We start from the raw sequence: 57671 nt of genomic DNA on the forward strand, positions 1-57671 counted from the left end.
ACAAAGAGCTCTCCATCGACCGAAACCTCTGGTTCCACGCCCGCCTCTTCGGCGTGCCACGAGCGGAGGCGCGCGCCCGCATCGACACCCTCCTCGAACGGTTCGACCTCACCGGCCGGCGCCGCCAGCCCGTCGAGGAACTCTCCGGCGGCCTCGCCCGGCGCGTCGAGATCGCGCGTGCGCTGCTGCACCGCCCGGGCCTGCTGATCCTCGACGAACCCACCAACGGCCTCGACCCGGCCGTGCGCGCCGGGGTGTGGTCCGACCTCCGGCAGCTGCGCGACGAGCTCGGCGTCACCGTCCTGTTCGCCACGCACTACATGGACGAGGCGGAGTACGCCGACGACATCGTCATCCTCCAACGCGGGCGCATCGTCCGGCACGACAGCGTCGGCCGTCTCAAGAGCAGCCTCGAGTCCTCCCGCATCGTGGTGTCCTGCGCGGACGACGAAGCCGCCGCACGACAGCTGCGCGCCGCCGGGTTCGAGCCCCTGACCGAGGACGGCGGAGTCGCGGTGCACTGCCCCGACCCGGAGGCCCGGATCGCCGACGTCGTCCGCGCGCTCGACGTACCCGGCCTGACCGTCTCCGTGCACCGCCCCTCCATGAACGACGTGTACCTCGCGGCCGCCGCCCACCCCGACAGCACCCGCCCGCCGCAGACGCAGGAGAGTGTGAGCCCCCGATGACCGTCGCCCCTGCCCCCGCTCAACCGGACGGACGGCTTCCGCGGTACGCCCCGGACGGCACCTCGCCCCTCACCCCGGCCGACGCGCCCCTGCGAACCGCTCTGCGCGCCATCGCGGTGATCGCCCACCGCGATCTGCTCCGTCAGGTGAAACGGCCCGGCGTGCTCCTCAGCCAGGCCGTGCAGATCCTGTTCTTCGTCCTCGTGTACGCGGTCGGCTTCGACGGGATGATCGGCACCGTCGGGGCCGACGGAGCGGGCGGCCCGGTGGAGTTCAGCGCGTACGTCTTCCCCGGCATCATCGCCATCCAGGTCGTCTCCATCGGCATCGCCTCGGGCCAGACCTACGCCTGGGACCGCGAGTACGGCGTACTGCGCGAACTCATCGTCGCCCCCGTGCCACGGATCTGCCTCCCTCTGGGAAAGGTCGCCGCCGGAGCCGGGATGGTGACCGTTCAGAGCGTGCTGATGCTGGCCCTGTCCCCCCTCATGGGCGTCCATCTGACTCCGCTGCGCTTCATCGCCGCGGTCGGCTGCTACGGGCTCGCGGCCACCGTCTTCAGCGTCATCGGCCTCTGCCTGGCCACGGTCATCACTCGCGTGCAGACCCTTCAGGCAACCGTCCAGCTCGCGATGTTCCCCATGCTGTTCCTGTCCGGCTCGGTGTTCAGCCCGCAGGACGCTCCCGTATGGCTCGGCTGGATCATGCACCTCAACCCCATGACCTATGCCGTCGACCTGGCCCGTCAGACCCTGCTCGGCAGCGGCGGCCTCCTCCCCCTCTGGGCGGACCTCGCCGTGCTCGGTGGAATCCTCCTCGCCGTCCTGGCCCTGCTGCGGCTGCGGAGCGGCCGATGACCGCCGCCGCCCGGGTGCTGGCGGGTGCGCTCGGCTGGCTGGAGGCCAACCTCGAATGGTTCGCCCCCGAGCGCTGGGAGGAGCACCTGCCCCGCCGGCCCTTCCCGCCCGGCACGCTCCTCGAACTACTGGGCCTGGTGAGGCTCCTGAACCGGCCCGGCGTCCCCCCGGAGGCCGACGCCGCCTTCACCCGCCGTGCCATCGACCTGGCCGCGCGCACGGCCGCCGCGCCCTCCTTCGGCGAAGGTCTGCGCAAGGCCGGCGAGCTCTTCCCCTACCACCTCAACCTCGTGGCTCTCCTCGACCTCCTCGGCCGCCCCCAGCCCACGTCGCGCAGCCGTTGCCAAGCTCTGCTGGACGCCGATGCCGGCGGCCACACCCAGCTGCACAAACCCGTCCTCAACCGTCTTGAACTGCGCTACTTCCTCGACCGGGGCGGTTTCGCCGCCCCGGCGCGTCTGCCTGACGCCGAGTCGCTGTACGCGCAGAGCATCGCCGCCCTGAGCCCCGACGTACACCAGCTGACGAGCAGCGAGACGTACGCGCTGACGCACTGCGTCTTCTACGCCACCGACTTCGGGCAGCGCCCCTGCCCGGACACGCCGGGAAGCGAAGCCCTGCGAGAGGCCGTACGCGTTCTGCTCGGTGTGCATCTGGCACGCAGGAACCTGGACCTGCTGTCCGAGCTCCTGCTGTGTGCCAGGGCACTGGGCGGAGCCACCCTGGCCTTCGAACGGCAGGGATGGGAAGCCGTTGAAGCCGCTCAGCGCTCCGACGGTGCCGTTCCCAGCCCGGTGCACAGGCCCGCGGTCCTCGATGGTCTGACCGGGGACAAAGCGGCTGCCTATCTCTTCGGCACCTGCTACCACACGACTCTCGCGGCCGCGCTGGCCGCGGTGGTGACCCTGCGTTCCGTCCCCCCCGGACCGGACCTCGGAGTCCCGATGCCCCGCGCAGACCGTACGGAGATGCTCGCCTGGGCCAACGAGGTCCGCACGCGCCCCTCCGCTCATGACGCGTGGCGCGAACAGCTCGACCCCCTCCTGGTGATCGCCGTGCAGGATGCCGACCCGATGCTCCTGGACGAGATCCTGCACGCCGCCGAACACCTCGGCTTGCAGACCGCACCCCTGCCCCGTTCAGCAACTGCGCTGCGCCTCGCCGTCGATGGGGACCACCCCGAACCGTGACCAGGCTACGAGCACTGGGGATGCGTCAAATGAGCGTCACGAGCGTCGTTTCAGCGTCAAGCAACCGCCCGCGACACACATCACGCACACCGACAGAAACGCAGCTCAGGAGCCTTCGCGCACCGGTTCCAGGATCGCCACGCACTCCATGTGGTGGGTCATCGGGACGGCGTGGATGAGTAGCCACTCAAGGAAACTGCTGGTCAGCGCCCCGCGAGTAGCTCCGGTACGGTGGGCGAGCGTGAGATGAGCGTCACGGCCTGGCTGCCTGACCACCGTCCGCACTGTCATCGGGCCAGGTCGGACAGCAGTGCGTCAAGGACTGTCTCCTCCTCGATGCGGACGCCCAGTTCCTCAAGTGCGTCGGGCAGAAACGGATCCCAGGGGGCTTCGGCCGGTCGTCCGGTCAGAGGTGGGCCGCCCCGAACGGTGAGGGCCGCGGCACGGTAGTCAGCCGTCTTATAGCTCCAGGGCAGCCACGGGACGCGGCGCAGCTGCGCGGAGGCGATGCGCAAGCCTCCCCAGCCGAAGTCGCCGTGGACATCGGCCGCCGCCGCTAGCACGGTCGGGTTCTCGCAGATCCGGATCGATGGGGCGGAGATGCCGGGAGGGTTGCGGATGAGCTGCCGCAGGGTCAGGACGCATGGTTCGCCCGCGTCGGCCGCCCAGTCCAGGACGGGAGTGCCGCGCAGGTTCAGGGTGAGGACGGTCGAGGACAGCTCGTCTCGCAGCAACCCGGCCGATGCCCAGGCCTCGCGCGCCATTCGGCGCCCGCGCCATCGGGGAAACCGGTCAGTGCTCGAACTCCTGCCAGGACTCCGCCGCCCGGCGAAGCGCCCCAACGAGCTCATCGCGGTCATTGTCCCGCAGCGGACGGAGCGGACGACAGGAACGAAAGCACTCGGCTGATCCGCGACGCGGAACGCAGTCGTGCGGTCCCCGACCGGGCCGCGTGTCGGACGTCGTAGATGCCCTTGGCCCGGACGCGCGTCAATCAACAGATGTGCAAGCACGTGACGATGTCAGCCACCGCCCTCACGGGCTACGGGTCAGCGAAAGGAGCCTCTGGGAGACCGAGGACGGGACCAACTTCGCGGAACTCCGCGAACGGCCCCGGCAAGGCTCAGTCCCCCTTCGGAAGGCTCTCGTACGAGAAGGTGCACCGGACCCTCCCGTCGGCCGCCGGTACAAGGCGTACTTGCTCGGCCGGCACCTGGACTGCCTTGCCCGCCGGCTCGTCCCACAGCGAGATGGTCCCCCCGGCCTCCCCGAAAGAGACATACGGGCGCCCGGGGTTCAGGACACCGCCCTGGCTGCTGAGCTTCGCCGCGGGGACAGTCGGTTCCACGCACATCCATTCCGGCTCCACCCCGAAGTAAGAGGGCAGCTCCGCCTGCCGGACCGCCGCCGCACGGAGGCCCTTCACCGCATCACCCACCGAGTCCAGCGCCCCCAGCAGGCACAGGACCGCCGCAGCTGCCTGGGCTGCCACGTACAGAAGGACGTTAAGCCGCTCGATGGGACTGACGAACGGCGCGTGTACGTGTTTCGCGATGCCCCACAAGGCTGGCACGAACAGGGCGAAGCCGAACAGACTCAGCAGTTTCACCGCCGAGACAGCCTGCCAGATTGCGGGCACATCGAGGTCCTCGGGCGTCAGGTCGAGGGTGTCCGCGTACATCGCGTGCAGCACCGATCCGGACGACACTACGGCGGACGCGACGACGGCGAAGGCAAGGGGCGCCACGCAGGTGATCCAGTCGGTCCATGTCCATTGACGGACCAGAAGCCAGATCCCCCAGGCTGTCGTCAGGACCACGAAGACCGTCAGCATCTGTACCGGGGTCCAGCCCCGGCTGTCCCCCAGGTCCGCGCCGAGAGCCGCGGCCAGAAGGAGGGCCGCCACCGCACTCCACAGCACGAGGCTCCACGCACGGCCTCCGGACGCGAACATGCCGCGTGCCAGCCAGGCTCCCGCCAGGAAGCACACCACCGCCGCGCCCGCCCAGATCCACGTCCGTACACCACTCGCCTGCCGGGCGACCACCGCACAGAAGACCATGCTCAGCAGCCAGGCCACGAGGCGGTTCGTCCTGCGGCGAAGGTCCTCCGCGCGGCGCGGCACGATGTGGCCGCGCTCCCGGCCGGAAGGCGACCGCACGTCGGTGACGGCTTCGGGGGCGGAACCACTCAGCCGGTCCATACGGGAGAGTCGGCGGGCTACCGACGCCGTGCCCGTGACCACCATGCCGGTGTCGTGGTGGCCGCACCTCTCCGTGAATCGTGCGCCCGCGAGCACGGCAGCGCGACGCAGCCTCACCAGCGGCGTCCGCTGACCCGGTACGGGCACGCGCGGCGGTCGGTGCGCCAGTGTGTGCGCTTGCCAGGTGGTTAGCTGCTCCCGGTCCCGGTCCATCGGGTCACACCGCCGTGCGTACATCTCCAGCCCGGTGGCGCGCGCAAGACTTTCCACACGCCAGCCCGCGGCCCGCCCGGTACGACGGTTGCGGGCTCCGAAGAACCGCACCTCGACGGAGAACAGCCGGGACGACGAGTCCGCCCTCAACACCCCGGCTGACGCTCCGTCACCGCGACCGAACGAGCTGACAACGGGCCAGCCCTGCCCTTCGAACTCCCCCTCCGCCCGGTCCCAGTCACGCTGCCCGCCCCGTACCTCGATCAGCACGAGCACGCATTGGTCGTAACGATTCGCGCGCATCCGCCCTCCTCTCATCCGCGTCTGAAGCTATGGCAGCCGGAGCGCTGCCTGTTCCGGGGTGGTCCTGGCCTCGTCGACCGTGAGGCGCGGTGTCCGGGGCTGCCCGCATGGGGCTAAGGGGCCAGTGCGCGCCGGGCGCTTCCGGGCCCGGTGACGCTGACGGCATCGCAGGCCGTTCTCCCGCACAGCGCGCACCGTGAGTCAAGGACAGCAATTGGCCGGATCCCACCGACTGGTCGGCTTCCGACCGCGTTGAGTCAACCTGCCATCTGGCGTTCACTGTATGTAACAACCACCAGGTGGGTAGGGTGCGGCGCAGTAGGGGCCGGCGACCGTACCGGGCAGATCGGGGGACGGTAGGTGGGATGGCGCGAGGAGATCGCCTCGGCGCTCGGCGAGTGAATCGCCGTCGAGGGCGGCGTCGGCAGGCAGCCACGCTGGCAGCGTGTCGGCAGGGCCACCCGGAGCGGTGAGCCCGGTCGATACGTGGTGGATCTACGGGGCTCCGACATCGGACCGGAACAGCTGGACTCCTTGAGGCTGGCCGGACCGGACGATGACGGCATCGAGACCAAAGGCTTCGCCGTCTCCGAGACCGCGCAGAACGGCTCCCTGCTCACGGTGCGGGTACCGGACTTCACCGAGATCGCCGACCCACACCTGTGGATGCTCAAGCAGCCGCCCACCTTCCTGATCGAGGCCTTGCGTGACGGCATCGCGGGACTGGGCGAGCATCCCCTCGCCACTGCTCTCGCGACCGCCGCGATCGGCGGCTCCTCGGCCCACGCCGTCGACCCGCCGGGCTTCCATCCCGCCCAGGCGGACGCCTACCGGGCCTGCCTCGGCGAGGGCGTGCACCTGGTGTGGGGGCCTCCGGGCACGGGGAAGACCACCGTCCTCAAGCGTGCCATCGGGGACCTGATCGCCCAGGGCCGGCGCGTGCTGCTGGTGTCGGCGACCAATATCGCCGTGGACAACGCCCTGCTGGGGGTGGTGCGGGAGAAGCGTCACGGGTCCGGGGACATCGTCCGGGTGGGACCGCCGCACCTGCGCGAGGTGGCCGAGGACCCTTCCGTCTCCCTGCCCTTGATGGTTCCCGGCTGACAGAGGCAGCGGCCCGGCGCGCGGCACTCGAGGCCGAACTCGTCGCGATTGGGGACCGGGCAGGGCAGTTGGCAGTGTTGGAAAGCAGCCTCACGGGATTCGACGCCCCGTCGTACTTCGCGGCGCTGAAGCTCATACGGACGCCCGGACAGGACGTGGCAGCGACCCAGGCCCGGGTGACGGAGGCGGAGCAGCGGCTCGGCCAGGCGGTCCAGCGCCTGGACCACCTCGCGAACGCCATCGGGACGGCGCACGCACGTCAGAAGGCCGCCGACGCCGCGAAGGACCGGTGGCGCGAAGTCGACGACCTCTCGGAGGAGATCACCCGGGTTCGGGAAGCGGCCGGGAACAGCGAGGTCGACGCCCTGCTCGCGGACGACCACCGCCGCGCCCTGGAACTGAGGCTGAAGGACCTCGAGGCGAAGGGCGCCGTCGGCAGGTGGCGGCAGCGCGACACGATCGCCGCCCTCCAGGACGAACTGGCGGACGCCCGGCGGGCCGCCACCGAGGCTTCCCAGGAGGCCCGCGGCACCGCGACCGCGCACATCGCCCGCATCGGTGCACGCATCAACGCACTGGCCGAGACCGTCCCCCTCACCCGGGACCAGATCGCCCGGCTCGAAGCCGACGCCGCATCCCTCGTGGCCGAGAGCGAGCAGGCGCAGCAACGGGCGGTCGCCCTCGAACAGGAGGCGATCCGGGCCTCCGAGACCGCCGCCCGCACCCGGCAGGCCCATGACCTGACCGAACACGCCGCCGGACGGGGCTGGCCGGCCCAGCACGACCGGGCCGAACGGCTGCGTCCCGCCGTGGCCGCCGACCGCACCCGCCGCCCGGAGCTGGAGAAGCAGTACCAGCAGGCGCAGGAGGAGTACGAACGGCTGGCCCGCAACGCCCAGGGCGAGATCATCAAGTCCGCCAAGCTGGTCGCCACCACGCTGGCCCGGTTCCGCACCAACCGAACGGTCCTCGAGGGGCCGTACGACGTGGTCCTCGTCGACGAGGCGCGTGCCGCGACCCTCCCCGAGGTCCTGCTCGCCACCGGAAAAGCAGACCGGGCGGCCGTCCTGCTCGGGGACTTCATGCAGCTGGGGCCGGTGATCCCGCCGGCCCTCGGCAACAACGACCGACCCGACATCAAGCGGTGGCTGCACCCGGACGTCTTCCAGCACTGCGGCATCCATGAACCCGCCGACGCCCAGGCGCACCCGTCCTGCGTCACGCTCACCGAACAGCACCGTTTCGGCCCCGCCGTGATGCGACTGGCCAACGACCTCGCGTACGGCGGTGTCCTCACGGGCGGCCCCCAGGTGCTGCGGGAGCGGCCGGACAACGACCCCGAGATCGTCCTCATCGACACCGACGGCCTGCACGAGCTGGCCCGCGCCCACCTGACCGGCAGCCGCAAGGGGTGGTGGCCGGCCGGCTCCCTCATCGCCCGGGCCCTGGCGGAACTCCACCGCGAACAGGGTGAAGAAGCCGGCATCGTCACGCCGTACGGTGTCCAGGCCGAGGCCACCCTGGAGGCACTGCGCGACGTCGAAGGCGCGGGGCGCCCGCTCGCGGAGGTCGGTACGGCCCACCGGTTCCAGGGCCGGGAGTTCGACGTCGTCGTCTTCGACACGGTGGAGGGCAGTGGGGACAGCCGAGAGCTGTGGATGGCCCTCGCCCACCGACAACCGGGGGCCGACGCCTGGCACCGCAACGGCGTCCGCCTGTTCAACGTGGCGGTGACCCGGACGAAGGCCCGGCTGTACGTCGTCGCCGGCGGGGCCCGCGTCAGGAACGCCAAGCCCGGAACGGCCCTGGCCCGACTCGCCGCGCTGATCGGATCCCCGGGCGTCCGGGTCCTTAAGGCCAAGCACCTGATCGCCCCGCCGAAGGCCCCGGTCCCGTTCCGCGGCGAGTTCGGCACGGCCCTGGCGGAGGTGTTGGGCCGACACGTGGAGGTGACCGACGTCCACGACGAGACGACCTTCTACGACACCTTCACCGAGGAGATCCACCGAGCACACCACTCGCTGTGGCTCTGGGCGCCGTGGGTCGCGAAACGGCTCCGCTCCCTGCTGCCCGCCCTGGCTGCCGCCGCCGACCGGGGCGTGCAGATCACCGTCTTCATCCGTGACGACACGGACCAGTTGCAGCGCAAGCCCGCGAGCCAGGCGCTGATCGCGGACCTGCGCGCCGTGGTCCACACAGTGATCCCGATGAACGTCATGCACCAGAAGATCGCGGTCTTCGACGAACGGACCGTCCTGCTCGGCAGCCTGAACGCCCTGTCCCAGAGCTGGACCCGGGAGGTAATGGTCGCGATGCGCGGCGCGTACTTCGCCCGCAAGCTGCTCGCGCACGAGCACGCGGAGACCTTCGCCCGCCCGCCGAAGTGCGGACGGTGCCAGGGTGCGGAGATCGAGATCCGGCGGCGGAAGAACGGCAACTGGTTCTGGCGCTGCTACGCCACCGCGTGCAAGACCACCCCGTCTGGCCGCTCCAACGCCTGGACCCAGGACATCCACCTGCGGGCCGGCCGCTGACACCTCTCCCGTCCGTGCTCAGTCACCGCACACCGGGGACCTGCTCCTTTTCTCTCTGATCAGGTCCGGCCGTCACTCCCTGCCGTTAGGATTCTCGGAGTTTCCGCCCGGTCCGGCAGCCCAGGACGCAGCGGGCGGAGATCACAGACGGTGCGGTGACGGAGAAGGCAGGAACGGCGCATGCGGGAAGGCCGCTGGACCACGGTCACCGAGTCCGAATTCGACCATGAGCGCCGCGCCCTGGACGCCATCCGGGAGCAGTTGCCCGACTCCGACCCCTGGCGGGCCTGGTCCAACTTCACTTTCACCGCGAACACCGGTCATGTCCGCGAAGTGGACCTGCTCGTCGTCGCCCCGGGCGGCGCCTGCATGATCGAGCTGAAGAACTGGCGCGGCACGGTCACCAGCGAGAGCGGCACCTGGGTGCAGATCAAGCCCAACGGCCGCCGGGAGCCGCACGGCAACCCGCTGCACCTGGTCAACAAGAAGGCGAAGGAACTGGCCGGGCTGCTCGGGCAGCACGGCAAGCGGGTCTGGGTGGCCGAGGCGGTCTGTTTCACGGACGGCTCGCTGCGGGTCCGGCTGCCCGCCCACGACCAGAACGGGATCTACACCCTTCCCGAGCTGCTCGCCATGCTGAAGCAGCCGCCGCGGGACGAGCGCCACCGGATCACCGCCGTCGACTCCCGCGAGATCAAGGCCGCGCTGGAGCGGGTCGGCATCCGCCGCAGCGACGCCGAGTACAAAGTGGGCCCGTACGAGCTGGAGCGCAAGGCCTTCGACGCGGGGCCGACCTGGGCGGACTACAACGCCCAGCACAGCGAGCTGCCCGAGACCGCCCGGGTCCGCATCTACCTCCGGGAACGCGGTTCCTCCGCGGCGCTGCGGCAGTCGGTGGACAACGCCGCCCGCCGGGAGGCCGCCGTTCTCCAGCGGTTCCGACACCCCGGCGTCGTCCAGTACCGGCAGTACTACCCGTCCGAGCACTCCGCCGGGCCCGTCGTCGTGTTCGACTACGACCGGCAGACCCTGCGCCTGGACGAGTACCTCCTCCAGTACGGCGACAAGCTGGACATCCTGGCCAGGATGTCGCTGGTCCGGCAGCTCGCCGAGACGATGCGCTCCGCCCACTCCCGACGCATCTTCCACCGGGCGCTGGCCGCCCGCTCCATCCATGTGATCCCGCGCAGCCGGGGCCGTGAGGGCCGGACGGTCGGCGAGGAGGCCGCGTGGCTCGCCCCGCGCCTGCAGATCTCCGACTGGCAGATCGCGACCCAGAGCAGCGGCACCAGCGGCGCCACCCCGGGCGCCACCCGGCTCGCGCCCACCGCGCTGTCCGCCATGCACCTGTCGGAGAGCTCGGACCCGTACTTCGCACCCGAGCTGACCGCCCTCAGCGCCGACCCGGTCTACCTGGACGTCTACGGTCTCGGGGTCCTCACCTACCTGCTCGTCACGGGTAGGCCCCCGGCCGCCAGCCAGGCCGAACTGCTCGCGCGACTCGAAGCGGGCGAAGGGCTGCGGCCCAGCTCGCTGGTGGACGGCCTGTCGGAGGACATCGACGACCTGGTCCAGGCCGCCACCGCCTACCGGCCCGCCCAGCGGCTGTCCACGGTGGACGAGTTCCTGGAGATGCTGGAGCTGGTCGAGGACGCCCTCACCGCGCCGTCCGCCGATGCCGCGGCCGCCGTCCAGGACCCCGCCGACAGCGCGGACAGCTCCGACACCGCCGCCGCGGCCCCCGAGAAGGACCCGCTGGAGGCCGTGGCCGGGGACCTGCTCGCCGGCCGCTGGGAGGTCCGGCGCCGGCTGGGCACCGGCTCCACCAGCCGGGCCTTCCTCGTCCGCGACCGTGAGGCCGATCCGCGCCATCCCCGCTCCCTGGCGGTCCTCAAGGTGGCCCAGTCCGACAGCCGTGGCGCGGTCCTGGAACGCGAAGCCGAGATCATGGGCCGGCTCCGCGCCGACTCCCGGGTGATCCGGCTCGTCGAGCCAAAGCCCCTGAAGATCGGCGGCCGTACGGTTCTCGCCCTGGAGTACGTGGGCGACGAGCGTGCGGCGGACCCGGACGGCACGGACGAGTCCGGCAGCCGTACCCGCCGCCGCGAGGAGACCGTGGCCCGCCAGCTCCGCGACCGCGGGCGCCTGCCCATGGACCAGCTGGAGGCGTACGGCGACTACCTGTTCGGCGCCGTCGACTTCCTGGAGGGCGAGGGGGTCTGGCACCGGGACATCAAGCCGGACAACATCGCCATCCGGATCCGCCCGAACCGCACCCGCGAACTCGTGCTGATCGACTTCTCGCTCGCCGGCTATCCGGCGACGGAACACGAAGCGGGTACCGAGGGCTACCTCGACCCGTTCATCGGGACCCTCACGCGCACGGCGTACGACTCGCACGCCGAGCGGTACGCGGTCGCCGTCACCCTGCACGAGATGGCCTCCCGCGAGCTGCCGAAGTGGGGGGACGGCTCCCTCCCGCCCCGGATGACCGACCCGAAGGAGTTCCCGTACCCGCTGATCGCGGCCGACGCCTTCGAGCCCGCGGTCCGCGACGGCCTGGTGGCCTTCTTCCGCAAGGCCCTGGCCCGGGACACGGCCAAGCGGTTCCCGGACCTCAAGCCGATGCGGGACGCCTGGAAGAAGATCTTCCTGGACGCCTCGCAGTCCGTCCCGTCCAGCCACCGCTCCCGCCACCCCGAGCCGGCGACCGCCCCGCAGACCCCCGAGGCCGGCGCCCCGGCCATCGCGCGGGCCGATTCCCTGACCGCCGACGAGCAGCGCGACCGGCTGGCCGCCGAGGTCACCCGGGACACCCACCTCTCGGCCGCCGGCCTGACCCCGGCCGCCGAGTCCTTCCTCTACGGGCTGGACATCACCACGGTCGGCGGCCTGCTCGACTACAGCCGCGTCAAGCTCCTCAACGCGCCCGGCCTGGGCGCCAAGACCCGCACCGAAGTGCAGCGCCGCCAGCGCGAGTGGGGCAACCTGCTGCGCGAGGAGCCGCTGTCCCCGCTCAGCCCGCGCGGCCGGGCGGAGGCCAAGGAGGAGCTGGCCCGGCTCACCGCTGCGGAATCAGCCGTACTGGGCGGACTCGCGACGGGCGAAGGCGCGGGCGGCCTGTCGGGCAAGGCCCTCCGGTCGGTGACCCTGGACACCCTCGCCACACTCCTCGTACCGGAGCTGAACAACAACCGCTCGAACGCCAACAAGATCGAGATGGTGCGGCTGCTGCTGCGCCTGCCCGACGAGCGGGGTGAGCTGCCTCCCATCGGAGTGTGGCCGAAGCAGAAGGACGTGGCGGAGTCGCTCGGCCTGTCTGCCGGACGCATCCCGCAGATGCTGAAGGAGGAGCGCAAGCGCTGGAAGAAACACCCGGCGGTGCAGGCGCTCCGTGAGGAGATCATCGGCCTGCTGGAAGGGCTCGGCCGGGTCGCCTCCGCCGTCGAGGTCGCGGACGCGCTGGCGGTGCGCCGCGGCACCCAGCTCGCCGAACGGGAGCAGCGGCGCGCGCTGGCGCTCGCCGCGGTCCGCGCTGTGGTGGAGGTCGAACAACTCGACCCGGAGGAGGCCGAGTTCCAGCACCAGCCGAACCGCAAGGCGACGGAGGACTCCCTGGGCGCGGGCCTGCTGGCCCTGGACGTCCGCGAGGGCGACGGCCCGGACACCCCGACCGCCCCCGGCCTGCTGGACTACGCCTCCCGGCTGGGCCGTACCGCGGACCGGCTGGCCCGCCTGGACACCCTTCCGACGGCGGCGACCGTCCTCGGCGAGCTGGCCGCGCTCACCGTCCCGCCGGGCACCATCGACTGGGACGAGCGCCGCCTGGTCGAGCTGGCCGCCGCCGCCTCGGCGAACGCGGCGGCCACCCCGCGCCTGGAGATCTACCCCCGCGACCTGGCGTTCGTACGGGCCCTGCGCCTCACCCAGGCCGGCCTGGTCCGCCTCACCCCGGGCATGCCGGAGGGTCGCCAGCCCGGCATCCGGGCGGAGGACATCCACGAGCGTGTACGGGCCCGCTTCCCCGAACTGGTCGTCCAGGACGCGCGGGGCACTCTCACCCACGACCTGCCGACCGGCGGACCCCTCACCAAGGCACTGCGGGACGCCGGCTTCGACCTCACCCTGTCCACCCGCGAGGGCACGAAAACGCTGCGCTACCTGCCCACCCGCATGGACAGCATCACCAGCTACCTCACCTCCGGCTCCGGCCCACGCGCCACGGACATGGGCGCCGCCATCCGCTACGCGGACGACCCGCTGCTGGCGGGCGCCGCCCGCGCGGACGAACGGCTGCGCGTCTCCGCCCGCAAGGACGGCTACCGGGTCCTGACCGTGCACCACGGCAGCTCCCCGGCTGCCGTCCGGGCCCTGGAAAACCGTATGGGCGCGGCAGCGGTCTCGGTGACCGAGCTGTTCCTGGACGCCCTGCACGCCCTGGTCCCGCCCGGCACCAAACCGACGTGGGACACCCTGCTCAAGGCGGACGCGGCGGAGGCGGGGTCGCGCGGGGCGCTCAAGTTCGCCGAGTACGCGCGGACGGCGTGGGGCGCGGTCGAGCCGCGCGTCCGGGACCTCCTCGCCCCCGCCGCCGGCTCGGGCCCGGTCCTCCTCACGGACGCATCGGTCTTCGCCCGGTACGACGCGATGGGGGTCCTGGACCGGCTGGCCGAGGCCGCCCGGCAGGGCGGGCGCGGTCTGTGGCTCCTCGTTCCGCAGGGCGACCCGGCGCGGGAGCCGAGGCTGGGACAGGTGGCCGTGGCCTACCAAGTGGGCCTGGGCGAATGGATCGAACTTCCGGACTCATGGGTCCAGGACCGGCACCGGCAGGCAGCCGACGCCACTGCTTCAACCGAGGGAGACGCCAAGTGATCGACCGCAAGGCCCTGTTGGACGATCTGAAGAAGCAGGTCACAGCGGCCGAGGCCGATCTGACGAAACAGGTCAAGGCCGTCGAGGAGGTCGGCGCGAGGCTGAAGGCCGAGTACGACCGCGCCCGCAAGCTGGGCCGCACGGCGGCGACCTGGAACTCCTGGCTGGACGAGCGGGTCACCCAGGTCGCCGTGGCCTGGGTGCTCGGCACTGTCTTCGTCCGCTTCTGCGAGGACAACGGCCTGATCCCGGAGCCGTACCTGACGGCCCCGGGGACGGATCGCCGCGACCTGGCCCTGGCCAAGTACGAGGAGTACGTGGCCACGTCCGCGGACCCGACGTACCGAGGCTGGCTGGAGCACGCCTTCGAGGAACTTGGCGCCGGTCAGGCGGGCCGCCTCCTCTTCAACCGCCGCCACAACCCGCTTTACCAGATCCCGCTGTCCCACGACGGCGCCAGCGACCTGGTGGACTTCTGGCGTACCCGCGACGAGTCGGGCGTCCTGATCCACGACTTCACGGACCCGCTGGAGGAGGACGGCGACGGCACGAAGGGCTGGGACACCCGGTTCCTCGGCGACCTGTACCAGGACCTGAGCGAGGCCGCACGGAAGACGTACGCGCTGCTCCAGACGCCGGAGTTCGTGGAGGAGTTCATCCTCGACCGGACGATGAACCCGGCGGTCCGCGAGTTCGGCTACGACGGCCTGAAGATGATCGACCCCACGTGCGGGTCAGGCCACTTCGTCCTGGGCGCGTTCCGACGCCTGGTCCGCCTGTGGGCGGATGGCCAGCCGGCCAAGGACCTGCATGAGCGGGTCGCGGCGGCCCTTGATTCGGTCCACGGCGTCGACCTGAACCCGTTCGCGGTGGCCATCGCCCGCTTCCGACTGCTGGTGGCGGCAATGGCGGCGAGTGGGGTCCGGACGTTGGCGGAGGCCGCGCGGTACGAGTGGCCGATCCACCTGGCGGTGGGCGACTCCCTGATCAAGCACCGCCACAAGCAGGAGAGTCTCTTTGATGGCGACGGATCGGAGGACTCGGACGAACTGGCCGAGTTCAAGTACGAGACGGAAGACATCCACGAACACCCCGACATCCTGAAGCAGGGGCGCTACCACGTGGTGGTCGGCAATCCGCCGTACATCACAGTGAAGGACAAGAGGCTCAACGAGCTCTATCGAGGTCTGTATGACGCATGCTCGGGAAGCTACGCACTGTCAGTTCCGTTTGCCCAGCGGTTCTTCGAGCTTGCAGTCGCAGGCGATGCTCAGAGCGGTTACGGGTACGGCACAGTAGGGCAGATTACAGCAAACTCGTTCATGAAACGCGAGTTCGGCACAGGACTGATCGAAACGTTCTTCGGGCACGAAGTAGAACTGACAGAGGTTATCGACACATCAGGGGCCCATATCCCTGGACATGGAACTCCGACTGTGATCCTAATCGGACGACGACGCAGCGGCAAAACAAGATCCTCGACCATTCGCACAGTTCGGAGCGTGCGCGGCGAGCCAACAGTTCCAGCGCGCGCGCACGAAGGTCTCGTCTGGCAGTCAATTCTCACCCAGATCGATGAAACACAAACGAATCAATGGGTGGCCGTTGACGATCTTGACCGGGGTCAACATTTCGCCACGCACCCTTGGATCCTCACAGCTGGCGGCCGTGAGCTGATTCAACAGATCGAGGCCAGTAGCGATGCACCCCTCTCTCACATTGTTGCCCACATCGGAGCAAGTGCGGTAACGCGCGAAGACAGCGCGTTCCTCCTGGGGTCAGGATTTCTGCGACGCCATCGCATTCCACGCGGACAGCAACGCGCCCTCGTAGAGGGAACCACGCTGCGAGATTATGCCATCGTCGACCCAACACAGGGCCTGTGGCCGTATTCGGAAGAGAATCTCAAAGCCGTTGCACCCACTCCCGTAGAAAGAGTATTGTGGCCGGCGAAGCGCGTTCTACGCGAACGGACAGCATTCGGCAAGAAGCAGACTGACCGCGGTCTCGCATGGTTCGAGTATTCCATGTTCTTCAAGTCACGCTACAAAACTCAACCCGCACTCGTTGTCGCATTCGTCGCAACCCACAACCACTTCGCCCTCAGCCGTCCGCGCGACGTTTTTCAACACTCCACCCTGATGCTTGAACCAAAGAATTCCATTGACCCGGAATCGCTGATCAAACTACTAGCTCTCCTTAACAGCTCGACGTCCTGCTTCTGGCTAAAGCAAGTATGTCACGACAAAGGGCACGGCGGGATCGGCGGGGGAATCGCTAGCGAGGAATGGGAAAAATTCTACGAGTTCAACAGTAGCAACCTGGCCGAATTTCCACTCCCTGCTCACCTCCCTACAAAAGTGGGTGGCCGCCTTGCTGAGCTCTCCGAGAATCTTCAATTCACCTGCCCGTCCTCGCTAGGAGCAGTGGAAGTACCAACTAGTGCTGGCCTGCGTGAGTCGCATGGCTACTACACGAGAGCCCGAGCCAGGATGATCGCACTCCAGGAGGAACTGGACTGGCAGGTCTACTCTCTATACAACCTGCACCCCGAAGACCTCCGCGCCTCCGAAGACCCCGACTCCCCCGACATCCCCGAACTCGCCCTCGGCGAGCGCGCCTTCGAGATCGTGCTCGCGCGCCGCGTCGCTGCAGGTGAGGCCAGCGACGAGTGGTTCAAGCGGCACGGGTCCACGCCCATCACCGAGATCCCCTCCCACTGGCCTGCCGCCTACCGGGAGGTCGTCCAGAAGCGGATCGATGCCATCGAGTCGAGCCGCGCCATCGGCATGATCGAGCGGCCCGAGTACAAGCGCCGCTGGGCCACCGAGGGCTGGGACGCGCTCCAGGAGAAGGCTCTGCGCGCCTGGCTGCTGGACCGGATCGAGGACCGCTCGCACTGGTTCGATGAGAACGGCATGCCCGCCCTCGTCACCCTCTCCCGGCTCACGGACAACCTGTCCCGCGACGAGGACTTCGTCTCCGTCGCCAAGACCTACGCCCCGCGCAAGGAACTGCCCGCCGTCGTCGCCGAGCTGATGGCCGACGAGCACGTACCGTTCCTCGCCGCCCTGCGCTACAAGCCCTTCGGGCTCAAGAAGCGCGCGGACTGGGAGCATGTCTGGGACCTCCAGCGGCAGGAGGACGCCGCCCCGGACGAGCCTGCCAAGCGGAAGATCCGGGACAGCATCCCCGTGCCACCGAAGTACACCTCGGCCGACTTCCTGCGCCCCTCCTACTGGCGGGCCCGCGGCAAACTCGACGTGCCCAAGGAGCGCTTCATCTCCTACGGCCAGACCAACGCCCCCAGCCCGGAGCTGTACGGCTGGGCCGGCTGGGACCACGCGGAGCAGGCGTATGCCCTCGACACGTACATCGCCGCCAACGAGGCACTGACCGCGGAGGAAGCGACGCCGTTCCTGGCCGGCCTGCTGGAGCTCCAGCCATGGCTGGACCAGTGGCACGACGAGTTCGACGCGACCTTCGGCTCCTCCAAGGCCGCGTTCTTCCGTGGTGACCGCCAGATGGAACAGGGCAAGCACGGTCTGACGGACGATGACCTGCGGGCCTGGCGTCCTGCCGCCGCCACGCGTGGCCGCCGTACCACCAAGAAGTAGCAGTCCCCACGACGCAGAACGGCTTCCCGTGATCCCTCGATCACAGGAGGCCGTTCGGTCGTTCTCAGACGGTCAGCTCGTCGGCCCGGAGCGCCGCGACGAACGAAGCCCACTGCTCTGCCGGGAACACCAGCACTGGACCATGCGGGATCTTGCTGTCGCGCACCGGCACAACGGCAGCGAAGTCATCCGAGACCTCGACGCACTGGCCACCGTCCGGGTTGCTGTAACTGCTCTTGCGCCATGTAGCGGCACTCAGGTCGATGGATCGCACGGCACTTCCTCCAACATGCGCAGGATGAACTTCCGCGACGCGGGCGGGGAAAGCGCCATGTCGCGAACCGCATCGTAGGCGCGTTGCAGACGCTCGACCGATGCGTTTTCCTCGATGAGTTCACCACGATGGGCGCTCTCCGCGTATGCCACGGTACGGGCATCGGGCAGCCGCAGGAACATGACGTCGGTGCTCACCAACCCATGTGGCCCGACCTTCAACGGCAATACGTGAATCGTCAGGCAAGGCCGATCGGAGAGGTCCACCAGCCACTCAAGCTGGCTGCGCCACTCCTCTTCGTTCGCCAAGCCAGAGCGCAGTACCGCCTCCGAGAGGATCGTCCGGAACGGCGGCGCATCCTTCCCCTCCAACACCTCCCGCCGGGACATCCGCGCCTCAACCTGCTGCGTGAGCTCCGGCTCCGCCATCCCGCCCGCCGTCAGGAGCTCCCGCGCGTACCCCTGCGTCTGCAACAACCCCGGCAGCACACTCACCGCGAAATGCCACAGGCTCACCGCCTCCGCCTCCAGCGCCATGTAGCGCCGGTACTGCTCGCGGAACTGCCGCTGGTCGCCCGCCGCGACCTCCCACAGCGCGAGCAGCAGCCCCGGCGTCCCGTAGTGCTGGTCCAGTGCCTGGACCACCTCCGGGCCGCCCAGGGTCTCGCCCTTCTCCATCTTCCCGAACAGCGACCAGTCCCACCCCAGCCGCTCCCCCAGCTGCCGCAGACTCGCACCGCTCCCCGTCCGGAGTATCCGCAGTTCCTCCGCGAACCGCTGGCGTGGTTCCTGGCTGCGGCCTGTGATGACGCGTCGCTGCGGCATCGCGCTCCCCTCCGAGGACGGTGCTGGCGTGGAAGGTGTGGAACCACTGATCACCTGCGGCGAAGCACAACAGCCCCACGGCGTGGCGGGCCGGTTCCGGAGACATGCTCGTCATGCCCGCACTACGCACGGTAATCCGACGTGCCGACCCGGGTCAGGCGAACGACGGAAACCCCCTCGACCGGAACTCCCCACGACAGGAGCCCTCATGGCAACCACGCCACACCGCCGGACCACGAACACCGCACACGCCGCACGCGCAGCCCGCGCCAAGGTCACAGAAGCCCTCGCCGCGCGCGACGCACTCGCCGCCGCCCTCTCCCGGGCCGGAATCCAGCTCCCCGCCATGGACGTCCGTACCCCCTGGCCCGAGGAGCGCGCCGACGAGGTCCGGTACGCGCTCGTGCACCTGGGGGTCTGCTCCGCGCCCGTCGCCCACGCCCTCGCCACCGTCATCGCCAAGGGCGCCGCCGGGTGACAGACCCGCCACCCGTGCGCCTCCGGCCCGGCGACGCCGTACGGGACCGTCGACGCGGCCGGGTCGGTGTCGTCACCGGCCGCGACGACGCCCACGACGGCGTCCGGCTCCGCCCGCTCACCTCCGGCCCGCAGTGGACCGCCGAGGCGGCCGATCTGGAGCCGGTGAGCCACCGGGAGCGGCTGCGAGCCTGCCTCGCCGAGGTGAACGCCCGCAGCCGGAGATCGATTTGAGCCAGACGTCCAGGCCAGGCCTGCCCGGAGCGGTCGGGTGATCACGGCCTGCCCTACCATGGCCGGACCAATCTCAGCGGCCCGACGAGCTTCCTGACCGCACGCGCGCAGGCGCGGGGCGGACACCGACCAGGACATGCCCCCACCCGCACGAGTCACTTCGTGCTGCCTGGGGGCAAGTCTTGCTGTTCCGTGAATCCGTGGCATCCGTGGCCGCCCGCTTCTTCGGCGGTTCGGTCGCGGAAGGGGCGCTCGCGCTGATGCTGGCCGAGAACTTCCTGCACGCCCGGGGCCACCGCCCGCACCCCTCGGAGATCCAGTCCTGGGAGCGCAGCCTCCCCGTCCTCGCGAACACCCTGATCGAGGCCGGTCTCGGCGACGTCGAGATGCTGATCGAGTACTCACTGCCGCTCACCAGCAAGCGCGCCGACGTGATACTGGCCGGCGTGCACCCGGCCACCGGTGAGCCCTCCTACGTCATCGTGGAACTCAAGCAGTGGAGCAGGACGTACCAGGAGGACGGCGACCCGCGGCTGTGCCGGGTCGACGCGTACGCCGATCCCCAGCTGAACCCCATCGAGCAGGTCCGCGCCTACTGCGACTACCTGGTGTCCTTCAACGGCGCGGTGGAGCACACCCCCGAGTCGGTCGCCGGGGTGGCCTACCTGCACAACGCCAAGGACTCCGACGTCCGGTGGCTGCGCGAGGTGCCCGAGGACCTGCACGGGCGGCTGTTCACCCAGGACCAGCGCAGTTCCTTCCAGACCTACCTTCGCTCTCGGCTCGCCCCGAAGCCCGGCGGCGAGGCCGCCGAGATCCTGCTGCACGGCAAGGTGCGGCCGTCGAAGCAGCTGATGAAGGTGGCGGCCGACGAGGTCCGCAACCGCGAGCAGTTCGTCCTGCTCGACGAGCAGAAGGTCGCCTACGAGCTGGTGATGTCGGCGGTCCGCAAGGCCCAGCGGGCGAACCACAAGCAGGTGATCATCGTCGCCGGCGGGCCGGGCTCCGGAAAGAGCGTGATCGCCCTGTCGCTCCTCGGCGAGCTGTACCGCCGGGGAGTGGCCGCCCTCCACGCGACCGGGTCCTCCTCTTTCACCGAGACCATGCGGAAGGTCGCGGGAGCTCGGAAGACCGAGGTGCAGAGGCTGTTCAAGTACTTCAACAGCTTCATGGAGGCAGAGCCGAACGACCTCGATGTCCTGATCTGCGACGAGGCCCATCGCATCCGCCTGACCTCCGCCAATCGCTACACCCGGGCCGCGCTGCGCACCGGGCGCCCCCAGGTCGCGGAGCTGATCGACGCCGCCCGGGTGCCCGTCTTCCTGCTGGACCAGCACCAGGTGGTGCGGCCCGGGGAGATGGGTACGGTCGCGGAGATCGAGCAGGCCGCGAAGGCTCAGGGCCTGGACTGCACGGTCGTGAACCTCGACAGCCAGTTCCGGTGCGGCGGCAGCGAGGCGTACCTGCGCTGGGTGACCCACCTGCTCGGGCTGGAAGGTGACGGGCCCGTCGTCTGGGAGCCGGACGACAAGGTGCAGCTGCTGACCGTGGACAGTCCGCAGGAGCTGGAGGACTTCCTGACCGCCCGCAAGGCCGAGAAGTACGGTGCTCGCATGGCAGCCGGCTACTGCTGGCCGTGGACCAAGAAGATCACCCCGGAGATGACGGAGCTGCCCGCCGACGTCGTGATCGGCAACTGGGCCAAGCCGTGGAACGTGCCCGGTGACCGATCCCTGTTCGGGGCGCCACCACGCGCGCTGTGGGCCACCGAGGAGGCCGGGTTCGGGCAGGTCGGCTGCGTCTACACCGCGCAGGGCTTCGAGTACGACTGGTCCGGCGTGATCATCGGGCCGGACCTGGTCTGGCGTACCGACAGCTGGGTGGTGGACCGTACCGCCTCGAAGGATTCGGAGCTCAGGAAGGCGACCGACGACGAGATCGGCCCGCTGATCCGCAACACCTACAAGGTGCTGCTCACCCGGGGCATGATCGGCACCGTGATCTACTCCACCGACACCGAGACCCGGGAGAAGCTCCGCGAGCTGATCCCGGCCGCCCAGGTGTGATCGTCTCTGGCGATATCGGTCCCGCGATGTCCGACCCACCCCATACGATCGGGTGAGCAGCGCGACGACCGATTTCCCGGAGAGTGAGCCCGTACATGGCCCAGCAGCCGCCCCTCCTCCGCGATGTGATCGACATCAAGGAGTCCATCTCGACCTCGGACTTCGTCCTGCAGCTCTCGGAGGCCACCTCCCCCGAGGGCGCCGAGCGGGCGCTGAAGGACTACGTGGTCACCGAACGGCTGCTGGAGAACTTCGACGAGGCACTCGGGCTGATCAAGGCCGCCCTGGACGGGCACACCTCCAAGGCGGCCTATCTGCACGGCTCCTTCGGTTCCGGTAAGTCGCACTTCATGGCCGTCCTGCACGCCCTGCTCAGCGGCAGCCCGGCCGCCCGCGCCAAGGGCGACTTCGACCCCGTACTGACCAAGCACGAGTGGCTCGGGGCGGACGGCAAGCGCTTCCTGCTCGTGCCGTACCACATGCTCGGGGCGAAGGCCCTGGAGCAGCGCGTCCTCGGCGGGTACGTCACCCATGTGAAGCGACTGCACCCGCAGGCCGAGACCCCGCAGGTGTACCGGACGGACGCGCTGTTCGACGACATCCGCGCCATGCGCAGCCGGATGGGCGACAGCGCCGTCATCGCCGGGCTGGCAGCCGAGGGCGCCTCCGGCTCGGACGAGGACGACGAGTGGGGCGAGTCCTTCGCCTGGACGCCCGCGCTGCTGGACACGGCGCTGGCCGCCGCGGAGGTCCACGAGGCCGCCCAGGGGCTCAACCTGGTCAGCCCCGCGACCCCTGCCGAGCTGCGGGCGCGCCTCGTCCAGGACGCGAGCACCAACCTCCTGCCCGGTTTCGCGAAGAACGCCGCCGAGGACGAGCACGGGTTCATCTCGCTGGATGCCGGTCTCTCCGTCATCGCCGAGCACGCCAAGGGCCTCGGCTACGACGGTCTGATCCTGTTCCTGGACGAGCTGATCCTCTGGCTTGCGACGCTCATCCACGACCAGAAGTTCGTCGCCAAGGAAGCCAGCAAGATCACCAACTTCGTGGAGGGCGGGGACGCCCGCCGCGCGATCCCGGTGGTCTCCTTCATCGCCCGCCAGCGCGATCTGCGCGAGCTGGTCGGCGAGGAGGTGTCCGGTGCGGCCGAGTCCTCCATTCAGGACACCCTGAACCTGGCCTCCGGCCGGTTCGACAAGATCACGCTGGAGGACCGCAACCTCCCCCAGGTGGCCCACGCGCGCCTGCTGCGACCGAAGGACGACGAGGCCGCCGCGCTGATCCGCGCCGAATTCGAGAAAACTCGCAAGGTCCGCCAGGAGGTGTGGGACACCCTGCTCGGCTCGGACCGCGGCGCCGACGGCGTCGGGGCCGACGAGGAGAGCTTCCGGCTTACGTACCCCTTCTCGCCGGCGTTCATGGACACACTGGTGCACGTCTCCTCCGCGCTCCAGCGCAACCGGACCGGCATGAAGCTGATGGGCCAGCTGCTCGCCGACCACCGGGACGAGCTGCGGCTCGGCGACCTGATCCCGGTCGGTGACCTCTACCCGCTGATCACGGCGGGCGGCGACAAGCCCTTCACCGACAGCCTCAAGGTGGTCTTCGAGGCCGCGGACAAGCTCTACCGGACGAAACTGCGCCCGTACCTCTTGGGCACGCACAACGTGACCGAGGAGGAGGTCGAGCAGTACACCCACCGGCCCGACAGCCTCACCGACCAGGGCCTGCGCGCCCGGATCAAGCTGTTCGTCGGCGATAACCGGATCGTGGGCACCCTGTTGCTGTCCGCGCTCGCGCCGAGCGTTCCCGCCCTCGCGGACCTCACCATCCGGCGGCTGTCCGCCCTCAACTACGGCTCTGTGGTCGCCCCTATCCCGGGCCGTGAGTACGGCATCTTGCAGAACAAGGTCTCGGAGTGGGCGGCCCGGTTCCCGGAGATCGTGGAGACCGGCAGCGAGGCCAACCGGGGCGTGCGGCTGGAGCTTTCCGGCGTCGATGTCGACTCGGTCATCGCCAACGCCAACGTCAACGACAACCCCGGCAACCGCACCGCTCTGGCGCGGCGGATCCTCTCCCAGGAGCTCGGCATCGTCAGCCAGGGCCAGTTCGTCGACGAGATGTCCTTCGTCTGGCGCGGAACGGACCGCTCCGCCGAGGTCGTCTTCGGCAACGTGGCCGACGAGGACGAGCTGCCCGACCACGACCTGATGCCCCGCCAGGACGGCCTCTGGCGGATCGTGATCGACCTCCCCTTCGACGAGACCGAGTACGGGCCGGTCGAGGACCGGGACCGGATGCGCAGGCTGCGCGAGAAGCAGGGTGAGCCCTCGCGCACGGTGGCCTGGCTGCCCACGCACCTCTCGCACCAGCGGTACGCCGACTTCCGGCGGCTCGTCGTCATCGACAAGGCCCTCGCCGACGACCAGAGGTTCGACAGCCAGTACGCCGGGCACCTGAACGCCGACAACCGTGCCCGCGCCAAGGGCCTGCTGGAGACCCAGCGGGAATCCCTGTTGACGAAGATCAAGGCCGCCTTCAAGCAGGCGTACGGCCTGGCCGACAAGAAGGCCGGCGATGTCGAGCTCGGCTTCGACGACCACCTGGCCTCGCTCCGCGAGGTCGAAGGGCTGACCCTCTCCTTCGGCCAGTCGCTGCGCGACGGCATCCGGCACATCGCCGGCCGCCTCCTCGCCACCCAGTTCCCCGACCACCCCGACCTCGACCCCGATAACACCGGGACCGCGGTCAAGCCGGCCGACGCCCGCAAGGTGTTCACACACGTCCGTGCCGCGGCCGAGGCCCGGGACGGACGCACCGAAGTCCCGGCGGCGGACCGCGCGCTGATGCGGCGGCTCGTCGGCCCGCTCCGGCTCGGGCAGCAGAAGGAGGCGTACTTCGAGCTGTCCCAGTTCTGGGCGGACCACTTCCGCCGCCTGGCCCGCGAGCAGGGTGTGACCGGCGACCTCAGCCTGATCACCCTCACGGACTGGACGGACAAGCCCGCGCCGCGCGGCCTGCCCGACTTCCTGGCCCGGTTGGTGGTCGCCGCGTTCGCCGAGATGGACGACCGGGTCTGGGTGCGCGAAGGCACTCCCCTCGACCCCGCTCCGGAACTCGCCCAGATCAAGGAACGCGACGCCCTGCGCAGTCAGCCGCTCCCCTCGGAGGAGGACTGGGAGGCGGCCCGCCAACGCTTCGCGACGGTATTCGGGCAGAAGGCTCCGACGCTGCGGCGCGGGCGGATGGTCAACCAGTTGGCCCGCGAGATCACCTCCCAGGTGCGGGCCTTCCAGGGTCCGCAGGACGAGCTGGTGGAGCAGCTGCAGAAGCACGCCGGTTTCCTCCGGCTCGACGAGACCGTCGAGACCGGACGCCTCGCCGTCGCGCGCCGGGCCGTCGACCTGCTCAAGGCCCTCGACCGGACCTCCGGTCCCGGCGCCACCGGGGCGAAGCGGACCGTCGAGGCCCTGGCCGGCTTCGACTTCGGGCCGGTCAGCGGGGAGCGGCTCGGGAATTCGTTGAAGCAGGCGAGCGCCGTGTCGCGGGCCCTCGTCTCGGCGTCCTGGACCACCCTCGACCTCGCCTCCGGCCAGGGACCCGAGGGGGAAGAACTGCTGGACTCCCTGCGCAACGTCGCGGCCGAGCCCCAGATCCCGGACGGCTTGGTCACCGCGCTGGCACGCACCACGGACAAGGTCCTCGCCCTGATCAAGCGGAACCAGGCCGCCGCCACCCCGGCCCCCGCACCCCAGCCGGTGGCGCGGGATCCTCGGGCCGACTACGTGTCGCTGGACACGCGGAGCAGCCACCCTCCCGTCCCGGTGGACGCCCCCTCGACGGGTTCGGCAAGCAGCATCATCGGGCGGCCGGGCACTTCCGGTGCCCGCCGCACCACGGCGGCCCGTGCAGTGGCGGAACTGCAGTCTGCGCTGGCCGAGCTGGCCGCCCGCGAGCCGGGCGCCACCGTAGAGATCACATGGCGGGTCGTCGAAGGATGAGCACGGCAACCTCCGGTTCCGTCGCCGTCCGGCTGAACCTGGCGACGATCACGCAGTACCTCTCCTCCCAGAGCTCGCTCGCCGGCTCCCTCAAGGGCGACGGCAGGCGACGGGTGGTGCTGCTGCGCTCCGCACCGCACTGGGACGGGCCGGCCGAACCGGCCTGGGGGGAGGGCCGGACGGCGCGGATCGTGGCCGCGCCGTCCCCGCTCGCCGTCCACGAGCTGGTCCTCGGCCAGCTCACCGGGCAGGCGGCCGGTCCGGCCGTACTGGTCGTACTGACCGACCGCGAGCAGCACGAGCTCGACCCGGCGATTCTGGCGCGCACCCACAAGAGGCGCATCGACGCGGTGGACAGCTGGGACGTGGTCCGCGACGCGTTCGGCGCACAGGACGTGGACGGCCGGCTACGGGCCGACAATTGGGCGGCCGAGGCCCTGCTGGACGCCACACCGCCCGGTGGCTGGCCCGCCCTGGCCGGCGGGATGCTGTCGCGGCGCTCCGCGCTGTCGTCGCTGGCGCTGCGGCGGCTCCGGCTCGGCCGGTATGGTCCTGAGGCGCCGGCCGGAGCGGGCGGTCCTGCCGCGAGCGACGAACTGGACATGCACACGCTGCTGGGCTGGTCGCTGCTGCCGAGTGGGCCGGAGCGGCTGCTGGAGCTGCGCGGCCCCGAGCGGTCGGGGCTGGTGGAATTCCTCGCCGAGGAGGACCAGGCGGGGCTGCCCGGCCGGGCCCTACTCGCACTGGTCCTGGCCGACCACGGTACCGATGCGGTGGCTTTCGGTCTGGTGTGCGCGGCCCTATGGGTCCATGCGGTCCCGGACGCGGGCGTCTACCAGGCCCGCGGCCGTGCCGAGCGCTGGTTCGGGGAGCAGCCCCCGGCCGCCGGGGAGCAGTTCGACGTCCTGGCCGCCGCCTTCGGACGGGCTGCCGAGGAGTACGTCTCCGGGCTCGCCGTAGCGGCGCGCTCCCGCGGCGGCGCCCAGGTGGAGGAGGCGCGGGAAGTGCGGCGAACCCTCGACACCGTCCTGGACAGGGCCTCCGCGCTGGTCCGCCAGTTCGGAGCCGAAGCCGCCGCGCGCAGGAGCCCGGTTCTCCCGGCCGGCCTCGACGAGGCCTTCACGGCCGTCGGCCGGGCCTTTGCGCGGGGCGACGTACAGGCCGTCGCAGTGGCGATCGGCTCGCTGAACGGCCATGTGCGGGCCGAGGACCCGCACACCCTCGCCCGGATCGAGCGGACGCGGATGGCCCTCCGCCTCGCCCAGTGGCTGGCCGGCGAGCCCGCTCCCGGCTCGGAGACGGTGGCGGCCGCCATAGAGCGGCACCTCACCGAGACCGGCTGGGTGGATCGGGCGGTCGAGCACGTCGAGGCGGGCGGCGACGCCGACCCGGAGCTGAGAGCGGCGTACGACAGGCTCGCGGAGCGGATCCGCGGCGTGCGCAAGGAGATCGACCGCGACTTCGCCGGTCTGCTGGCCGCCTGGACCGCCGCGGGCACCCCGCCGAACTCCATGCTGACGCTGGAGACTTTCCTCGACCGCGTGGTGAAGCCGGTCGTCCAGGGTGGCACCGGTCGCCGTGTCCTGCTGCTGGTGCTGGACGGGATGAGCGCCCCCATCGCCACCGAACTCGGCGAGGAGCTGCGTTCCTCCTGGGCCGAGTTCGACCCTCTCGACGAAGGGGATCCGCGTCGGCGCGCCGTCGCGGCGGTCCTGCCCACGGTCACCGCGGTGTGCCGGACCTCTCTCTTCGCGGGGCGGCTGCTCCAGGGCACGCAGAAGGACGAGAAACAGCTGTTCCCCGAGCTGTTCAAGCGGTGGGGCGGGGCACCGGCCGCGGTCTTCCACAAGGACGACCTCCGTGCGGACAGCGCCGGTCACGCCTTCGGGCCGGAGCTGACCGATGCCTTGACGGACGGCCGGACACATGTGGCGGTCGTCCTGAACGCGATCGACGACCGCCTGGCCAAGGAGCAGAAGCTCGGCGACGGATCCTGGCAGGCCGCGCACATCCCGGGGCTCCCGGAACTGTTCAGGGTGGCCGCGACCGAGGGCATGGCGGTCATCCTGACCAGCGACCACGGCCATGTGGTCGACCGTCACGGGGTCACGGCCGAGGCCGCATCACCGCTGTCCGCCCGCCATCGGGCACCGGGTGGACAGACCGCGTCGGCCGAGGTGGTGCTCTCGGGCCCGCGCGTGGTCGCACCCGAGCCCGGTGGCTCCGTCGTCGCCCTCTGGGACGCCGACTCCCGGTACACGGCGCGCAAGGCCGGCTACCACGGCGGCGCGTCCCTGGCCGAGTTCGCCGTCCCCGTGCTCGCCTTCCTGCCCTTCGGCGCCGAGCCGCCCGCCGGGTGGCGGGAGCTCGGCAACCGCAGTCCGGCATGGTGGGAGACCGGCGGCTCGGCTCCCCGACCGACCGCGCCCGCCGCCGAAGCGGTGCCCACCCCTGCGCGCCCCGTCCGGCAGCGTCCGACGAAGGCCCAGGCCGAACTGGCCCAGAGTCACGACTCGTTGTTCGACGTGGCGATCGTCCCGGCGGGCGGGGACTCCCAGACGCTCGTCGAGCAGGTCCTGGTGTCCCCCGACGACGCACTCGTGGAGGCGCTCTTCGCCGCCGAAGCGTTCAAGAGCCAGCTGGAGCTCCTCGCCCGTAAACCCCCGAAGGACAAACTCGACCGCGCAGTCCGCGCCCTGCTCGACGCCGGCACCCTCCCGGTGACCGCTCTCGCGCAGCGGGTCGACTACCCGGCGACCCGGGCTGACGGCTTCGCCGCCATCCTTCGCCAGCTCCTCAATTTCGACGGGGTGCAGGTGCTGGAAACGCTCCCGGACGGCCGCACAGTTCGGCTGGATTCCGCCTTGTTGAAGCTGCAGTTCGATCTAGGCTGACAGACCGTTTGCCGTCGAACCCACCGAGCAAGGACATATGAGCGCCAACGACCGTGTGTTGATCAACCAGATGATCGAAGAGAAGCGGAACTCGCGTTCCGTGGCGCTGTCCTTCGACGCGGCCTTCGAGAGGTTCGCCTGCGAGCATGCGCTGCACGGCTTCGGCCTCTCCGAGGAGGAGGTCGAGGCCGGGGTCATCGGCGGCTCGGACGACGGCGGCATCGACGGTGCCTACGTGTTCCTGGGCGGGCGGCTGCTGCACGAGGACAGCGACGTCCTGCAGCAGCCCTCCGCCGCCGCGCAGATCGACACCGGCACCCGGTTGACCCTCTGGCTCGTCCAGGCCAAGACCTCCTCCGCCTTCTCGGAGACGGCCCTGGACAAGGTCGAGGCGACCTGCAAGAACCTGCTCGACCTCCAGGCGGACGACGCCGACTTCGCGGTCCTCTACTCCGCCGACCTGATCGCCGGGTTCCGGCTGTTCAAGGACGCCCTGAGCCGGCTCATCACCCGCCACCCGACCGTGCTGATCAAGTTCTCCTACGTCACGCGCGGCGAAGCGGGCGAGGTGCATCCCAAGGTGCAGGCGAAGGCGAAGATCCTGGAGGACCGCTTCGACAAGGCCTTCGCGATCTCCCAGGGCGAGGTGGAGTTCCTGGGCCCCGCGGAACTCTGGAACCGCGCCAGCACCCGGCCCTCGTACACCCTGGAACTCCCTTACCAGGAGAGCATCACGCACGGCACCAGTCACATCGCCCTGGTGGCGCTCCGGGACTACATCGACTTCCTCAGCGACGACAACGGCCTGATCAAGTCGCACATCTTCGACTGGAACGTGCGGGACTACCAGGGCGACGTCGAGGTGAACCGGGAGATCACCCAGTCCTTGCGGGACCCCGCGGCACCGGAGTTCTGGTGGCTGAACAACGGCATCACCATCGTCTGCTCCCAGGCCACGTCGGTGGGCAAACGGCTGAGCCTCTCCGACGTCCAGATCGTCAACGGCCTGCAGACCTCCTACACCCTCCACCAGACGCTGTCCGCGCGGCACGCTGCCGACCCGGCCGAACCCGTATTCAACCGGCTGGTGCAGGTCCGCATCCTCGTCACCGCGGACCAGGCCGCCCGCGACGCCGTCATCCGTGCCACCAACCGCCAGACCACCGTCCCCGTCGCCTCCCTGCGGGCCACGGACGACATCCAGCGGCAGATCGAGACGTACTTCCACGAGCACGGCTGGTTCTACGACCGGCGCAAGAACTTCTACCGCAACCAGGGCAAGCCGGCCGACCGGATCATCAGCATCCCCCTGCTCGCCCAGTCCGTCATGGCCATGGCCCTCGGCCGTCCCGACTACGCCCGTGCCCGGCCGTCGAGCCTGCTCAAGTCGGACTCGGACTACCAGCGGGTCTTCTCCGAGAAGACCGGGCTCCCCGTCTACCTGTGGCTGGCCAGGACACAGCGCCAGGTCGACGACTTCCTCCAGTCGCGGCCCCAGCCCATCTCCCGCTCCGAGTACACCAACCTCCACTTCCACCTGGCCATGCTCGGGGCCGTCGACCTGGTGGGACGTGTCTTCACCCGGCCGGACGCCCTCAGCAACGCGGCACGGGAAGAGGTGTTTCCCACGCCGGTCCGCCTGGAGTCCCTCTGGACCGCACTGCGCGAGCAGTTCGACGGATTCCAGGACGAGCACGGCTGGGGAGCCGACAAGACCGCAAAGAGCGCGGAGTTCGTCAACGCACTCACACGGAACCTCGGCTACGGAAGCTTCCGCGCCTGAGCAGCGGTCGCCCGCAGGGACGATCCGGCACGGGTGGGAGAATGCGGGGGTGACCGACCCGCGTGCTTCCGCCGTCTCCGCCGCCCGTCGCCGTACCGCCATCGACGCCCTGCGCCGCGGCGCCGTACCCGAAACCGGGCTGGACCTACTGGCCACCGGCCTGGACCGGTTCGAGTCCGCGCTCGATGCCGAACTGGACGCGGTCGCCTCGGGCGCTTCCGTGTTCAAGGCCGTCCGCGGGGAGTACGGCTCCGGGAAGACGTTCTTCACCCGGTGGCTCGGCGAGCGCGCCAAACAGCGCGGGTTCGCCGTGGCCGAGATACAGATCTCGGAGACGGAGACCCCGTTGCACCGCCTGGAGACGGTCTACCGTCGGCTGACCGAGCGGCTGACCACGGCCAGCTTCCCGCCCAGCGCCCTGCGCCCCGTGGTCGACGCCTGGTTCTATGCCCTGGAGGAGGACGCACTCGCCGACGGAGCCGGCGAGGACGAACTGGCCGGGGCGGTCGAGAAGCTGCTCACGGCCCGCCTCGCCGAAGTGTCCCGGCACGCCCCGTCCTTCGCCACCGCCCTGCGCGGCTACCGGGCCGCCCTCGCCCAGGGGGACGAGGCGACGGCTTCAGCGGTCCTGGCCTGGCTCGGCGGGCAACCGCATGTGGCCGCCGCAGCGCGCCGGTCGGCCGGAGTCCGCGGCGACCTGGACCATTTCGGTGCTCTCGGTTTCCTCCAAGGGCTGCTCACCGTGCTGCGCGACTCCGGACACCGGGGGCTGTTCCTCGTGCTCGACGAGGTGGAGACTCTCCAGCGGGTCCGGTCGGATGCCCGCGATAAAGCCCTCAACGCGCTGCGCCAGCTCATCGACGAGGTGCATTCCGGGCGCTTCCCGGGCCTGTACCTGATCATCACCGGCACGCCGGCCTTCTACGACGGGCAACAAGGAGCCCAACGGCTGGCCCCGCTCGCCCAGCGGCTCGCCACCGACTTCACCACCGACCCGCGCTTCGACAACCCGCGCGCGGTGCAACTGCGACTGCCGGGGTTCACTCAGGACTCCCTGGTCGCGCTCGGGATCACCATCCGGGATCTGTACGCAATCGGCGCATCCGCCCCGGACCGGGTGAGGGCGCTGGCCGACGACGCGTACGTCGCCGACCTGGCCGGCGCGGTGGGGGGAGCTCTTGGTGGCAAGGTCGGCGTCGCACCCCGCGTCTACTTGAAGAAGCTGGTCGGTGACGTACTGGACCGCATCGACCAGTTCGCCGACTTCGACCCGCGGCAGCACTACCGCCTGACCGTCTCCAGTGGCGAGCTGACCGAGGTGGAGCGGAACCTGGCCGCCGCGGTTGCCGCCGACGAGATCGACCTGGACATTTCGTGACAGGACCCGCCGACCGGTCCGTGCACCCCCACGACCCCGTCGACCGCCTGGACCCCGTCGTCCTGCACCATGTGGTCAACACGCTGGGCTGGCCCGACCTGCGGCCCCTGCAGCGAGCGGCCATCGATCCCGTGATGGACGGGCACGACGCGGTGCTGCTGGCCCCCACCGCGGGCGGCAAGACCGAGGCGGCCTGCCTGCCGATCCTGTCCGCCATGTCCGAGCAGAGCTGGTCCGGCACGTCGGTGCTCTACCTCTGCCCGCTCAAGGCCCTCCTGAACAACCTGGTGACCCGTATCGACGGCTACGCGCAGTGGCTGGGCCGGAGCGCCGCGCTCTGGCACGGGGACACCAAGGAGTCCCAGCGAAACCGCATCCGCACCGGTCGGCCGGACATCCTCCTCACCACGCCCGAATCGCTGGAAGCCATGCTCATCGGCGTGAAGACGGACCATGCCCACCTGCTCGGCGGGGTCCGGGCGGTCGTCGTGGACGAGGTGCACGCTTTCGCCGGGGACGACCGGGGCTGGCACCTGCTGGCCGTGCTAGAACGGCTGGAGAGGGTGGTGGGCCGCTCGATCCAGCGGATCGGCCTGTCGGCGACCGTCGGCAACCCCGAGCAACTGCTGACCTGGCTGCAGGGATCAGGAGCCGGCCGACGGGCCGGTCACGTCGTCGCTCCGGGCATCGCCCCGGCCCCGTCGGGCGGCGCGGCTCCCCCACCCCCGGGAGATGTCGAGCTGGACTACGTCGGCTCCCTCGACAACGCAGCCAAGATCATCGCGGCTCTGCACCGCGGCGAAAAGCGACTGGTCTTCTGCGATTCGAGGCGCCAGGTGGAGGAGCTGGGCGCCGCCTTGCGGGCCCGCGAGGTCTCCGTGTTCCTCTCCCATGCCTCCCTCTCCGCCGAGGAACGAGCCAGGTCGGAGCAGGCGTTCGCCGAGGCACGCGACTGCGTGATCGTGTCCACCTCCACTCTCGAACTGGGCATCGACGTGGGCGATCTGGACCGCGTCATCCAGATCGACTCCCCTGCCACGGTCGCCTCGTTCCTGCAGCGCCTCGGGCGGACCGGACGCCGGGCCGGATCCAGCCGCAACTGTCTGTTCCTCGCCACCCGCAAGGACTCCCTGCTGCAGGCCGCCGGTTTGCTGCTGCTGTGGGGCCGGGGCTGGGTAGAGGCCGTGATCCCGCCACCCGAGCCCCGTCACCTCGTGGCCCAACAGCTGCTCGCCCTGACCCTCCAGAAGCACAAGCTGGGGAATCAGCTGTGGATGGACGAGTGGAACGGAATGGCACCGTTCGACCGTTCGGCTGCACCGATCCTGCGCCACCTGGTGAGCGAGGGGTTCCTCGACTCCGACGGAGGTCTGCTGTTCATCGGTCCCGAAGCGGAACACCGCTTCGGACGACGCCATTTCATCGAACTGACCGCCTCGTTCACCGCGCCCCCGCAGTTCACCGTGCTGTCCGGGCGCACCGAGATCGGCCAGGCCGACCCCTCCGTACTCACCGAGGAACGACCGGGCCCCCGCCGCCTGCTCCTGGCCGGGCGCAGCTGGCAGGTGACCTACATCGACTGGGGGCGCAAGCGCGTCTTCGTCGAACCGGCGGAGAGCGGCGGCGTCGCCAAGTGGTCCAGCGGAACGCCCACCGGTCTCCCGTACGCGCTCACCCGTGCCATGCGGGAGGTGCTGCTCGGAGCCGACCCGCTCGTCTCCCTGACCCGTAGGGCAGCCGCCGGGCTTCAGGAGTGGCGGGACGAGGAAGCCCCGCACACCGTCCACCCCGGTGGGACCCTGATCACCCGGCGGGGAGCCGACGTCCGCTGGTGGACCTGGGCCGGCTACCGGACCAACGCCACCCTCGGCGCCACCCTGTCCACTGTTGCCGACCCCCTCCAGCGGCCGACCGACTGCTATCTGCGGCTGCGGGAGGACCTGACCCCCCACGCGTGGCAGGCCGCGAGGAACAGCGCGCGCTCCGCTTCGGCTCTCGTTCTGCCCGACGTGGACCAGCGGGCCGTCCACGGTTTGAAGTTCGCCGTGGCGCTGCCCACCAGGCTGGCCACGGCCACCCTGGCCGCGAGGCTCGCCGACTTCGAGGGAGCAAGGAAAACACTGGCCGAGTCCGTGCGGTTCTCGTCAGGTCAGTGGTGACGGCCCGTTGCCCCGTTAGACCCGCCATCTCTGATCGCGGCAAGGGCCGGGCTCAGCGACCTACAAAGAGGAAGCGCACGTAGTATGCGTACGACAGCCCTCGCTGCTCGCGCCGGTAGTCTCCAGCGCGGCGGTCAGCGTCGCGTGGAGTGCATTGTTCTGCTGGAGTGCGACCGTGCGCCGACTGAACTCCTGGCGCTGTTGGCGAGCCCGGTCCCCGGCGGCGGCGTTCTCTCGAGCAAGTCGTTCCTGCCCCTCCTCCAGCCGCTTCCGCGCCTGTGCGCGCGAGGCGTCGGCCTCGGTCTCCACAGCCTTGCGCTGGTCGGTGAGCTGGGCCCGGCGGCGGACGATGCCCTGCTCGATCGACTGTCGCTCCGCCGGGCTGATGGTGGTCGGCTGGCGGACCGTGGCGGACGCAACCACGGCCTTGCGCCAGACGTCCAGGGCAATGGCTTTGGCCTCGCCGATGCCATGAACGTTGATGACGCGGCCACCGGGCAGCACGAGCACAGCTCCGGTGCTGTTGTAGGGGCTGTTCTGCACGGGCCGGTAGCCCGTGAAGTCGGCTGCCGTCCGGACGCCGTGCGCGGCGAGACGAGCAGCGAGTGTCGGCCCGATGCCGTGCGGCGGTGACTGAGCGATCAGCCGTCGGCCGAGCTGATCCCGGACGTAGGCGGACTGCTTGTCGGCGAGTGCCTTGGCCAAGGCCTTGTGAAGGTCCTCCGAAAGTCCGTTGATCTTCTTGTCCATGTCGCGCTGCTTGCGTACCTTGCGTGTCTCGGCCTCCTTGAGCGCGGCGTGGTACTGGGCCGTGAGTTTGGCCTGAGCCCGCGGGTACCCGGCATCCCGGTCGGCCTCCGCCGCATCGAACTTCGCCCGGTCCTTGCGCAGCTTCGCGGCTGCCTTCACCGGGTCCTCGACCTGGGCCAGCTGGTTCGTCAGGGTGGCCAGAGCAGCCCGCGACTGTCCCCGCTCGGCGCGGCGGCTCCGGGCCAATGCAGTGGTTACGGCGGCGAAGACGAGGGGTACTCCGGGACCGAACACTCCCTTCGGGAGCCCGGCAACAACCATCAGGATCGTCGTAGCCACCGCAAGGGGCCACAGCACGGCCACGACGACGTCCAGCGTCGTTCGGGCGTGGAAGCCACCTGGTGAGGTGGTGGCGGGCGCGGCCGGTGGCTGCGCGGGCGTCGAGGGAAGGTGCCCCGGCATCCAGCTGGGCAGCCCACCCAGACTTGGAGCAGCGGCGGGAACGTAGGACGCCGAGGTGGTCGTATGGGCGGAGGTCCGCTGTTTCGGGACGGCCTGGGCAAGCGGGGGAGCAGATCCAGCGGCTGAGAGGCCAAGGACCTCACCTGGTCCGCGAGGCCGCTCACCGTCCTGTCCGGGTGGGTGAGCAACGTGTGCAGCCCTGTGGAGCCGGCCGGATTCTTGAAGTCGCCCTCTGATTGGAGAGCCCGGTTCATCGGCGTCCCACCGTGGGCGACCGGGTCCATCCACAGCGGGAAGTTGACTGTCGTCTCGACCAGACCACCGACACCGTCCGGCACCTTCTTGCTGCGTTCGTCGACGCGAGCCGGGTTGTCCGCCACCTCGCTGAGCGGAACGACGTCCCGGCCTGTGAGCGCCCCCGCGAAGGCCGAGCCGACGGTGGCCCGTAGCCGATGACAGCGACGTGGAAGCAGTCGCGTACGCCTTCTTCCTTTGCACACTTCACCGAGAGCTCGGTGAGGAGCCGGTTGGTGGCGTCGGCAACGACATCAGCCTTCTGCTTGGGGTCTTCGCCACCGATCGGGTTGCACATGGAGGCGAGGACAAGAAGACGCGCTGCCCGACGAAGACATCACACGGTGCGACCGTCTGGAGAACGCCACGCTGCCCGAGCACCTCGTCATGAGCAGACAGCGTCTCGCGATCCGTACGGACGGCAACTGGACCCAATCGATGTGATGGGCCTTCAGAACGAACGTCACGCGAGCGTCAAGAACCTGAGAGTCGTGCGGGCACGGCTCGCACCGCCGCCGTCAGACCCCCATGAATCCGCAGGTCAGGCGCGTATGGCCATCCAACCTCGCGCTTCACCTGTTGGGCGGGTGGAAACAGGTGAAGCGGACGACCGTTACCACAAAAGCGCAGGTCAGGCGTCCTTCGCCTCCCGCTCAAGGATCGCAACGCACTCAACATGGTGGGTCATCGGGAAGAGGTCGAAGACCCGGAGGGTGCGGGGCTTGTAGCCGGCTTCCTTGAAGTAGGCCAGGTCGCGGGCCAGGGCCGCCGGGTCGCAGGCCACGTACGCGATGCGGCGGGCGTTCAGGCCGGCCACGTGGCGGACCGTCTGCTTGCCGGCGCCGGCCCGCGGGGGGTCCAGGACGACCAGGTCGCACTCCGTGATGCCGGTCTTCGGGAGGACCGACTCCACCTTGCCCTGCTCGATGCGGACCCGGGGGAAGTCCGCCAGGTTGTGCCGGGCGTCCTCGACCGCGCGCTTCGTCGACTCGATGCCGAGCACCGCGCCCGTCTCGCCCAGGCGTTCGGCCAGGGCGCCCGCGAAGATCCCGACTCCGCAGTAGAGGTCGAGGGCCATCTCGCCCTTGCGCGGCATCAGGCCCTGCATGACGGCCTTGATCAGGGTGTCGGCGGCCTGCGGGTGGACCTGCCAGAAGCCGCCCATGCCCACGCGGTACGTACGGCCGTCCGCGCGCTCGCGGACGAAGGGGCGGCCGTGGACCCGGTGGACCCCGCCGTCCTTCTCCTCGACCCGCAGGACCGAGACCGGCTTGTCCAGCTCCACGAGCGGGAGGCGGCCGCCCGGGCGCGGGGTCAGGACGACCTGGCGGTCCTGGGAGCCGGTCGCGGCGATCGCCTCGACCGTGGCCATCTGGGGCCAGTCCTGCTTCTCGATGCCCAGCTCGCTGACGCCCGGCGCGGCGATCATGCAGTGGTCGACCGGCTCGATGTCGTGCGAGCGGTGCTTGCGCAGGCCCGCGCGCCCGTCCTCGCCGATCGCGTACTGGACGCGGGTGCGCCACTGCGGGACCTGGCCCGCCGGGAGCTTGTCGCCCTCGGCCGGCATGACCGTGCCGTCCCAGCCGGCCTCCTCCGGGGTGAGCCCGGCGAGCCGCAGCAGCTGCTCGGCGACGACCTCGCCCTTGAGCCGGCGCTGGGCGCCCGGCTTGGCGTGCTGCCAGTCGCAGCCACCGCACTTGCCGGGGCCTGCGTACGGGCAGGGGGCCTCGACCCGGTCCTTGGAGGCGTCGAGGACGGTGATCGCGTCGGCGCGCAGGAAGCGGGAGTCCGTCTCGCCCTCCGTGACGCGGGCGATGACCTTCTCGCCGGGCAGCGTGTGACGGACGAACAGGACCCGCCCGTCGGAGGTCCGGGCGATGCAGATGCCGCCGTGCGCGACGGGGCCGACCTCTACCTCGTACTCCTCCCCGACCAGTGACTGCTTCTCGTTCTGCTCGGTCATGGTGGGGAGACTCCAAAACATAAATGGGAACGGCCGGACGACCGACCCACCAGTTTACGTGGATCTCGTCCGGCCGTTCGCCACACCGACAGCGGCGGGGCTACTTCCCCGCGCGGTCCTTCGGGCGCGGGGTGTCCACCGGTCCGCGGCGCACCGCGCCCGGGGCGTTCCACTCCTGCCGCTTCTTCGCCCGCCTCTTCGCGAGCTCCGAGGACTCCAGCTGGTAGGGCACCGAGGTGACCATCACGCCGGGGGTGAACAGCAGGCGGCCCTTGAGGCGCAGTGCGCTCTGGTTGTGCAGCAGGTGCTCGTACCAGCGGCCGACGACGTACTCCGGGATGTACACGCTGACGGCGTCGCGCGGGTTCTCGCTGCGCAGGCCCTTCACGTACTCGACCACCGGGCGGGTGATCTCGCGGTACGGGGAGTCGAGGATCTTGAGCGGTACGTTGATCCCGCGCCGCTCCCACTCCTCCTTCAGCGCCTTCGTCTCGGCGGGGTCGACGCTGATGCTGAGCGCTTCCAGGGTGTCCGAGCGGGTCAGCTTGGCGAAGGCCAGGGCGCGCAGCGTGGGCTTGTGCACCTTGGAGACCAGGACGATGGAGTGGACCCGGGAGGGCCGCACGCTGTCGTCGCTGGGGCCTTCGGCGGCGGCGATCTCGGCGGCGACCCGGTCGTAGTGCTTCCGGATCGCGGTCATCGTGCCGTAGAAGATCACCATGCCCAGCAGGGCGACCCAGGCACCGTGCGTGAACTTGGTGGCGAGGACGACGACGAGCACCAGGCCCGTGAAGATCGCGCCGAAGGTGTTGATCGCCCGGGAGCGGTGCATCCGGCGGCGCGCGGCCTGGTCCTTCTCGGTCCGCAGGTGGCGGTTCCAGTGCCGGACCATGCCGATCTGGCTCAGCGTGAAGGAGACGAACACGCCGACGATGTAGAGCTGGATCAGCTTGGTGGAGTCGGCGTCGTAGATCCACACGAGGAGGATCGCCGCGCCCGCGAGCAGCACGATGCCGTTCGAGAACGCGAGCCGGTCACCGCGGGTGTGCAGCTGGCGCGGCAGGTAGCGGTCCTGCGCGAGGATCGAGCCGAGCAGCGGGAAGCCGTTGTACGCGGTGTTGGCTGCCAGGAACAGCACGAGCGCGGTGGCGGTCGCCAGGACGATGAACAGGAAGCTGCCGTTGCCGAAGACGGCCTCGGCCACCTGGGAGATCACCGGGTGCTGGACGAACTCGGGGCCGACGGGGACGCCGTTGTCGAGCAGGTTGGTGGCGGGCGCCTCGGCCATCTTCACGTCGGTGGCCATGGCCAGGCCGATGATCCCGCAGAACATGGTGACCGCCAGGCCGCCCATGAGGGCGAGGGTGGTGGCCGCGTTCTTGCTCTTGGGCTTGCGGAAGGCGGGGACGCCGTTGCTGATCGCCTCGACGCCGGTCAGGGCGGCACATCCGGAGGAGAAGGCCCGCAGCAGCAGGAAGACCAGCGCGAAGCCGGCCAGCCCCTGGTGCTCGGCCTTGATCTCCAGATGGGCCGTCGGGGCCTGCATGGTGTCGCCGGCGACGAGGCCGCGCCACGCACCCCAGGCGATCATCACGAAGACGGCGCCGACGAACACGTATGTCGGAATGGCGAAGAGCTTCCCCGATTCCTTCACACCGCGGAGATTCATCAGCGTGAGCAGCAGAATCATGATCACCGCGGAGAGCACCTTGTGCTCGATGACGAAATCCACGGCGGAGCCGAGATTCTCGACTCCGGAGGAGATCGACACGGCGACGGTCAGGACGTAGTCGACGAGCAGAGCGCTCGCGACGGTGAGTCCGGCCTTCGGCCCGAGGTTGGTGTTGGCGACCTCGTAGTCGCCGCCTCCGCTGGGGTACGCGTGAACGTTCTGGCGGTACGAGGCGACCACGGTGAACATCAGCACGACGACCGCCACGGCGATCCAGGGGCTGAAGTGGTACGCCGACACACCGGCGATCGACAGGACCAGCAGGACTTCGCCGGGGGCATATGCCACCGAGGAGAGCGGGTCGGATGCGAACACGGGTAGGGCGATCCGCTTGGGGAGCAGTGTTTCCCCGAGGCGGTCGCTGCGTAGCGCCCGGCCGATCAGGATCCGTTTGGGCACGTCGGTCAGTTTGGACACGCAGAGGATCGTAAGCGTTCGAAATCCGGCTGACGAACCCCCCGCCCGTATTACAGGGCAATGACACCCGCATTGAGACCCGGCGTGCGCTGCAAAGGTCACATGGGGGACCGCCCGTGTGTAGCTTGGGCCATGGTCTGAGACCCTGTGAAGCCAGAGCATGCAATGAGGCTGGGAACCAGCGAGCGCTGACAGCCGGAAGGACGGCCGTGCACATCGTCATTATGGGCTGCGGAAGAGTGGGCTCCGCCCTCGCGCAGACCTTGGAACAGCAGGGGCATACGGTCGCCGTCGTCGACCAGGACCCCACCGCATTCCGCCGGCTGGGCGCCGGATTCGGCGGGCGCCGCGTCACCGGGGTCGGCTTCGACCAGGACACGCTGCGCGAGGCCGGGATCGAGGAGGCGGGCGCTTTCGCGGCGGTCAGCAGTGGTGACAATTCCAACATCATCGCTGCCCGCGTGGCCCGCGAGATGTTCGGTGTCGAGAACGTCGCCGCCCGCATCTACGACCCGAAGCGCGCCGAGGTCTACCAGCGCCTGGGCATCCCCACCGTCGCGACCGTGCGGTGGACCGCCGACCAGATGCTGCGCCGGCTGCTGCCGTCCGGGGCCGAGCCGCTGTGGCGCGACCCGAGCGGCGGGGTCCAGCTCGCCGAGGTGCACACCTCCGCCGCCTGGGTCGGGCACAAGGTCAGCAAGCTGCAGGAGGAGACCGGCGTCCGCGTGGCGTTCCTCACCCGACTGGGCGAGGCCATGCTGCCGACGTCCCAGACGGTGCTGCAGGAGGGCGACCTCGTCCACGTGATGATGCGCACGGACGAGATCGACAAGGTCGAGGCGTCCTTCGCCGAGGGCCCCGAGGAGGCACACGCATGAGGGTCGCGATCGCCGGAGCCGGCGCGGTGGGCCGTTCCATCGCGGGCGAGCTGCTGGAGAACGGGCACGAGGTGCTCCTCGTCGACAAGGCGCCGACCGCCATCTCCGTGGAGCGCGTGCCGCAGGCCGAGTGGCTGCTGGCCGACGCCTGCGAGATCACCTCGCTCGACGAGGCCGCGCTGCAGCGCTGCAACGTGGTCATCGCGGCCACGGGCGACGACAAGGTCAACCTGGTCGTCTCCCTGCTGGCCAAGACCGAGTACGGGGTCCCCCGGGTCGTGGCGCGGGTCAACAACCCGAAGAACGAGTGGCTCTTCAACGAGTCCTGGGGCGTCGACGTCGCGGTCTCCACGCCGCGTCTGATGTCGGCCCTGGTCGAGGAGGCCGTCAGCGTCGGCGACCTGGTGCGGCTGCTCCGCTTCAGCCACGGCGACGCCAACCTCGTCGAGCTGACCCTGCCCGCCGACTCCTCGGTCGCCGGCACCCAGATCAGCGAGATCACCTGGCCCGAGGACACCTCGCTGGTGACGATCATCCGCGGCAACCGGGTCCTCACCCCGCACGCGGAGGAGACCCTGGAGCCGGGCGACGAACTGCTCTTCGTGGCCGCCCAGGCCCGCGAGGAGCAGCTGGAGGACCTCCTCCAGGCCCGCCACTGACGGACCCGCACGACCCGCACCCATGCGCTACTTCGCCCCGGCCTTGCGGGCCTTCTCCGTGGCCTCCTCGGCCTCCCACTCCGCGATCACGTCGATCGGCGGCGGCGCCTTCGCCAGGAACACCCACGTGAAGTACACCGCGAGCACCATCGGCGGCAGCTTCAGGGCGATCAGCACCCATCCCAGCTGCGTCGCGTCCCCCCACCAGTACAGCGGGAAGAGGATCGCGTACTTCGCGAGGAAGATGAGCCCCCAGGCCAGACTGGCCTTGGTGTACGCCTTCTTGCGCCCGGGGTTGCGCGTCCGCCAGGACAGGTTCTCCTTGAACACCGGCCCCAGGATCACGCCCAGCAGCGGGAACCCGACCAGCGCGGACAGCGTGAAGGCCACGCCCAGCCCGGCGCCGTAGATCATGCCGGGCAGGTAGAAGCCCTTGGCGGTGCCGGTGAACAGGGCGAAGGCCACGCCGACGCCCACGCCGAAGACCCCGCTGAACGCGTGCTTGACGGTGTCCTTGCGCAGCAGCCGCACGATCACGAGCAGGACGGCGACCGCGCCCGCCGCGAAGGCGGACATCTTCACGTCCTTGTTGATCGTGTAGATCATCACGAAGAGCAGCCCGGGGAGCATCGTCTCCACGGTGCCCCGCACGCCTCCGAATGCGTCGAAGAGCGCCGCCTGGGTGACGGCCTTCTGGTCCGCGGAGGGCTCCCCCGCGGGATCCGGGGTGATCGGTTTGTCGAGTGACGTCACCGGCTAGTGCTCCTGTCCGAGCGGTCGGAGTTCGTACTTCGGATTGAAGAGGACCCGGCGGCCGTGGCTCATCGCGATCCGTCCGGAGGCGATCATGCGCCGCCCCGGTTCGATTCCCACGATCGAGCGACGCCCGAGCCAGACCACGTCCAGCGCCGCCGAGCCGTCGAAGAGCTCCGCCTCCAGGGCGGGCACCCCGGCGCGCGGCCGGAGGGTGACGGTACGCAAGGTTCCCGTCACCTTGACTATCTGACGGTCGTGGGAGTCGCAGATCCGCGTGCACCCGGCGGCTTCTGCGTCCTCCTGCAGCTCCGCCGAATGCAGCTCCTCCTGAGAGGTGGACAGCCGCTCTATCATCCGCCGGAACCGGCCCGCCGGCCTGACCGGCTTGACGGACTTCTCGGGACGCGGTTCAGCACTCATACAGGAAGCGTACCGGCGCCCGCACTACCTCTCGAAGCGGTATCCCATGCCCGGTTCCGTGATGAAGTGCCGCGGATGCGAGGGGTCCGCCTCCAGCTTGCGCCGCAGCTGGGCCATGTAGACCCGCAGGTAGTTCGTCTCGGTGCCGTACGAGGGCCCCCAGACCTCCTGGAGGAGCTGCTTCTGGCTCACCAGCTTGCCCCCGTTGCGGACCAGCACTTCCAGCAGGTGCCACTCGGTGGGCGTGAGCCGTACGTCGCGCCCCTCGCGCACGGCCTTCTTGGCGGCCAGGTCCACCGTGAAGCCGTCGGTCTCCACGACCACCCCGTCCTCGCCGGAGCCCGCGCCCGGCTCGGCCCGGCGGACGGCCGCGCGCAGCCGTGCGAGCAGCTCGTCCATGCCGAAGGGCTTGGTGACGTAGTCGTCGGCCCCGGCGTCCAGGGCCTCGACCTTCTCGTCGGAGCTGTGCCGGGCCGAGAGGACCAGGATCGGCACCCGGGTCCAGCCGCGCAGGCCCTTGATCACCTCGACGCCGTCCATGTCGGGCAGTCCCAGGTCGAGGACGACCACGTCGGGGTGGCGGGCCGCCGCGAACTCCAGGGCCTGGGCCCCGTCCGCCGCGGCGTCGACCTCGTACTTGCGCGCCTTCAGATTGATCACGAGGGCTCGGACGATCTGCGGTTCGTCGTCCACCACGAGCACCCGGGTCATTGAGGTCCTGCTTTCAGTCGTAGGGGGTCGAGATCGATGGGGTCGGCGCCGTCGGCGGCGGCGAGGCCGCGGTGCGCCGCGGCGTGGTCCGGTCCACCGCCGCCCGTCGCGGCGCGCAGCGTCAGCACCATGGTCAGCCCGCCGCCGGGGGTGTCCTCGGCCGCCAGGGTGCCCTCCATGGCCTCGGCGAAGCCCCGGGCCACGGCGAGGCCGAGGCCCACCCCGGTGCCGCGCGGGGCGTCCCCGTGGCGCTGGAAGGGGGCGAAGATCCGGTCCTTGGCCTCGTCGGGCACCCCGGGCCCCCGGTCCACGACGCGCACCTCGACCCGGTCGCCGAGGTAGCTCGCCCGGACCAGCACCCGCTCGTCGGCCGGGCTGTACTTGACGGCGTTCTCCACCACGTTGGCCACGGTCCGCTCCAGCAGCCCGGGGTCCACCGCCACCATCGGCAGCGTCTCCGGGACGTCCAGCACCACGCTGTCCTCCGGTACGCCGCCCAGCGCCATCGGGACCACCTCGTCGAGGTCGATCTCCCGGATCAGCGGGGTCACGGTGCCCGTCTGCAGCCGGGACATGTCGAGCAGGTTGCCCACCAGGTGGTCGAGCCGGTCGGCGCCGTCCTCGATGCCTTCGAGGAGCTCCGCCCGGTCCTCCTCGGACCAGTCCACGTCGTCGGAGCGCAAGGAGGACACCGAGGCCTTGATGGAGGCCAGCGGCGTACGGAGGTCATGGCTGACGGCGGCCAGCAGGGCGGTCCGGATCCGGTTGCCCTCCGCCAGCCGGCGGGCCTCCTCGGCCTCCCCGACCAGCCGCTGCCGGTCCAGGACCACGGCGGCCTGGGCGGCGAAGGCGCCGAGCACGCGGCGGTCCTCGGCGGGCAGCACCCGGCCGGACAGGGCCAGCGCCATGTGGTCGCCGATGGGCATGTCCACATCGGCCTCCTCGGGGCGGTCGACCGGGCGCGGGCCGACGCTGCCGGCCCGCTTCCAGGGCTCGACGTCGCTCGGGCGCTCCAGGAGGGCCACGGACTCCATCGCGAAGGTCTCCCGCACCCGTTCCAGCAGCGCGTCCAGCGTGGTCTCGCCGCGCAGCACGCTGCCGGCCAGGAAGGAGAGGATCTCGGACTCGGCGCGCAGCCGGGCGGCCTGGTGGGTGCGCCGGGCGGCCAGGTCCACGACGGAGGCCACGGAGACCGCCACCCCGAAGAAGACGGCGATGGCCACGATGTTCTTCGGGTCGGAGACGGTGAACCGGTGGACGGGCGGGGCGAAGAAGTAGTTCAGCAGCAGCGAGCCGAAGGCGGCCGAGGCCAGTGCGGGCCAGAGCCCGCCGAGCAGCGCGGCGCCCACGGTCAGCGAGAGGAACAGCAGCATCTCGTTGGCGAGGCCCGGGTCGGCGTTCACGTGCGTGAGCAGGACGGCGAGCAGGGTGGGGCAGAGTATGCCGACGACCCAGCCGGCGATGATCCTGGGCCTGCCGAGCCGGGCCGCCGAGCGGACCACCGGCAGCCCGCGGCCCCGGGCGACCTCCTCGTGCGTGACGATGTGCACGTCGAGGTCGGGCCCCGAGTCGCGGGCCACGGTGGCGCCGACACCGGGGCCGAAGACGTACTGCCAGGCCTTTCGGCGGCTGGAGCCGAGCACGATCTGGGTGGCGTTGACCCCGCGGGCGAATGCGAGCAGCGCGTCGGGGATGTCGTCGCCGATCACATGGTGAAACGTTCCGCCAAGGTCTTCGACCAGCGTCCGCTGGACGGCGAGCTCGTTCGGCGAGGCCGCGGTCAGCCCGTCGCTGCGGGCGATGTAGACGGCGAGGATCTCGCTGCCCGAGCCCTTCGCGGCCATCCGGGAGGCGCGGCGGATGAGCGTACGGCCCTCGGGCCCGCCCGTGAGCCCGACGACGATCCGCTCGCGGGCCTGCCAGGTGGAGCGGATGCCGTGCTCGCCCCGGTACTGCTGGAGGTACTCGTCGGCGCGGTCGGCCACCCACAGCAGCGCCAACTCGCGCAGCGCGGTGAGGTTGCCGGGCCGGAAGTAGTTGGACAGGGCCGCGTCGACCTTGTCGGACTGGTAGATGTTCCCGTGCGCCATCCGCCGGCGCAGCGCCTGCGGGGACATGTCGACGAGCTCGATCTGGTCGGCGCGCCGCACCACCTCGTCCGGCACGGTTTCCCGCTGCCGCACCCCGGTGATGGACTCCACGACGTCGCCGAGCGACTCCAGGTGCTGGATGTTGACCGTGGTGACGACGTCGGTGCCCGCCCGCAGCAGCTCCTCGACGTCCTGCCACCGCTTGGCGTTGCGCGAGCCGGGGACGTTGGTGTGCGCGAGCTCGTCCACGAGCGCGACCGCGGGCCGGCGCGCCAGGACGGCTTCCACGTCCATCTCGGTGAAGCCGGCGCCCCGGTACGAGAGCTCCTTGCGCGGGACCTGCTCCAGCCCGTGCAGCATCACCTCGGTGCGCGGCCGCCCGTGGTGCTCGACGAAGCCGACGACGCAGTCGGCGCCCCGCTCCACCCGGCGGTGGGCCTCGGACAGCATCGCGTACGTCTTGCCCACACCGGGTGCCGCGCCGAGGTAGATCCGAAGCTTGCCGCGTCCCATGCGCCCATTCTCCGGGACGTTTCCGCCGATCCCCGCACTTTCGGGGCCCGTCCGGCCATCCCTGACGGATCCCTGACACCCGGTGCCCTCACCCCCGGGTACGACAGCGGGCCGTACCCCCCGAAGGAGTAGGCCCGCGGCCGGAAACGGTCGCCCGGAGGCGTCGCCGGGGATCCGCCGGGTCAGCGGACCTCGGTGATCGTCGGACCCTGCTCCAGCTGGCCCATGCCGCCGGAGAAGCGGGAGCCCTCCTGGTCCTCGGTCTGCACGCCGTCCGGCACCATCTGGGCGTCGTTCGGCAGCTTCAGCACGATCGGGTCGCGCGGAGCCATCGGGCCGTCGCCGCGCACGATGACGGTCTCGCGGAAGATCTGCTCCAGCACGCCCGCCGACTCGGGGCGCACGGCGCCCTGGCCGGAGATGACGCCGCGCAGGAACCAGCGCGGGCCGTCGACGCCGACGAAGCGGACCAGCTGGGCACCGGTCTGGCCGTCGGGCATCGGTACGGGCACCTGGGCGCGCAGCTCCCAGCCCAGCGGACCCTCGACCTCGTCGATGATGCCGCCCTGCTGGGTGATGCCCGTGGCGATCTCGTCGCGGACCTCGCCCCAGATGCCTTCCTTCTTGGGCGCCGCGAAGGCCTGCAGCTGTACGGCGCTGTCGCCGAGGACGACCGTCGCGGCGACGATCGCGTCCCCGGCGACCTCGACGCGCAGCTCCATGCCCTCGACACCCGGTACGAGGATGCCGCCCAGGTCGACGCGACCCTCCTCGGGCGCACCGGGCACCTCGGAGACGTCCCAGGGGCCGTCGGGCCGCGGGGCCGGCGGCAGATTCACCCTGCGGGGCGCGGAGTCGAACTCCTCGCCGCCGTCCTGCTCATCGGCAGCCACGCCGTCCACGACCTGCTCGGCCGCGCCGCCGTCCTTGGCGGAGTCGTTCTTCTTGCGACGTCCGAACACGTCACTGTCCTTCCCGGTCGGATACGACCGAAGCGTAGCCATTCCCACCCTGCTGACCAGCGCCGGATCCGGCCACGGCCGCATGACCGCCGGTGGAGCCGAAACCCCCCTCGGCCCGCGCCGAGCCGGGAAGTTCCGCCACCTCGTGGAAGCGCACCTTCTCGACCCTCTGGACAACCAGCTGGGCAATGCGGTCGAAGCGCTCGAACCGGACGCTCTCGCGCGGGTCGAGATTGACCACGATCACCTTGATCTCCCCACGGTACCCGGCATCCACCGTCCCCGGGGCATTCACGAGCGCGAGCCCGCAGCGGGCGGCCAGGCCCGAGCGCGGGTGCACGAACGCCGCGTACCCGTCGGGCAGGGCGATGGACACCCCCGTGGGCAGTACGGCGCGCTCGCCGGGCTCCAGCACGGCCGCCTCGGTGGTCACGAGGTCGCAGCCGGCGTCGCCGGGGTGGCCGTAGGCGGGCAGGGGCACCTCCGGGTCGACACGCTTGAGGAGCACGTCGACCGGGGCGTGGTTGTTCTCAGACATCAGGGGTTCACCTCGAAGGCGCGCGTGCGCCTGACCTGGTCCGGGTCGGACATCGCCGCCCGGATCTCCTCGGGCCGACCGTTGTCGATGAAGTGGTCGACCTTCACCTCGATGAAGAGCGCGTCCGCGCGCACGGCGACCGGGCCCCCGGGGCCGCCTATCCGGCCGACGGCGGTGGAGTAGATCTTGCGCCCGGCGACGGCGGTCACCTCCGCCTCCAAGTGCAGCACGGTGCCCACGGGCACGGGCCGCACGAAGTCGGTCTCCAGCCGTCCCGTCACCGCGATGACGCGCAGCAGCCAGTTCAGGGAGCCCAGCGTCTCGTCGAGGGCGGTGGCGAGCACTCCGCCGTGGGCGAGGCCGGGGGCGCCCTGGTGCGCGGGCTTGACGGTGAACTCGGCGCTGACGCGGACGCCCTCCCCGGCACGGGCCTCCAGGTGGAGTCCGTGGGGCTGGCCCTCGCCGCAGCCGAAGCAGTGCCCGTAGTGCGCGCCGAGCAGCTCGCCGGGTGCCGGGGCGTCGGGGTGCCGGACCGGTGCGGCGGCATCGGCCGGGGGCGTCAACGCTGTGTTTCGTCCACTCACAGGCGCAGACCTTACCCGCGCCGCTACCCGCCGGTCGCCTCGTGGCAGGCTTGACGCTATGCAGCTCTCCCCCGCGCACCACGACGAACGCCTGACCGCCCCCCGCTCCTGGTGGGCCATCGCCGTACTCATCGGCCTGGCGTGCGCGTTGATGCTGCTGCCGCTGGGCACGCTGCCGCTGCTGGTGGGGCTGGTCGGGGGCAGCGCGCTGGCGGGACTGCTGGTGAGTTCGTACGGCTCCGCGCGCGTGCGCGTGGTCAACGGCGCGCTGGCGGCCGGTGAGGCGCGGATCCCGGTGGCGGCCCTGGGTGAGCCCGAGGTGCTGGACGCGGAGGAGGCGCGCGCCTGGCGCACGTACAAGGCGGACACGCGCGCCTTCATGCTGCTGCGCAGTTACGTCCCGACGGCGGTGCGCATCCCGATCACCGACCCCGAGGACCCGACCCCGTACGCGTACGTCTCCACCCGCGAGCCGCAGGCGCTGGTCTCGGCGATCCGGGCGGCCAAGGGCTGACGCATCCGCGCTCTGCAGTCGTCAGGCCGGGGGCCAGTCGCCCGTCGAGCCTTCGATGGCATCCCTGATGGCCTCGGGAAGGGGCTCGGAGGGCTGCTCAAGGGGCGGGAGCTGCGTCAGGGAGTCCCAGGGCACGGCCCGGCCCCGCAGGTCGGCACGGACCTTCTCGGCGAGTTTGCGGGTGTCGCGGTGGTTCATGACCGCCCCGACGGTGGCGCCCACCATGAACGGCAGCAGGTTCGGCAGGTTGCGGAACGTCCGCTTCATGATCTGTTGGCGCAGTTCGCGCTTCATCTGACCGCCGAGCGCGATGTTCAGCGTCGTCGGCTTGGTCAGGTCCACCCCGCGCTCCTCCGTCCACGCGGTCAGGTAGGCGAGGCTGCGTTCCCTGAGGTTCCCGGCCGGTCGCCGGCCGTACACCTCGTGGAGCTCCGCGACGAGCTTCAGCTCGATGGCGGCGACCCCGGTGATCTCCGCGGCCAGTTCGGCCGGCATCGCGGGCGGCACCGGCAGCATGGCCGCGGCTCCGATGCCGGCGCCCACCGTGGAGGTGCCGTACGCGGCGCCCGCGATCAGCTTGTCGGCAAGCTGATCGGGACCGAGGCCCGGGAACTGCGCGCGCAGGGTCGCGAGGTCCCGAACCGGAACGCGCGGTGCGTTCTCGATGATGCGGTCCGCGACGTGCTGGACGGCGGCCCTGACGTGTTCGCCGGCCTTGTGCACACCGCTCTTGACGGCCTGCAGCCGACGAGCCCCGGACCTGCGCCGGGCTCCCTCGCCGGACTCTGCGGCCGACTGCACCGCCGCGGCGGTGCCGGACGACACAGCGGGTACGCCGGAGGCTGCTGGGCCCGTTTCCGGGCCCGTGGCCGCCTCTTGCGCCTCCACCGGATCACCAGCTTTTCGGAAGCGGCGCTTCCGAAACGGTGTCGAGCCGGTCACGGCCGACGCCTCTCAGTCGCAGTCGCGGCAGATCGGCTGGCCGTTCTTCTCGCGTGCCAGCTGGCTGCGGTGGTGCACCAGGAAGCAGCTCATGCAGGTGAACTCATCGGCCTGCTTGGGCAGCACCCGAACGGCCAGTTCCTCGTTGGAGAGGTCTGCGCCGGGGAGCTCCATGCCCTCCGCCGCGTCGAAGTCGTCGACGTCGACGCTCGAAGACGACTTCTCGTTGCGCCGGGCCTTCAGCTCTTCAATGCTGTCGTTGTCGACGTCGTCGTCGGTCTTGCGTGGGGTGTCGTAGTCCGTTGCCATTTTTCGCTCTCCCCCTCTGGGATTTAGCGGTGTCTCAGCGCACGTAACGCGCGAGAGGCCGGACTTGTGCCCGACCTGAGGCGGAGATTTTGCCTCACATCAAGGTCTGTTACTCAATCGACACCCAGCCGCACACCTGAAGGAGCGATTGGCTGGGATGACGACCGGGACCGTACACGGTCCGGGGGCCGTCTTGCACAAACGCCACCCCGTGTATTTCCCGCCGTTCGAGGGGCGGGAAACCCGGACTTCCCGGGCTTTCCGGCCCTCTTCGGGGTCACTGAACGCACATGACCCAACACTCGACAATGTGATCGATCACACAGGCGCCATCCTCGCCACCCCCTCATCATTCAGCCGAGAGCGAACAGGCGGTCGGGTGCTCACGCGGGCAAAGTGACACGCATCACGAGGCCACCGCCCTCGCGCGGGGTCGCCGAGATCCGGCCGCCGTGTGCGCGCGCCACAGAGCGCGCGATCGACAGGCCGAGCCCCACACCCTTGTCACTGCCCGTGCGCTCGGTACGCAGCCGCCTGAAGGGCTCGAAGAGGTTGTCCACCTCGTACGCGGGAACCACGGGACCCGTGTTCGAGACGACGAGGATCGCCTGACCGTGCTGGGACTCGGTGGTGACCTCCACCCAGCCGTCATCCGCCACGTTGTACCGGACGGCGTTCTGCACCAGGTTGAGCGCGATCCGCTCCAGCAGGACGCCGTTGCCCTGGACCACGGCCGGCACCCGCTCGCCGCGGATCTCCACGCCCTTCACCGCCGCCTCCCCGCGCGCCTGGTCGATGGCGCGCGAGGCGACCTCCGCCAGGTCCACGGGCTTGCGCTCGACTATCTGGTTGTCGCTGCGGGCCAGCAGCAACAGGCCCTCGACCAGCTGCTCGCTGCGCTCGTTGGTGGCCAGCAGCGTCTTGCCCAGCTGCTGGAGCTCCACCGGCGCACCCGGATCCGACAGGTGCACCTCCAGGAGCGTCCGGTTGATCGCCAGCGGGGTGCGCAGCTCGTGCGAGGCGTTCGCGACGAACCGCTGCTGGGCCGTGAAGGCCCGCTCCAGCCGGTCGAGCATCTCGTCGAAGGTGTCGGCGAGCTCCTTGAGCTCGTCGTCCGGCCCGTCCAGCTCGATCCGCCGGGTCAGGTCGGAGCCGACCACGCGGCGGGCGGTCCGGGTGATCTTGCCCAGCGGCGAGAGCACCCGACCGGCCATCGCGTAGCCGAAGGCGAACGCGATGATGCTGAGGCCGAGCAGGGCCATCAGCGACCGGCTGAGCAGGTCGTCCAGGGCGTGCCGGCGCTGCTCCAGGATGCAGGTGTTGATCACCGAGTTGAACTGGTCGGGCGATTGGATCTTGCCGACCACGCCGGGGCAGGTGCTGGTGACCTGGATGTCCGTGCCGCCCAGGATCTTGTACGGCAGCCCGTTGCCCTCGCGCAGGGCCTGCGCCGCCAGCAGGTAGATGATCGACAGCAGCAGGATGCCGGCGATCAGGAACATCCCGCCGTAGAGCAGCGTGAGGCGTATGCGGATCGTGGGCCGCAGCCAAGGGAAGGGACCCTCGGGCTGGCCGGGGTCCCAGGTCGGTCTCGGCGGCACCGTTGCCGGTGCCGGGGTCGCCGCCACGCGCGTCAGATCCGGTAGCCGGAGCCAGGCACGGTCACGATGACCGGCGGCTCCCCCAGCTTGCGCCGCAGGGTCATGACCGTCACCCGCACCACGTTCGTGAAGGGGTCGGTGTTCTCGTCCCATGCCTTCTCCAGCAGCTGCTCGGCGGAGACGACGGTCCCCTCGCTCCGCATGAGAACCTCCAGCACCGCGAACTCCTTGGGCGCCAGCTGCACCTCTCTGCCGTCACGGAACACCTCGCGCCGGTTCGGGTCGAGCTTGATCCCGGCCCGCTCCAGTACGGGGGGCAGGGCGACGGTGGTACGCCGTCCCAGGGCACGCACACGGGCGGTCAGCTCGCTGAACGCGAAGGGCTTGGGCAGATAGTCGTCCGCACCCAGCTCCAGGCCCTCCACCCGGTCGCTCACATCGCCGGACGCCGTGAGCATCAGCACGCGGGTGGGCATGCCGAGCTCGACGATCTTCCGGCAGACGTCGTCACCGTGCACGAGGGGGAGGTCCCGGTCGAGCACGACCACGTCGTAGTCGTTCACCCCCACGCGCTCCAGGGCGGCGGCGCCGTCGTACACGACGTCCACGGCCATGGCCTCCCGGCGCAGCCCGGTGGCCACCGCATCGGCGAGCAGCTGCTCGTCCTCGACGACGAGTACGCGCACGTCGTTTCCTTCCATAGAGCCCTGAGGGCACACGTGTATTGCGTCGTCCATCCTGCCCGTTTCAGCCGTAAACCGGCTGTAAGGCGCCCCTCCGGGGCCCGCGGGGGGCCGGAAGTGAGGATTCCCTCGCCTCCCGAGGTTTCTGCGCCCAGGGTGCCGGGGAGGACGACAGCACACCCCGACCACTCCCTGACGGCGGACTGCCACGTGCCGCCGCCGACCCACGAAGAGGGGGCGAACCCACCATGGACGCATTCACCGCGGGTCTCCTGCAGCGCATCCGGGCCACGCAGACGGACCTTGAGCAGGCCCGCCAGACGGGCGACGACTTCCTCGTGGAAGTGGAGCAGGCGGAGCTGGAAGATCTCCAGCGCCTCGCCGCCGAACACGGCGTGCCGGTCTCCGTCTCCGCCTGCTGACAACTTCCAGTCCAGCCAGAACCCCGGCGGCCGCGGTGCGGCGGCCGGGGTTCCCTCATGCCGGGCCCCTCCTGCCGGGCACCTGATGCCGTGGCTCCCTCATGCCGGGTCCCCCCGATGGGGCGCGGCGGTCGTCAGTCGTGCCAGGCCCCGGCCTCGTCCAGCAGCGCCTGGAGCGACGCGAACACCGCCGGTGTGGCGGCCAGCGCCAGCTCCCCCGAGGCCGGCTGCCCGGGCCGCCCGCCCGTGAGCGCCCCGGCCTCCCGGGCGATCAGCTCGCCCGCGGCCAGGTCCCAGGGGTTCAGCCCGCGCTCGTAGTACGCGTCCAGCCGCCCGGCGGCCACGTCGCTGAGGTCCAGCGCCGCCGAGCCGCCCCGCCGGATGTCCCGCACCCGGGGGACCACCCGCCGGGCCACCTCCGCCTGCTGCTCCTTGCGCGCCTGGAGGTAGGCGAACCCGGTAGCGACCAGCGCCTGGTCCAGCGGGGCCGCCGCCCGGCAGGCGAGGCGGGCCCCGCCCAGCCAGGCCCCGCCCCCGTGCACCGCGTGGTACGTCTCGCCCCGCATCGGCGCCGCCACGACCCCGACCACGGTCCGGCCCTCGTACTCGGCGGCGATCGACACGCTCCAGCTCGGCAGCCCGTACAGGTAGTTGACGGTGCCGTCGAGCGGGTCCACGACCCACCGCACCCCGCTGGTGCCGGGGACGTCCGCGCCCTCCTCGCCCAGCAGCCCGTCCTCGGGCCGCCGCCGCGCGAGGATCCCGGTGATCAGCTTCTCCGCCGCGATGTCCATCTCGGTCACCACGTCGATCGGGCTGCTCTTCGTCGCCGCCACCGCGAGATCGGCCGGCCGGCCGTCCCGCAGCAGCTCCCCGGCCTGCCGGGCGGCGTCCAGCCCCACGTCCAGCAGTTCGGCCTTCAGCTCTTCGGAGATCACGCTCGCCCTTTCTAGGCGTACGGGCTGTCGACGCCCGCGGCCGCCGGCCGGGGCCCGCGCGCCGGGCAGCAGCCCACCGCGCACAGGTCGTGGCTGGGCCCGAGCAGCCCCAGCGCGCACCGCTCCACCGGCTCGCCCCGCTCCGCGGCGGCGCGCTCCAGCACCAGCTCCCGGACCGCGGCCGCGAACCGCGGGTCGGCCCCGACGGTCGCCGAGCGGGCGATCGGCAGCCCGAGCTCCGCGGCCTTCGCGGTGGCCTCCGTGTCGAGGTCGTACAGGACCTCCATGTGGTCCGAGACGAACCCGATCGGCACCATCACCACCGCCGGCGCCCCGGCTTCGTGCAGGGCCTCCAGGTGGTCGCAGATGTCCGGCTCCAGCCACGGGATGTGCGGGGCGCCGCTGCGCGACTGGTAGACGAGCTCCCAGGGCAGCTCCCTGCCCGTCTCGGCCCGCACCGCGTCCGCGATCACCTGCGCGACGTCCAGGTGCTGCCTGACGTACGCCCCGCCCTCGCCGCCGGCCGTGTGCTCCTCGACCGGGCCGGAGGTGTCGGCGGCCGCGGTGGGGATCGAATGGGTGGTGAAGGCGAGGTGCGCGCCGCCGCGCACCTCCTTCGGCAGCGATTCCAGCGCGGCGAGCACGCCGTCGATCATCGGCTGCACGAAGCCGGGGTGGTTGAAGTAGTGCCGCAGCTTGTCGACCTTCGGCAGCTCGGCGACGCCGTCCTCCACCAGCGCCGCCAGCGCGTCCGCGAGGTTCTCGCGGTACTGCCGGCAGCCCGAGTACGAGGCGTACGCGCTGGTCGCGAGCAACGCGATGCGGCGGCGGCCGTCGGCGGCCATCTCCCGCATCACGTCGGTGAGGTACGGGGCCCAGTTCCGGTTGCCCCAATACACGGGCAGGTCCAGCCCGTGCCCGGCGAAGTCCTTGCGCAGGGCGTCCAGCAGCTCGCGGTTCTGCCCGTTGATCGGGCTGACCCCGCCGAAGCCGAAGTAGTGCTGCCCGACCTCCTTGAGCCGCTCGCGCGGGATGCCGCGCCCGCGCGTGACGTTCTCCAGGAACGGCACGACGTCGTCGGGTCCTTCGGGACCCCCGAAAGAGAGCAGCAGGAGGGCGTCGTACGGGGCGGCGAGGCCTTCGGCCGGGGGCGGTGCGGCGGCGCGGAGCTGGTCTGACATGGTCCGAATCCTGCCACCCGGCATCCGCGCCCGGGAACCGGCCCGGCGGCGCACCCGCACCGAACCTGGGTAAGGTAACCCTAACTTCCTGATCTCGCTCCTGGTCCGGGCCGTGGTCCGGATTCTCCCCGTGCGGGTGCCTCGTCGGCGGCCATAACCTGTATGGGCCAATGACGTCCCTTACGGAGGGCACCTTGCCCAGTCCCTACCGCGCGATATTCGCTGCCCCCGGCACCCTGGGGTTCAGCGCCGCAGGCCTCATAGGCCGCCTGCCCATATCCATGGTCGGCGTCGGCATCCTGACGATGATCTCCGAGATCACCGGCCGCTACGCCATGGCGAGCGCCCTGACCGGCACCCTGGCCCTGGCCGCCGCGTTCATCGGCCCCCAGGTCTCCCGCCTGGTGGACCAGTACGGGCAGCGGCGGGTCCTGCGTCCCGCCACCCTCATCTGCGTGGCCTCGGTCGCCGTCCTGCTGGTGGCCGCCGCCTACGGGTGGCCGGACTGGACCCTCTTCGTCTGCGCGGCCGTGGCGGGCTGCGTGCCGAGCGTCGGCTCGATGGTCCGCGCCCGGTGGACCGTGATCTACCGGGACTCCCCGCGCGAACTGCACACCGCGTACTCCTTCGAGTCCGTCGTGGACGAGGTCTGCTTCATCTTCGGCCCGATCATCGCCATCGGCCTGTCCACCACCTGGTTCCCCGAGGCCGGCCCGCTGATCGCCGCCCTCTGCCTGCTCGTCGGGGTCTGGCTGCTCACCGCGCAGCGCTCCACCGAGCCCGAGCCGCACCCGCGCGAGGAGGACGGGAACCGCACGTCGGCCCTGCGCTCCCCCGGACTCCAGGTGCTGGCGGCGACGTTCGTGGCGACCGGCGCGATCTTCGGCTCCATCGACGTGTCCACGCTGGCCTTCGCCGAGGAGCAGGGGCACAAGTCCTCGGCGAGTTTCATCCTGGCCATCTGGGCGTTCGGATCCTGCCTGGCGGGCATCGTCTTCGGCCTTCTCCACCTCAAGGGCAGGACCGAACGCCGTTGGGTACTGGGCGTATGTGCGATGGCCGTGAGTATGATCCCCCTCCTACTGGCCGGGAACCTTCCGTTTCTGGCCGTGGCGCTCTTCGTCTCGGGCCTCGCCATCGCTCCCACGATGATCACCACGATGGCCCTGATCGAGGCGCACGTACCACGCGCGAAGCTGACCGAGGGCATGACCTGGATCAGCACCGGCCTCGCGGTCGGCGTCGCGGTCGGCTCGTCGGTGACAGGACTGGTCATCGACGCCTCCGGGGCGCGCAGCGGGTACGTCGTCTCCATCTCGTCGGGAGTGGCCGCGGCGGCGGTTGCGTTCGCGGGATACCGCCGGCTGTCGAAGCCGGCGCAAGGGGAGGAGCCAGCAACCGATGGGGACGGCGACAGCAGGGCAGCACAGCAGGGCGACCGCGTGGCATAACTGGGCGGGCAACGTCACGGCCACGCCCGCCCGTGTGGTGGCCCCGGCCTCGGTCGGGGAGCTTCAGGAGGCGGTGCGCCGGGCCGCCGAGGACGGGCTGAAGGTCAAGGCGGTCGGCACGGGGCACTCCTTCACCGCGGCCGCGGCGACCGACGGAGTGCTCGTACGACCGCAGGCGCTGGCCGGGATACGGGAGATCGACCGGACCGCCGGCACCGTGACCGTGGCCGCGGGCACGGTGCTCAAGGACCTGAACGTGGCCCTGGCCCGGGAGGGTCTCTCGCTCACCAATATGGGCGACATCATGGAGCAGACCGTCTCCGGCGCCACCAGCACCGGAACCCACGGCACCGGCCGGGACTCGGCCTCCATAGCCGCCCAGATCCGCGCCCTGGAGCTGGTCACGGCGGACGGACGGCTGCTGACGTGCTCCGAGAAGGAGAACCCGGACGTCTTCGCAGCCGCCCGGATCGGCATCGGCGCCCTCGGCATCGTCACCGCCATCACCTTCGCCGTGGAGCCGGTCTTCTTCCTGACCGCCCGTGAGGAGCCCATGGGCTTCGACCGGGTGACCGCCGAGTTCGAGCAGCACTTCGCGGAGAACGAGCACTTCGAGTTCTACTGGTTCCCGCACACCGGCAACTGCAACACCAAGCGCAACAACCGCAGTCAGGGCCCCGCCGCCCCGCCCGGGGCCGTGAGCGCCTGGGTCGAGGACGAGCTGCTGTCCAACGGGATCTTCCAGGCGGTCAACTCTCTCGGCCGCGCCGTCCCGGCGACCATCCCCTCCATCGCCCGGATCGCCAGCCGTGCCCTGTCCGCGCGCACCTACACGGACATCCCGTACAAGGTGTTCACCAGCCCGCGCCGGGTGCGGTTCGTGGAAATGGAGTACGCGCTGCCGCGCGAGCAGGTGGTGGAGGCGCTGAGGGAGCTCAAGTCGATGGTCGACCGCTCCGGGCTGCGCATCAGCTTCCCGGTGGAAGTGCGGACGGCTCCGGCGGACGACATCGCGCTGTCGACGGCCTCGGGGCGCGAGACCGCGTACATCGCGGTGCACATGTACAAGGGCACGCCGTACCAGGCCTACTTCACGGCCGCCGAGCGGATCTTCACCGCGCACGGCGGGCGGCCGCACTGGGGCAAGGTGCACACGCGGGACGCGGAGTACTTCGCCGGCGTCTACCCGCGCTTCGGCGAGTTCACCGCGCTGCGCGACCGGCTGGACCCGGACCGGCTGTTCGGCAACGACTACCTGCGCCGGGTCCTGGGCGGCTAGAAGGCCCCCGCCGGCCGGACGGGACCCCGACGACACCACCCGGCCCGGCTCAGGGAGCCTGCTGCCGCCCCTTGCCGCTCGGGGTCGGCGTGGGTGTCGGCGTCGGGGTCGGAGGGGGTGTGGGCTCCGGGCTCGGCGTCGGCGGGCTCGGACTCGGCGCCGGACCACCGGAGTCGGAGGAGTCCGGGGACGACGGGTCGGGGCTCGGACTCCGGCTCGGGCCCCGGCCGCCGTGCTGAGCCGAGGGGCTCGGGGAGGTCCCGGACTCCGGGGTCGCCCCGCCCTTCCCGCCGGTGCCGGGCTCCTTGCCGGGGTCGGCCGGCCGCTCGTCGCCCACCTTGTGCGTGCCGCCGGACCAGATGGTTCCGCCGCCCTGGCTGATCGCCGTGCCGGAGAACGCCTCGTACGCGCCGAGGCCGCCGAGCGCGATCGCGAAGGCCGCGCCCGAGGCCACCGCGGTCCGCTTCCAGCCCCGTACGCGGGTGCCGTGGACGGTGGCCTCGCCGAACTCCTCGGAGGGCGCCGCCGCTCGGAGCGGCAGAGTGCCGTCGGGCGCCTTCTCCTCACCGGACAGCGGGACCTGACGGGCCCTGGGGCGGGCGCTGTCGCGCAGCTGGTCGCCGGTGCGCTTGAAGAAGTGCTGGATGACGGGCCCGCCCGCGGTGGCGACCACGCTGACCACGCCGGCGCCGAGGATGGTGCCGTAGACACCCAGCTTCGAGGCGAGCAGGGCCGCGGCGACGGTGGCGAGGGAGGAGCCCGCGATCTGGGCCACGCTCAGATCGAGCTTCTTCCCCACGCCTTCCGCGGCGTCCGCACCGTCCGTGACGGACCCCGGTTCGACCTCGGGCGTGGCCTTCTGACCCATCCTCATCCCCTGTGTGTTCTGCCTCTCGCGACGTTTCGCGCCTCACCGCTCTCAGCAGTTACTGACCACTGAGCGAAACGAT

General features: G+C 70.6%; 41 protein-coding genes and 1 pseudogene (1 of these 42 cut by a window edge). 21 read left to right on the forward strand and 21 right to left on the reverse strand.

Features of this window, described 5'->3' with window-relative positions; translation table 11 throughout:
* The 3 genes in view from ACIBAD_RS14200 to ACIBAD_RS14210 are tightly spaced (each overlapping or abutting the next) and all read left to right on the forward strand, a layout consistent with a single transcriptional unit that may run on beyond the window.
* A protein-coding gene (locus ACIBAD_RS14200) for an ABC transporter ATP-binding protein (RefSeq protein ID WP_398906691.1) crosses the window boundary here: on the forward strand, nt 1–689 show its 3' portion. 292 nt of this gene lie to the left of the window's left edge; only the last 689 of its 981 coding nucleotides appear in the window; the start codon falls outside the window, past its left edge; its stop codon occupies nt 687–689.
* Nucleotides 686–1546, forward strand: a complete 861-nt coding sequence (locus ACIBAD_RS14205) for an ABC transporter permease (RefSeq protein ID WP_134070488.1) — start codon at nt 686–688, stop codon at nt 1544–1546. The genes ACIBAD_RS14200 and ACIBAD_RS14205 overlap by 4 nt, the downstream gene beginning before the upstream one ends.
* Nucleotides 1543–2736, forward strand: coding sequence for a DUF6895 family protein (locus ACIBAD_RS14210; RefSeq protein WP_398906694.1), 1194 nt, complete (start codon nt 1543–1545; stop codon nt 2734–2736). Before ACIBAD_RS14205 ends, ACIBAD_RS14210 begins: the two co-directional genes overlap by 4 nt.
* Before the next feature lie 287 nt (nt 2737–3023).
* Here ACIBAD_RS14210 and ACIBAD_RS14215 read toward each other — a convergent pair.
* Together ACIBAD_RS14215 and ACIBAD_RS14220 are read right to left on the reverse strand one after the other, a co-directional pair.
* Nucleotides 3024–3553: pseudogene (locus ACIBAD_RS14215) on the reverse strand (DUF2399 domain-containing protein); the annotation flags it as partial.
* A 306-nt stretch (nt 3554–3859) separates the two neighbouring features.
* Nucleotides 3860–5152 carry an NnrS multi-domain protein gene (locus ACIBAD_RS14220; protein ID WP_398906696.1) on the reverse strand — a complete coding sequence of 431 codons (1293 nt, stop codon included), beginning with the start codon at nt 5150–5152 and terminating at the stop codon, nt 3860–3862.
* A gap of 789 nt (nt 5153–5941) precedes the next feature.
* Here ACIBAD_RS14220 and ACIBAD_RS14225 point away from each other — a divergent pair.
* The 4 genes from ACIBAD_RS14225 to pglX all read left to right on the forward strand — a co-directional run bounded on the left by ACIBAD_RS14225 (nt 5942) and on the right by pglX (nt 17582).
* A complete protein-coding gene (locus ACIBAD_RS14225; RefSeq protein WP_398906698.1) occupies nt 5942–6559 on the forward strand; it encodes an AAA domain-containing protein in 618 nt (205 codons plus the stop codon).
* A 74-nt stretch (nt 6560–6633) separates the two neighbouring features.
* Nucleotides 6634–9093 carry an AAA domain-containing protein gene (locus ACIBAD_RS14230; protein ID WP_398906700.1) on the forward strand — a complete coding sequence of 820 codons (2460 nt, stop codon included), beginning with the start codon at nt 6634–6636 and terminating at the stop codon, nt 9091–9093.
* 180 nt (nt 9094–9273) lie between these two features.
* Nucleotides 9274–13965: a BREX system serine/threonine kinase PglW gene (gene pglW / locus ACIBAD_RS14235; protein WP_398906702.1), complete on the forward strand. Its 4692-nt coding sequence runs from the start codon at nt 9274–9276 to the stop codon at nt 13963–13965.
* Nucleotides 13962–17582, forward strand: a complete 3621-nt coding sequence (gene pglX / locus ACIBAD_RS14240) for a BREX-2 system adenine-specific DNA-methyltransferase PglX (RefSeq protein ID WP_398906704.1) — start codon at nt 13962–13964, stop codon at nt 17580–17582. The genes pglW and pglX overlap by 4 nt, the downstream gene beginning before the upstream one ends.
* A gap of 64 nt (nt 17583–17646) precedes the next feature.
* Here the strand turns inward: pglX and ACIBAD_RS14245 are convergent, their stop codons facing one another.
* Nucleotides 17647–17856 (reverse strand): DUF397 domain-containing protein, encoded by a 210-nt coding sequence (locus ACIBAD_RS14245; RefSeq protein ID WP_398906707.1) that lies wholly within the window; start codon nt 17854–17856, stop codon nt 17647–17649.
* Nucleotides 17838–18680, reverse strand: a complete 843-nt coding sequence (locus ACIBAD_RS14250; RefSeq protein WP_398906709.1) for a helix-turn-helix domain-containing protein — start codon at nt 18678–18680, stop codon at nt 17838–17840. The genes ACIBAD_RS14245 and ACIBAD_RS14250 overlap by 19 nt, the downstream gene beginning before the upstream one ends.
* 208 nt (nt 18681–18888) lie before the next feature.
* Here ACIBAD_RS14250 and ACIBAD_RS14255 point away from each other — a divergent pair, with 208 nt between their 5' ends.
* The 8 genes from ACIBAD_RS14255 (at nt 18889) to ACIBAD_RS14290 (ending at nt 33672) form a co-directional block, all read left to right on the forward strand.
* The gene (locus ACIBAD_RS14255; protein ID WP_398906711.1) at nt 18889–19158 is read left to right on the forward strand and encodes a hypothetical protein; all 270 of its coding nucleotides are present in this window, start codon (nt 18889–18891) and stop codon (nt 19156–19158) included.
* Nucleotides 19159–19172: 14 nt separating this feature from the next.
* The gene (locus ACIBAD_RS14260; RefSeq protein ID WP_150527864.1) at nt 19173–19391 is read left to right on the forward strand and encodes a hypothetical protein; all 219 of its coding nucleotides are present in this window, start codon (nt 19173–19175) and stop codon (nt 19389–19391) included.
* 182 nt (nt 19392–19573) lie between these two features.
* Nucleotides 19574–21457, forward strand: coding sequence for a DNA/RNA helicase domain-containing protein (locus ACIBAD_RS14265; protein WP_398906714.1), 1884 nt, complete (start codon nt 19574–19576; stop codon nt 21455–21457).
* Between the two features lie 95 nt (nt 21458–21552).
* Entirely contained in the window at nt 21553–25458 is a 3906-nt protein-coding gene (locus ACIBAD_RS14270; protein ID WP_398906716.1) for a phage resistance protein, read from the forward strand.
* Nucleotides 25455–28352 carry a BREX-2 system phosphatase PglZ gene (gene pglZ, locus ACIBAD_RS14275; protein WP_398906718.1) on the forward strand — a complete coding sequence of 966 codons (2898 nt, stop codon included), beginning with the start codon at nt 25455–25457 and terminating at the stop codon, nt 28350–28352. The genes ACIBAD_RS14270 and pglZ overlap by 4 nt, the downstream gene beginning before the upstream one ends.
* A gap of 37 nt (nt 28353–28389) precedes the next feature.
* On the forward strand, nt 28390–30135 hold the full coding sequence (locus ACIBAD_RS14280; RefSeq protein ID WP_398906720.1) for an AIPR family protein: 1746 nt from the start codon (nt 28390–28392) through the stop codon (nt 30133–30135).
* Nucleotides 30136–30184: 49 nt separating this feature from the next.
* A complete protein-coding gene (gene brxD, locus ACIBAD_RS14285) occupies nt 30185–31513 on the forward strand; it encodes a BREX system ATP-binding protein BrxD (protein WP_398906722.1) in 1329 nt (442 codons plus the stop codon).
* Nucleotides 31510–33672, forward strand: coding sequence for a DEAD/DEAH box helicase (locus tag ACIBAD_RS14290; RefSeq protein WP_398906724.1), 2163 nt, complete (start codon nt 31510–31512; stop codon nt 33670–33672). The genes brxD and ACIBAD_RS14290 overlap by 4 nt, the downstream gene beginning before the upstream one ends.
* 60 nt (nt 33673–33732) lie before the next feature.
* Here ACIBAD_RS14290 and ACIBAD_RS14295 read toward each other — a convergent pair whose 3' ends face one another.
* The 3 genes from ACIBAD_RS14295 to ACIBAD_RS14305 all read right to left on the reverse strand — a co-directional run bounded on the left by ACIBAD_RS14295 (nt 33733) and on the right by ACIBAD_RS14305 (nt 39290).
* Nucleotides 33733–34785 (reverse strand): hypothetical protein, encoded by a 1053-nt coding sequence (locus tag ACIBAD_RS14295; protein ID WP_398906726.1) that lies wholly within the window; start codon nt 34783–34785, stop codon nt 33733–33735.
* Nucleotides 34786–35809: 1024 nt separating this feature from the next.
* Nucleotides 35810–37141 (reverse strand): class I SAM-dependent RNA methyltransferase, encoded by a 1332-nt coding sequence (locus ACIBAD_RS14300; protein WP_398906728.1) that lies wholly within the window; start codon nt 37139–37141, stop codon nt 35810–35812.
* A gap of 100 nt (nt 37142–37241) precedes the next feature.
* Nucleotides 37242–39290 carry an APC family permease gene (locus ACIBAD_RS14305; RefSeq protein WP_134070494.1) on the reverse strand — a complete coding sequence of 683 codons (2049 nt, stop codon included), beginning with the start codon at nt 39288–39290 and terminating at the stop codon, nt 37242–37244.
* Nucleotides 39291–39499: 209 nt separating this feature from the next.
* Between ACIBAD_RS14305 and ACIBAD_RS14310 the strand changes: the two genes are divergently transcribed.
* Nucleotides 39500–40168: a TrkA family potassium uptake protein gene (locus tag ACIBAD_RS14310; protein ID WP_134070496.1), complete on the forward strand. Its 669-nt coding sequence runs from the start codon at nt 39500–39502 to the stop codon at nt 40166–40168.
* Entirely contained in the window at nt 40165–40827 is a 663-nt protein-coding gene (locus tag ACIBAD_RS14315; RefSeq protein WP_053691455.1) for a TrkA family potassium uptake protein, read from the forward strand. Before ACIBAD_RS14310 ends, ACIBAD_RS14315 begins: the two co-directional genes overlap by 4 nt.
* Before the next feature lie 27 nt (nt 40828–40854).
* Here ACIBAD_RS14315 and ACIBAD_RS14320 read toward each other — a convergent pair whose 3' ends face one another.
* The 7 genes from ACIBAD_RS14320 to ACIBAD_RS14350 form a co-directional block, all read right to left on the reverse strand.
* Nucleotides 40855–41580 carry a DUF3159 domain-containing protein gene (locus tag ACIBAD_RS14320; protein WP_398906731.1) on the reverse strand — a complete coding sequence of 242 codons (726 nt, stop codon included), beginning with the start codon at nt 41578–41580 and terminating at the stop codon, nt 40855–40857.
* Between the two features lie 3 nt (nt 41581–41583).
* Complete coding sequence (locus tag ACIBAD_RS14325; protein ID WP_134070498.1) at nt 41584–42003, reverse strand: OB-fold nucleic acid binding domain-containing protein; 420 nt, start codon at nt 42001–42003, stop codon at nt 41584–41586.
* A gap of 24 nt (nt 42004–42027) precedes the next feature.
* Nucleotides 42028–42714, reverse strand: coding sequence for a response regulator (locus tag ACIBAD_RS14330; protein WP_398906733.1), 687 nt, complete (start codon nt 42712–42714; stop codon nt 42028–42030).
* Entirely contained in the window at nt 42711–45317 is a 2607-nt protein-coding gene (locus ACIBAD_RS14335) for a DUF4118 domain-containing protein (RefSeq protein ID WP_398906735.1), read from the reverse strand. Before ACIBAD_RS14335 ends, ACIBAD_RS14330 begins: the two co-directional genes overlap by 4 nt.
* A 182-nt stretch (nt 45318–45499) precedes the next feature.
* Nucleotides 45500–46279 carry a DUF3710 domain-containing protein gene (locus tag ACIBAD_RS14340; RefSeq protein WP_134070502.1) on the reverse strand — a complete coding sequence of 260 codons (780 nt, stop codon included), beginning with the start codon at nt 46277–46279 and terminating at the stop codon, nt 45500–45502.
* A gap of 1 nt (nt 46280) precedes the next feature.
* Complete coding sequence (dut, locus tag ACIBAD_RS14345) at nt 46281–46817, reverse strand: dUTP diphosphatase (RefSeq protein ID WP_134070504.1); 537 nt, start codon at nt 46815–46817, stop codon at nt 46281–46283.
* Nucleotides 46817–47401, reverse strand: a complete 585-nt coding sequence (locus ACIBAD_RS14350; protein ID WP_134070506.1) for a PaaI family thioesterase — start codon at nt 47399–47401, stop codon at nt 46817–46819. The genes dut and ACIBAD_RS14350 overlap by 1 nt, the downstream gene beginning before the upstream one ends.
* A gap of 58 nt (nt 47402–47459) precedes the next feature.
* On the opposite strand from ACIBAD_RS14350, the gene ACIBAD_RS14355 reads away from it, so the two are divergent.
* Entirely contained in the window at nt 47460–47915 is a 456-nt protein-coding gene (locus ACIBAD_RS14355; RefSeq protein ID WP_134070508.1) for a DUF3093 domain-containing protein, read from the forward strand.
* A 21-nt stretch (nt 47916–47936) separates the two neighbouring features.
* Here the strand turns inward: ACIBAD_RS14355 and ACIBAD_RS14360 are convergent, their stop codons facing one another.
* The 4 genes from ACIBAD_RS14360 to ACIBAD_RS14375 form a co-directional block, all read right to left on the reverse strand.
* Complete coding sequence (locus tag ACIBAD_RS14360) at nt 47937–48857, reverse strand: hypothetical protein (RefSeq protein WP_134070510.1); 921 nt, start codon at nt 48855–48857, stop codon at nt 47937–47939.
* A gap of 12 nt (nt 48858–48869) precedes the next feature.
* Complete coding sequence (locus tag ACIBAD_RS14365) at nt 48870–49166, reverse strand: DUF4193 domain-containing protein (RefSeq protein WP_030154344.1); 297 nt, start codon at nt 49164–49166, stop codon at nt 48870–48872.
* Between the two features lie 383 nt (nt 49167–49549).
* Complete coding sequence (locus ACIBAD_RS14370; protein ID WP_398906740.1) at nt 49550–50794, reverse strand: sensor histidine kinase; 1245 nt, start codon at nt 50792–50794, stop codon at nt 49550–49552.
* 5 nt (nt 50795–50799) lie between these two features.
* Entirely contained in the window at nt 50800–51453 is a 654-nt protein-coding gene (locus ACIBAD_RS14375) for a response regulator transcription factor (RefSeq protein ID WP_030206113.1), read from the reverse strand.
* Nucleotides 51454–51698: 245 nt separating this feature from the next.
* Here ACIBAD_RS14375 and ACIBAD_RS14380 point away from each other — a divergent pair, with 245 nt between their 5' ends.
* Complete coding sequence (locus ACIBAD_RS14380) at nt 51699–51872, forward strand: hypothetical protein (RefSeq protein WP_166682034.1); 174 nt, start codon at nt 51699–51701, stop codon at nt 51870–51872.
* A gap of 134 nt (nt 51873–52006) precedes the next feature.
* Here ACIBAD_RS14380 and ACIBAD_RS14385 read toward each other — a convergent pair whose 3' ends face one another.
* Together ACIBAD_RS14385 and ACIBAD_RS14390 are read right to left on the reverse strand one after the other, a co-directional pair.
* Nucleotides 52007–52810 carry an inositol monophosphatase family protein gene (locus tag ACIBAD_RS14385; protein WP_398906743.1) on the reverse strand — a complete coding sequence of 268 codons (804 nt, stop codon included), beginning with the start codon at nt 52808–52810 and terminating at the stop codon, nt 52007–52009.
* An 11-nt stretch (nt 52811–52821) separates the two neighbouring features.
* Entirely contained in the window at nt 52822–53991 is a 1170-nt protein-coding gene (locus tag ACIBAD_RS14390) for a ferrochelatase (protein WP_398906745.1), read from the reverse strand.
* Nucleotides 53992–54185: 194 nt separating this feature from the next.
* Between ACIBAD_RS14390 and ACIBAD_RS14395 the strand changes: the two genes are divergently transcribed.
* Nucleotides 54186–55442, forward strand: coding sequence for an MFS transporter (locus ACIBAD_RS14395; protein ID WP_398906747.1), 1257 nt, complete (start codon nt 54186–54188; stop codon nt 55440–55442).
* Nucleotides 55393–56721 (forward strand): D-arabinono-1,4-lactone oxidase, encoded by a 1329-nt coding sequence (locus ACIBAD_RS14400; protein ID WP_398906749.1) that lies wholly within the window; start codon nt 55393–55395, stop codon nt 56719–56721. The genes ACIBAD_RS14395 and ACIBAD_RS14400 overlap by 50 nt, the downstream gene beginning before the upstream one ends.
* A gap of 49 nt (nt 56722–56770) precedes the next feature.
* Here ACIBAD_RS14400 and ACIBAD_RS14405 read toward each other — a convergent pair whose 3' ends face one another.
* Nucleotides 56771–57589, reverse strand: a complete 819-nt coding sequence (locus ACIBAD_RS14405) for a hypothetical protein (RefSeq protein WP_398906751.1) — start codon at nt 57587–57589, stop codon at nt 56771–56773.
* Nucleotides 57590–57671: the final 82 nt, after the last annotated feature.

It is taken from the genome of Streptomyces sp. NPDC051109, assembly GCF_044455885.1.
Lineage (GTDB): Bacteria > Actinomycetota > Actinomycetes > Streptomycetales > Streptomycetaceae > Streptomyces.

What these genes read in the sequence shown, in the direction of transcription:
- ACIBAD_RS14205 (WP_134070488.1), top strand. Translation starts at nt 686, where the DNA reads ATGACCGTCGCCCCTGCCCCCGCTCAACCGGACGGACGGCTTCCGCGG.
- ACIBAD_RS14210 (WP_398906694.1), top strand. Translation starts at nt 1,543, where the DNA reads ATGACCGCCGCCGCCCGGGTGCTGGCGGGTGCGCTCGGCTGGCTGGAG.
- ACIBAD_RS14220 (WP_398906696.1), bottom strand. Translation starts at nt 5,152, where the DNA reads ATGGACCGGGACCGGGAGCAGCTAACCACCTGGCAAGCGCACACACTG.
- pglW (WP_398906702.1), top strand. Translation starts at nt 9,274, where the DNA reads ATGCGGGAAGGCCGCTGGACCACGGTCACCGAGTCCGAATTCGACCAT.
- ACIBAD_RS14250 (WP_398906709.1), bottom strand. Translation starts at nt 18,680, where the DNA reads ATGCCGCAGCGACGCGTCATCACAGGCCGCAGCCAGGAACCACGCCAG.
- ACIBAD_RS14255 (WP_398906711.1), top strand. Translation starts at nt 18,889, where the DNA reads ATGGCAACCACGCCACACCGCCGGACCACGAACACCGCACACGCCGCA.
- ACIBAD_RS14270 (WP_398906716.1), top strand. Translation starts at nt 21,553, where the DNA reads ATGGCCCAGCAGCCGCCCCTCCTCCGCGATGTGATCGACATCAAGGAG.
- pglZ (WP_398906718.1), top strand. Translation starts at nt 25,455, where the DNA reads ATGAGCACGGCAACCTCCGGTTCCGTCGCCGTCCGGCTGAACCTGGCG.
- ACIBAD_RS14280 (WP_398906720.1), top strand. Translation starts at nt 28,390, where the DNA reads ATGAGCGCCAACGACCGTGTGTTGATCAACCAGATGATCGAAGAGAAG.
- ACIBAD_RS14300 (WP_398906728.1), bottom strand. Translation starts at nt 37,141, where the DNA reads ATGACCGAGCAGAACGAGAAGCAGTCACTGGTCGGGGAGGAGTACGAG.
- ACIBAD_RS14315 (WP_053691455.1), top strand. Translation starts at nt 40,165, where the DNA reads ATGAGGGTCGCGATCGCCGGAGCCGGCGCGGTGGGCCGTTCCATCGCG.
- ACIBAD_RS14325 (WP_134070498.1), bottom strand. Translation starts at nt 42,003, where the DNA reads ATGAGTGCTGAACCGCGTCCCGAGAAGTCCGTCAAGCCGGTCAGGCCG.
- ACIBAD_RS14330 (WP_398906733.1), bottom strand. Translation starts at nt 42,714, where the DNA reads ATGACCCGGGTGCTCGTGGTGGACGACGAACCGCAGATCGTCCGAGCC.
- ACIBAD_RS14335 (WP_398906735.1), bottom strand. Translation starts at nt 45,317, where the DNA reads ATGGGACGCGGCAAGCTTCGGATCTACCTCGGCGCGGCACCCGGTGTG.
- dut (WP_134070504.1), bottom strand. Translation starts at nt 46,817, where the DNA reads ATGTCTGAGAACAACCACGCCCCGGTCGACGTGCTCCTCAAGCGTGTC.
- ACIBAD_RS14355 (WP_134070508.1), top strand. Translation starts at nt 47,460, where the DNA reads ATGCAGCTCTCCCCCGCGCACCACGACGAACGCCTGACCGCCCCCCGC.
- ACIBAD_RS14365 (WP_030154344.1), bottom strand. Translation starts at nt 49,166, where the DNA reads ATGGCAACGGACTACGACACCCCACGCAAGACCGACGACGACGTCGAC.
- ACIBAD_RS14380 (WP_166682034.1), top strand. Translation starts at nt 51,699, where the DNA reads ATGGACGCATTCACCGCGGGTCTCCTGCAGCGCATCCGGGCCACGCAG.
- ACIBAD_RS14390 (WP_398906745.1), bottom strand. Translation starts at nt 53,991, where the DNA reads ATGTCAGACCAGCTCCGCGCCGCCGCACCGCCCCCGGCCGAAGGCCTC.
- ACIBAD_RS14400 (WP_398906749.1), top strand. Translation starts at nt 55,393, where the DNA reads ATGGGGACGGCGACAGCAGGGCAGCACAGCAGGGCGACCGCGTGGCAT.
- ACIBAD_RS14405 (WP_398906751.1), bottom strand. Translation starts at nt 57,589, where the DNA reads ATGGGTCAGAAGGCCACGCCCGAGGTCGAACCGGGGTCCGTCACGGAC.